The organism is Verrucosispora sp. WMMA2121 (assembly GCF_027460185.1).
Classification (GTDB): Bacteria; Actinomycetota; Actinomycetes; order Mycobacteriales; family Micromonosporaceae; genus Micromonospora; species Micromonospora palythoicola.
Genome location: NZ_JAPZBH010000004.1, coordinates 1 through 57,449 on the forward strand (window position 1 = coordinate 1; position 57,449 = coordinate 57,449).

Annotated in this window: 50 protein-coding genes and 1 pseudogene (1 of these 51 running past the window's edge); 19 read left to right on the forward strand and 32 right to left on the reverse strand. The window is 72.9% G+C overall.

Going from position 1 to position 57,449, the window contains the following annotated elements; translation table 11 throughout:
- Positions 1-1,091 (reverse strand): trans-sulfuration enzyme family protein (locus O7605_RS00605; RefSeq protein WP_269737407.1); only part of this gene is annotated, 1,091 nt, incomplete at its 3' end.
- Positions 1,092-1,174: 83 nt separating this feature from the next.
- On the opposite strand from O7605_RS00605, the gene O7605_RS00610 reads away from it, so the two are divergent.
- Together O7605_RS00610 and O7605_RS00615 are read left to right on the forward strand one after the other, a co-directional pair.
- Positions 1,175-1,654 (forward strand): Lrp/AsnC family transcriptional regulator, encoded by a 480-nt coding sequence (locus tag O7605_RS00610; protein ID WP_164448331.1) that lies wholly within the window; start codon positions 1,175-1,177, stop codon positions 1,652-1,654.
- 56 nt (positions 1,655-1,710) lie between these two features.
- On the forward strand, positions 1,711-2,715 hold the full coding sequence (locus O7605_RS00615) for an LLM class flavin-dependent oxidoreductase (RefSeq protein WP_443083853.1): 1,005 nt from the start codon (positions 1,711-1,713) through the stop codon (positions 2,713-2,715).
- 272 nt (positions 2,716-2,987) lie between these two features.
- Here O7605_RS00615 and O7605_RS00620 read toward each other — a convergent pair whose 3' ends face one another.
- Entirely contained in the window at positions 2,988-5,267 is a 2,280-nt protein-coding gene (locus O7605_RS00620) for a rhamnogalacturonan lyase family protein (RefSeq protein WP_269737409.1), read from the reverse strand.
- Positions 5,268-5,511: 244 nt separating this feature from the next.
- Here O7605_RS00620 and O7605_RS00625 point away from each other — a divergent pair, with 244 nt between their 5' ends.
- Complete coding sequence (locus O7605_RS00625) at positions 5,512-6,960, forward strand: pyridoxal-dependent decarboxylase (protein ID WP_269737410.1); 1,449 nt, start codon at positions 5,512-5,514, stop codon at positions 6,958-6,960.
- Between the two features lie 55 nt (positions 6,961-7,015).
- Here the strand turns inward: O7605_RS00625 and O7605_RS00630 are convergent, their stop codons facing one another.
- The 5 genes from O7605_RS00630 to O7605_RS00650 form a co-directional block, all read right to left on the reverse strand.
- Positions 7,016-7,969: a sulfite exporter TauE/SafE family protein gene (locus tag O7605_RS00630; RefSeq protein WP_269737411.1), complete on the reverse strand. Its 954-nt coding sequence runs from the start codon at positions 7,967-7,969 to the stop codon at positions 7,016-7,018.
- Between the two features lie 142 nt (positions 7,970-8,111).
- The gene (locus O7605_RS00635) at positions 8,112-8,573 is read right to left on the reverse strand and encodes an RrF2 family transcriptional regulator (protein WP_164448334.1); all 462 of its coding nucleotides are present in this window, start codon (positions 8,571-8,573) and stop codon (positions 8,112-8,114) included.
- Positions 8,574-8,682: 109 nt separating this feature from the next.
- On the reverse strand, positions 8,683-9,564 hold the full coding sequence (locus O7605_RS00640; RefSeq protein ID WP_269737412.1) for an acyl-CoA thioesterase: 882 nt from the start codon (positions 9,562-9,564) through the stop codon (positions 8,683-8,685).
- Positions 9,561-11,009 carry a pyruvate kinase gene (pyk, locus tag O7605_RS00645; RefSeq protein WP_269737413.1) on the reverse strand — a complete coding sequence of 483 codons (1,449 nt, stop codon included), beginning with the start codon at positions 11,007-11,009 and terminating at the stop codon, positions 9,561-9,563. The genes O7605_RS00640 and pyk overlap by 4 nt, the downstream gene beginning before the upstream one ends.
- Positions 11,010-11,253: 244 nt before the next feature.
- Positions 11,254-11,619: a YciI family protein gene (locus O7605_RS00650; protein ID WP_269737414.1), complete on the reverse strand. Its 366-nt coding sequence runs from the start codon at positions 11,617-11,619 to the stop codon at positions 11,254-11,256.
- 221 nt (positions 11,620-11,840) lie between these two features.
- Between O7605_RS00650 and O7605_RS00655 the strand changes: the two genes are divergently transcribed.
- The gene (locus O7605_RS00655; RefSeq protein WP_269737415.1) at positions 11,841-12,161 is read left to right on the forward strand and encodes a hypothetical protein; all 321 of its coding nucleotides are present in this window, start codon (positions 11,841-11,843) and stop codon (positions 12,159-12,161) included.
- The gene (locus O7605_RS00660) at positions 12,158-12,619 is read left to right on the forward strand and encodes a hypothetical protein (protein ID WP_269737416.1); all 462 of its coding nucleotides are present in this window, start codon (positions 12,158-12,160) and stop codon (positions 12,617-12,619) included. The genes O7605_RS00655 and O7605_RS00660 overlap by 4 nt, the downstream gene beginning before the upstream one ends.
- 86 nt (positions 12,620-12,705) lie before the next feature.
- On the opposite strand, the gene O7605_RS00665 is transcribed toward O7605_RS00660, so the two are convergent.
- Positions 12,706-16,947 carry a CHAT domain-containing protein gene (locus O7605_RS00665; RefSeq protein WP_269737417.1) on the reverse strand — a complete coding sequence of 1,414 codons (4,242 nt, stop codon included), beginning with the start codon at positions 16,945-16,947 and terminating at the stop codon, positions 12,706-12,708.
- A gap of 124 nt (positions 16,948-17,071) precedes the next feature.
- Here O7605_RS00665 and O7605_RS00670 point away from each other — a divergent pair, with 124 nt between their 5' ends.
- Complete coding sequence (locus O7605_RS00670; protein ID WP_269737418.1) at positions 17,072-17,947, forward strand: aldo/keto reductase; 876 nt, start codon at positions 17,072-17,074, stop codon at positions 17,945-17,947.
- Between the two features lie 274 nt (positions 17,948-18,221).
- Here O7605_RS00670 and O7605_RS00675 read toward each other — a convergent pair whose 3' ends face one another.
- Positions 18,222-19,262 (reverse strand): lipase family alpha/beta hydrolase, encoded by a 1,041-nt coding sequence (locus O7605_RS00675; RefSeq protein ID WP_269737419.1) that lies wholly within the window; start codon positions 19,260-19,262, stop codon positions 18,222-18,224.
- Positions 19,263-19,488: 226 nt separating this feature from the next.
- A complete protein-coding gene (locus tag O7605_RS00680; RefSeq protein ID WP_269737420.1) occupies positions 19,489-20,298 on the reverse strand; it encodes a TerC family protein in 810 nt (269 codons plus the stop codon).
- A 186-nt stretch (positions 20,299-20,484) separates the two neighbouring features.
- Here O7605_RS00680 and O7605_RS00685 point away from each other — a divergent pair, with 186 nt between their 5' ends.
- The 3 genes from O7605_RS00685 (at position 20,485) to O7605_RS00695 (ending at position 23,221) form a co-directional block, all read left to right on the forward strand.
- On the forward strand, positions 20,485-20,781 hold the full coding sequence (locus O7605_RS00685) for a hypothetical protein (RefSeq protein WP_269737421.1): 297 nt from the start codon (positions 20,485-20,487) through the stop codon (positions 20,779-20,781).
- Positions 20,782-20,829: 48 nt separating this feature from the next.
- The gene (locus O7605_RS00690; protein ID WP_269737422.1) at positions 20,830-21,774 is read left to right on the forward strand and encodes a C45 family autoproteolytic acyltransferase/hydolase; all 945 of its coding nucleotides are present in this window, start codon (positions 20,830-20,832) and stop codon (positions 21,772-21,774) included.
- A gap of 97 nt (positions 21,775-21,871) precedes the next feature.
- Positions 21,872-23,221, forward strand: coding sequence for a pentapeptide repeat-containing protein (locus O7605_RS00695; RefSeq protein ID WP_269737423.1), 1,350 nt, complete (start codon positions 21,872-21,874; stop codon positions 23,219-23,221).
- 138 nt (positions 23,222-23,359) lie between these two features.
- Here O7605_RS00695 and O7605_RS00700 read toward each other — a convergent pair whose 3' ends face one another.
- The gene (locus tag O7605_RS00700) at positions 23,360-23,554 is read right to left on the reverse strand and encodes a DUF397 domain-containing protein (protein ID WP_269737424.1); all 195 of its coding nucleotides are present in this window, start codon (positions 23,552-23,554) and stop codon (positions 23,360-23,362) included.
- Complete coding sequence (locus O7605_RS00705) at positions 23,542-24,381, reverse strand: helix-turn-helix domain-containing protein (protein WP_443083854.1); 840 nt, start codon at positions 24,379-24,381, stop codon at positions 23,542-23,544. The genes O7605_RS00700 and O7605_RS00705 overlap by 13 nt, the downstream gene beginning before the upstream one ends.
- Positions 24,382-24,588: 207 nt before the next feature.
- Here O7605_RS00705 and O7605_RS00710 point away from each other — a divergent pair, with 207 nt between their 5' ends.
- The 5 genes from O7605_RS00710 (at position 24,589) to O7605_RS00730 (ending at position 27,768) form a co-directional block, all read left to right on the forward strand.
- Positions 24,589-24,957, forward strand: coding sequence for a hypothetical protein (locus O7605_RS00710; protein ID WP_269737426.1), 369 nt, complete (start codon positions 24,589-24,591; stop codon positions 24,955-24,957).
- A complete protein-coding gene (locus tag O7605_RS00715; protein WP_269737427.1) occupies positions 24,954-25,220 on the forward strand; it encodes a flavin reductase in 267 nt (88 codons plus the stop codon). The genes O7605_RS00710 and O7605_RS00715 overlap by 4 nt, the downstream gene beginning before the upstream one ends.
- Positions 25,221-25,304: 84 nt before the next feature.
- The gene (locus O7605_RS00720) at positions 25,305-25,901 is read left to right on the forward strand and encodes a Panacea domain-containing protein (RefSeq protein ID WP_269737428.1); all 597 of its coding nucleotides are present in this window, start codon (positions 25,305-25,307) and stop codon (positions 25,899-25,901) included.
- Complete coding sequence (locus tag O7605_RS00725) at positions 25,888-26,475, forward strand: Fic/DOC family protein (protein WP_269737429.1); 588 nt, start codon at positions 25,888-25,890, stop codon at positions 26,473-26,475. Before O7605_RS00720 ends, O7605_RS00725 begins: the two co-directional genes overlap by 14 nt.
- A gap of 201 nt (positions 26,476-26,676) precedes the next feature.
- Complete coding sequence (locus O7605_RS00730) at positions 26,677-27,768, forward strand: J domain-containing protein (RefSeq protein ID WP_269737430.1); 1,092 nt, start codon at positions 26,677-26,679, stop codon at positions 27,766-27,768.
- Between the two features lie 13 nt (positions 27,769-27,781).
- On the opposite strand, the gene O7605_RS00735 is transcribed toward O7605_RS00730, so the two are convergent.
- From O7605_RS00735 to gltB, 7 genes are all read right to left on the reverse strand, one after another.
- Positions 27,782-28,219 carry a hypothetical protein gene (locus tag O7605_RS00735; RefSeq protein WP_269737431.1) on the reverse strand — a complete coding sequence of 146 codons (438 nt, stop codon included), beginning with the start codon at positions 28,217-28,219 and terminating at the stop codon, positions 27,782-27,784.
- Positions 28,220-28,244: 25 nt separating this feature from the next.
- Positions 28,245-28,508, reverse strand: coding sequence for a DUF6244 family protein (locus O7605_RS00740; RefSeq protein ID WP_204014823.1), 264 nt, complete (start codon positions 28,506-28,508; stop codon positions 28,245-28,247).
- 306 nt (positions 28,509-28,814) lie between these two features.
- Positions 28,815-29,771 (reverse strand): hypothetical protein, encoded by a 957-nt coding sequence (locus O7605_RS00745; protein ID WP_269737432.1) that lies wholly within the window; start codon positions 29,769-29,771, stop codon positions 28,815-28,817.
- A 3-nt stretch (positions 29,772-29,774) separates the two neighbouring features.
- Entirely contained in the window at positions 29,775-32,312 is a 2,538-nt protein-coding gene (locus O7605_RS00750) for an FtsK/SpoIIIE domain-containing protein (protein ID WP_269737433.1), read from the reverse strand.
- A 160-nt stretch (positions 32,313-32,472) separates the two neighbouring features.
- A complete protein-coding gene (locus tag O7605_RS00755; protein WP_269737434.1) occupies positions 32,473-33,273 on the reverse strand; it encodes an SGNH/GDSL hydrolase family protein in 801 nt (266 codons plus the stop codon).
- A gap of 176 nt (positions 33,274-33,449) precedes the next feature.
- Positions 33,450-34,952 (reverse strand): glutamate synthase subunit beta, encoded by a 1,503-nt coding sequence (locus O7605_RS00760; RefSeq protein WP_269737435.1) that lies wholly within the window; start codon positions 34,950-34,952, stop codon positions 33,450-33,452.
- Entirely contained in the window at positions 34,945-39,666 is a 4,722-nt protein-coding gene (gene gltB / locus O7605_RS00765; protein WP_269737436.1) for a glutamate synthase large subunit, read from the reverse strand. The genes O7605_RS00760 and gltB overlap by 8 nt, the downstream gene beginning before the upstream one ends.
- A gap of 147 nt (positions 39,667-39,813) precedes the next feature.
- On the opposite strand from gltB, the gene O7605_RS00770 reads away from it, so the two are divergent.
- Positions 39,814-40,656: a GNAT family N-acetyltransferase gene (locus O7605_RS00770; RefSeq protein WP_269737437.1), complete on the forward strand. Its 843-nt coding sequence runs from the start codon at positions 39,814-39,816 to the stop codon at positions 40,654-40,656.
- Between the two features lie 102 nt (positions 40,657-40,758).
- Here O7605_RS00770 and O7605_RS00775 read toward each other — a convergent pair whose 3' ends face one another.
- The 5 genes from O7605_RS00775 to trpC all read right to left on the reverse strand — a co-directional run bounded on the left by O7605_RS00775 (position 40,759) and on the right by trpC (position 46,275).
- On the reverse strand, positions 40,759-41,943 hold the full coding sequence (locus O7605_RS00775) for an FAD-dependent oxidoreductase (protein WP_269737438.1): 1,185 nt from the start codon (positions 41,941-41,943) through the stop codon (positions 40,759-40,761).
- 15 nt (positions 41,944-41,958) lie between these two features.
- Complete coding sequence (gene lgt / locus O7605_RS00780; RefSeq protein WP_269737439.1) at positions 41,959-43,206, reverse strand: prolipoprotein diacylglyceryl transferase; 1,248 nt, start codon at positions 43,204-43,206, stop codon at positions 41,959-41,961.
- Between the two features lie 168 nt (positions 43,207-43,374).
- Positions 43,375-44,190, reverse strand: a complete 816-nt coding sequence (trpA, locus tag O7605_RS00785; protein ID WP_164449152.1) for a tryptophan synthase subunit alpha — start codon at positions 44,188-44,190, stop codon at positions 43,375-43,377.
- A 4-nt stretch (positions 44,191-44,194) separates the two neighbouring features.
- A complete protein-coding gene (trpB, locus tag O7605_RS00790) occupies positions 44,195-45,433 on the reverse strand; it encodes a tryptophan synthase subunit beta (RefSeq protein ID WP_269737440.1) in 1,239 nt (412 codons plus the stop codon).
- Positions 45,434-45,471: 38 nt separating this feature from the next.
- Positions 45,472-46,275 carry an indole-3-glycerol phosphate synthase TrpC gene (trpC, locus tag O7605_RS00795; protein WP_210830529.1) on the reverse strand — a complete coding sequence of 268 codons (804 nt, stop codon included), beginning with the start codon at positions 46,273-46,275 and terminating at the stop codon, positions 45,472-45,474.
- A 442-nt stretch (positions 46,276-46,717) separates the two neighbouring features.
- Between trpC and O7605_RS00800 the strand changes: the two genes are divergently transcribed.
- Positions 46,718-46,975 (forward strand): hypothetical protein, encoded by a 258-nt coding sequence (locus tag O7605_RS00800; RefSeq protein ID WP_269737441.1) that lies wholly within the window; start codon positions 46,718-46,720, stop codon positions 46,973-46,975.
- Positions 46,976-47,036: 61 nt separating this feature from the next.
- Here O7605_RS00800 and O7605_RS00805 read toward each other — a convergent pair whose 3' ends face one another.
- From O7605_RS00805 to O7605_RS00825, 5 genes and pseudogenes are all read right to left on the reverse strand, one after another.
- Positions 47,037-47,612, reverse strand: a complete 576-nt coding sequence (locus O7605_RS00805) for a Trp biosynthesis-associated membrane protein (protein WP_269737442.1) — start codon at positions 47,610-47,612, stop codon at positions 47,037-47,039.
- 232 nt (positions 47,613-47,844) lie between these two features.
- Positions 47,845-49,407, reverse strand: coding sequence for an anthranilate synthase component I (locus O7605_RS00810; RefSeq protein WP_269737443.1), 1,563 nt, complete (start codon positions 49,405-49,407; stop codon positions 47,845-47,847).
- A 76-nt stretch (positions 49,408-49,483) separates the two neighbouring features.
- On the reverse strand, positions 49,484-49,912 hold the full coding sequence (hisI, locus tag O7605_RS00815) for a phosphoribosyl-AMP cyclohydrolase (RefSeq protein ID WP_269738653.1): 429 nt from the start codon (positions 49,910-49,912) through the stop codon (positions 49,484-49,486).
- 180 nt (positions 49,913-50,092) lie between these two features.
- Positions 50,093-50,797: pseudogene (locus O7605_RS31825) on the reverse strand (phosphoribosyl-AMP cyclohydrolase); the annotation flags it as partial.
- Between the two features lie 112 nt (positions 50,798-50,909).
- Positions 50,910-51,302, reverse strand: a complete 393-nt coding sequence (locus tag O7605_RS00825; RefSeq protein WP_269737444.1) for a MerR family transcriptional regulator — start codon at positions 51,300-51,302, stop codon at positions 50,910-50,912.
- A gap of 122 nt (positions 51,303-51,424) precedes the next feature.
- Between O7605_RS00825 and O7605_RS00830 the strand changes: the two genes are divergently transcribed.
- The 3 genes from O7605_RS00830 to O7605_RS00840 all read left to right on the forward strand — a co-directional run bounded on the left by O7605_RS00830 (position 51,425) and on the right by O7605_RS00840 (position 53,608).
- Positions 51,425-52,159 (forward strand): ABC transporter ATP-binding protein, encoded by a 735-nt coding sequence (locus O7605_RS00830; protein WP_269737445.1) that lies wholly within the window; start codon positions 51,425-51,427, stop codon positions 52,157-52,159.
- A complete protein-coding gene (locus O7605_RS00835; protein WP_269737446.1) occupies positions 52,156-52,911 on the forward strand; it encodes an ABC transporter permease in 756 nt (251 codons plus the stop codon). Before O7605_RS00830 ends, O7605_RS00835 begins: the two co-directional genes overlap by 4 nt.
- A gap of 73 nt (positions 52,912-52,984) precedes the next feature.
- Positions 52,985-53,608 (forward strand): TetR/AcrR family transcriptional regulator, encoded by a 624-nt coding sequence (locus O7605_RS00840; protein WP_269737447.1) that lies wholly within the window; start codon positions 52,985-52,987, stop codon positions 53,606-53,608.
- 1 nt (position 53,609) lies between these two features.
- Here the strand turns inward: O7605_RS00840 and O7605_RS00845 are convergent, their stop codons facing one another.
- The 3 genes from O7605_RS00845 to O7605_RS00855 all read right to left on the reverse strand — a co-directional run.
- Positions 53,610-54,335 (reverse strand): DUF2470 domain-containing protein, encoded by a 726-nt coding sequence (locus O7605_RS00845; protein WP_269737448.1) that lies wholly within the window; start codon positions 54,333-54,335, stop codon positions 53,610-53,612.
- Between the two features lie 64 nt (positions 54,336-54,399).
- Entirely contained in the window at positions 54,400-56,172 is a 1,773-nt protein-coding gene (locus tag O7605_RS00850) for an ABC transporter ATP-binding protein (RefSeq protein WP_269738654.1), read from the reverse strand.
- Positions 56,172-57,449, reverse strand: partial view of an ABC transporter ATP-binding protein gene (locus O7605_RS00855; protein ID WP_269737449.1) — the 3' portion only. The gene runs 591 nt beyond the window's last position; 1,278 of the gene's 1,869 nt are visible here — the last part of the coding sequence; its start codon lies beyond the right edge, outside the window — the gene reads right to left on this strand; it ends in the stop codon at positions 56,172-56,174. The genes O7605_RS00850 and O7605_RS00855 overlap by 1 nt, the downstream gene beginning before the upstream one ends.

Sequence of the window (57,449 nt, forward strand, 5' to 3'; positions counted from 1 at the left end):
TCGGGCTTGGCATCCGTCTCGACGGGGCGGTGGGTGAGCGACGCCGGGTGCTGGATGAGCGTGTCGACGCCGCCGAGGGAGACGGCGTGGGTGATGAGCAGGCAGGCGTCGGCGACCGCCGCGGCGGCGGGTTCGCCGCCGCGTACCTCGAAGGCGAGGAGGCTGCCCGGGCCGGACATCTGCCGGCCGACGAGCCCGGCCGGGTCGTCGGTGCCGGGGTGGTGGACCCGCGTGACCGCCGGGTGCGCGGCGAGCCAGAGGGCGAGTTTCTCCGCGCCGGCCTGCTGGGCGCGGACCCGCAGCGGCAGCGTCTGCAGGCCACGGTGCAGCAGGTACGCGCCGAGGGGGTGCAGGATCGCACCGGTGAGGGCGCGGATCTGACGCAGCCGGGTGGCCCACTCGGTGTCACAGGCGATCACTCCGGCGAGGACGTCGCCGTGGCCGCCGATGCTCTTGGTGGCGCTGTGCAGCACCAGTCGGGCGCCGTGCCGGGTGGGCTGTTGCAGCACCGGAGTGGCGACGGTGTTGTCGATCAGCAGGGGCACCGGGCCGGCGGCGTCGGCGAGGGCGGCGATGTCGATCAGGTCGAGGGTCGGGTTGGCCGGTGTTTCGGCGATCACCAGGGCGGTGTCGGGGCGGATGGTGTCGGCGACGGTGTCCGGGCGGGCCCAGGTGACCTCGGTGCCGAGCAGGCCGGTGGCGAGGACGTGGTCGGTGCCGCCGTAGAGGGGGCGCACGGCGACCAGGTGCCGTCGGCCGTCGCGGGTGGCGGCGAGCAGGGCGGCGGTGAGTGCGGCCATGCCGCTGGCGTACGCGACGGCTTCGGTGGTGCCTTCGAGTTCGGCGAGGGCGGTTTCGAAGCGGGCGACGGTCGGGTTCCACAGCCGTTGGTAGACGGCGCTGGTGTCGGCGGGGAGGGTGCCGCCGGTGGCGAGGGTCTCGTAGGCGTCGCCGCCGGCGTGCACCGAGGGCAGCGGGTTGGTGGTGGACAGGTCGATCGGCGGCACGTGGACGCCGAGGGCGGCGAGGTCGTCGCGGCCGGCGTGCACGGCTCGGGTGTCCACGGTCGTCATGTCGAGAGGATCGAACATCCCGCCCATCGGGGGCAATAGTTCCGAATATTATTCGCCATAATCGCTTCCGGATCCGGTGGCGTTCGGTGGAGGATGGCGGCATGCCCCCCGTATCGAACGATGTTCGGCCGTTCGCGGCGCTCGACGACACCGACCGCGCCATTCTGTCCGAGCTGGCCGGCGACGGCCGGTTGCCGAACAATGCCCTGGCCGAACGGGTGGGGGTGGCGCCGTCGACCTGCCTGGCGCGTACCCGGGCGTTGCGGGAGTGCGGGGCGATCCGGGGGTTCCACGCCGAGGTGCATCCGGCCGCGCTGGGGTTGCCGTTGCAGGCGCTGGTGTCGGTGCGGCTGACCGAGCACGCGCGGGCGGCGGTGGACGCGTTCCGGGCCCGCTCGGTGCGGCTGCCGGGGGTGGTGTCGGTGTTCCACGTGGCCGGCGCGGAGGATTACGTGCTGCACGTGCGGGCGGCCTCGGCGGAGGCGCTGCGCGACTTCGTGCTGGACCATCTGGCGGTGGATCCGGCGGTGCAGCACACCCAGACCAGCCTGATCTTCGAGCAGGCCCGCGGGTCGGGTTGATCACGTAGCCGACCGGTTCGGGAACAGATCCGGCGTAGGCCGGGTTGGGCAGCCGTGTGATCGACGTTCCGTTGTCTGTCCTGGACCTCGCCCCCGTCGCCGCCGGTGCCTCCGCCGGTGAGGCGTTGCGGCACACGACCGAGCTGGCGCGACGCGCCGACGAGTTGGGCTACCACCGGTTCTGGGTGGCCGAGCACCACAACATGCCGGCCATCGCCTCGTCGGCGCCGGCGGTGCTGATCGCGCACCTGGCCGCGCACACCACCGACATCCGGCTCGGCTCCGGTGGGGTGATGCTGCCCAACCACGCGCCGCTCGTGGTCGCCGAGCAGTTCGGCACCCTGGAGGCGCTGCATCCCGGCCGGATCGACCTGGGCATCGGCCGGGCGCCCGGCACCGACCAGGTGACCGCGTTGGCGCTGCGCCGGACCATGGAGGGCCTTTCGGCCGAGGGTTTTCCCCGGGAGCTGAACGATCTGATGGGCTACTTCGACGACACGGCGTCGGGGCGGATCACCGCGACTCCGGGGCGTGGGCAGCGGCCGGCGGTGTGGTTGTTGGGGTCCAGTGGGTTCAGCGCGCAGCTGGCCGGCGCGCTGGGCCTGCCGTTCTCCTTCGCGCACCACTTCAGCGCGCAGAACACGTTGCCCGCGTTGGCGCTGTACCGGCAGAGTTTCCGCCCGTCGCGGTGGCTGGAGCGGCCGTACGCGATGGTGGCGGTGAACGCGGTGTGCGCGGAGTCCGACGAGCGGGCCGAGTGGCTGGCCGGGCCGGCCGGGCTGTCGTTCCTGCGGTTGCGGTCGGGGCGACCGGAGCCCCTGGCGAGCCCGGACGAGGCGGCGGCGTACCCGTACACCGAGTTCGAGCGGGAGTTCCTGGCGCAGCGCCGGCAGGGTCAGGCGAGCGGTTCCCCGCAGACGGTCCGCCGGCAGTTGGGCGAGCTGCTGGAAAGCATCGGCGCGGACGAGCTGATGCTGACCACGATGGTGTACGACGTCGCCGACCGGGTGCGTTCGTTCGAGCTGATCGCGACCGAGGTTGCCGGCGGTCTGCGTCGCTGAGGCGGCGGCCGACGGTCGGCGGGCCCGGTGGCCGGGGCGGCGAGGTGGCCCAGGTCACAGCGTTCCCGGGGTTGTGAAACACGATCTTCACGGCAGCGTCACTCTCGCGACGCGGAGCCCGCCTAACGTTGTATCCGGTGGTGGTACGGCACTCCCCGGTCGGGACGGGTCGGGGGTGCCGCGGTGTGGGGCACCGGGCCGCAGTTGTGCGGATTCCGCGATTGCGGCCCGGTGCCTTCTCCCTTTCTTCTACCGCTTGTGCACCCCGGCGGTCAACGCAGGTAGATGTCGGGCGCGGGTGGCGTGCTCATGCCGTCGCCGAGGAAGAAGCTCGGGTGCGGGGGCTGGTTGTAGGCGGTGTTCTGCCAGGCGATGGCGACCCGGTACTGCAGGTCGTGCATCAGGGTGTGGAGCCGGAGGCTGGTCGGCGTCGGGGTGCTGTAGATGCGCAGGGCCCGACTGTCGGTGGTGCGCCACACCACCTCCTCCCGCCAGTCACCGAACAGGTCGGCCGAGAGCGCGGGAGTGGCCTTGGTGCCGTTGTTTGACGCGACGCCACTGCCGGTGAGCAGGCGGGTGTCGCCGCCGGTGCCGTACTTGTCGATGCGGGTGGCGTCGAGCAGTTCGCGGACCGGGTCGCCGTCCCACCAGACGAGGAAGTTCGTCGAGGACGGCTTGCGGCCGATGTTCTGGCCCCGGGTGTTGGCCAGGCCGCTCACCGCGGACGACCAGGATTCGGCACCGGGGCTGCCGGCCCAGATGTCGCCCGAGACGCCCCGGCCGTTGTCGCCGCCGGTGGGGGTGGACCAGAGGATCTGGCCGGTGCGGGCGTCGGCGAACCAGGAGCTGGGCTTGCTGCCGTCCTCGCTCACCTTGAAGTACTCCAGACCCGGGCGGGACGGGTCGAGGTCGCCGACGTGTCCGGCGTCGCCGTGGCCGTGGCCGGTGGACCACAGCAGCCGGCCGTTGTCGTCGATGGTGGCCGCACCGTAGACGATCTCCTGCCGGCCGTCGCCGTCGACGTCGGCGACGGAGAGGCTGTGGTTGCCCTGCCCGGCGGCGGCGCCGTTGCCGGCGGCGTTGGAGTCGAAGGTCCACCGTCTGGTGAGGGTGCCGTTGCGGAAGTCCCAGGCGGCGATGACCGCGCGGGTGTAGTAGCCACGGGCCATGATCAGCGACGGGCGTTGTCCGTCGAGGTAGGCGGTGCCGGCGAGGAACCGGTCGACCCGGTTGCCGTAGTTGTCGCCCCAGGAGGAGACGGTGCCGCGCGGCGGGTCGTAGTTGACGGTGGACAGGGCGGCACCGGTGCCGCCGTCGAACATGGTCAGGTACTCGGGGCCGGCGAGGACGTAGCCGGCGGAGTTGCGGTGGTCGGCGTTGGCGTTGCCGATCACCTGGCCGGTGCCGGAACGGGTGCCGTCGGCGGTCTTCATGGCCACCTCGGCACGGCCGTCACCGTCGTAGTCGTACACCTGGAACTGGGTGTAGTGGGCACCGGCCCGAATGTTGCGGCCCAGGTCGATGCGCCACAGCCGGTAGCCGGGCAGGGTGTACGCGTCGAGGTAGACGTTGCCGGTGTAGCCGGACTGCGAGTTGTCCTTGGCGTTGGACGGCTCCCACTTGACCACGAAGTCGTAGTCGCCGTCACCGTCGAGGTCGCCGACGCTGACGTCGTTCGCGGAGTAGGTGTACGCCTCGCCGCTGGGTGTGGTGCCGCCGGGCGGGACCTGCAACGGCACGTCGAGGTAGCCGGCGGGGAACTGCAGGGCGTGCACGGACTGGGTCTGTTCGACGCCGTCCACCAGGGCCCGCAAGATGTAGTTCGCTCCGGCCGGCGCGCCACTGTCCAGGTAGTTGGTCGCGCCGGTGATCGGGCTGGCGTTCACCCTGGTCGTGCCCCGGTAGAGGTTGAACGCGACGCCGCTGGTCTCGGTGCCCAGCAGCCGCCAGGAGACCAGGTTGGCCGACCCGGAGCGGACGCTGACCAGCCCCCGTTCCAGGTTCTCCGCCTGCATCGCCCCGGGCGGTGGGGTGGGCGGTGGGGTGGTCGGCGATGGAGTCGTCGTCGGCGCCACGGTGGGTGACGGGCGCGGCGGGCTGGGCGTTGGGGTGGTCGGCGTGGGGGTCGGTGCGGTGGCGCCGGTGCAGGTGGTGCCGTTCAGCGCGAAGCTGGTGGGGGCCGGGTTGCTGCCGGTCCACGAGCCGTTGAAACCGAAGTTGACGCTGCCGTCGGTGGCGATGGCGGCGTTGTAGTCGACGTTGCGGGCGCTGACCTGAGCGCCGGACTGGGTTGCGGTGGTGTTCCAGGCCTGGGTGACCTGTTGTCCGGCGGCCCAGGTCCAGGTCAGGGTCCAGCCGTCGACCGGGTCGCCGAGGTTGGTGACGGTGACGTCGGCGCCGAAGCCGCCGGTCCACTGGTTGGTGACGCGGTAGTCGACGCGGCATCCGGCGGCGGCGGCCGAGGCGGTCAGGGTGGTCAGCACGCCGGCGGCGGCGACCGCGGTGGCGGTGGCCGCGGCGAGCAGGGCCGCCCGGGGGGCGGTGCGAGGCATGGTTCCTCCGATGGAGGTCGGGACGCGCGACGTCCGGCGCTCCGTCGGCCGTGCCCGGGGCCGACGGGTGTTCGTCCACCGGCCGTGCCCGGGCCGGCGGCCGGGCCGCGCTAGCGGAAAGGGTCCATCTGATCGATGGTCATGAGTGCGTTCCCGCGCATCTGTGATGCTAGGGCAAGCGTTTTCTGCGCACAATCGATCCACCGCCTTGCTCTACCGCCGCTCCTTTTGATCCACTCGCCGGGTGGCTGCACACATGACGCCGGAGGAGTTCCGCCAGGCCGGGTACGCGGTGGTCGACTGGATCGCCGACTACTGGGCGACCCTGCCCCAGCGCCCGGTGACCTCCCAGGACCCGCCCGGCACGGTGGCCGCCGGGCTGCCGGCCGGACCACCGGTGCGGGGTGAGCCGGTCGAGGCGGTCCTCGCCGACCTGGACAAGCTGGTCGCACCCGGGCTCACCCACTGGCAGCACCCGGGCTTCTTCGGGTACTTCCCGGCCAACACCTCGGGCCCCAGCGTGCTCGGTGACCTGGTCAGTGCCGGGCTCGGCGTGCAGGGCATGCTCTGGGCCACCGGTCCGGCGTGCACCGAACTGGAGACGGTGCTGCTCGACTGGCTGGCCGACCTGCTGGACCTGCCGGCCCGGTTCCGCTCCGCCGGTCGCGGTGGCGGCGTCATCCAGGACTCCGCCTCCTCGGCCACCCTGGTGGCCACCCTGGTCGCGCTGCACCGGGCGGCCGGTGGCCGGTGGCGGCAGGCCGGCGTCGACCGTCGCTACCGGGTCTACGCCTCGACCGAGGCGCACTCGTCGGTGGAGAAGGCCGCCCGGATCGCGGGGCTGGGCGCCGACGGGGTACGCCTGATCGAGGTGGATCCGGCGACCCGGGCGATGTCGCCGGCGGCGCTGCGCGCCGCGATCGAGGCGGACCGGGCGGCCGGGGCGGTGCCCGCCCTGGTGGTGGCGACCGTCGGCACCACCTCCACCACGGCGGTGGACCCGCTGCCCGAGATCGGCCCGATCTGCGCCGAGCACGGTGTCTTCCTGCACGTCGACGCCGCGTACGCGGGCGCGGCGGCGGTCTGCCCGGAGTTGCGGTTCGGCCACGCGGGCCTGGAGTACGCCGACTCGTACTGTTTCGACCCGCACAAGTGGCTGCTCACCGGCTTCGACTGCGACGCGTTCTGGGTGGCCGACGCGGGCGAGCTGGTGGAGGCGTTGACCGTGCTGCCGGAGTACCTGCGCAACGCGGCCACCGAGTCCGGCGCGGTGATCGACTACCGGGACTGGCAGGTGCCGCTCGGTCGGCGGTTCCGGGCCTTGAAGCTGTGGTTCGTGCTGCGCTGGTACGGCGTCGAGGGTCTGCGCGAGCACATCCGTGGCGGCGTCGCGCTGGCCGCCGGGTTCGCCGACCGGGTCCGCGCCGACGAGCGGTTCGAACTGGTCGCCGACCATCCGTACGCGCTGGTCTGTTTCCGGCTGCGCGGCCCGGACGGGCCGAACGAACGGCTGCTGGCGGCGGTGAACGCCACCGGCCGGATCTACCTCACCCACACCCGCGTCGCCGGCCGACACACCCTACGCCTGGCCGTCGGCGCCCCCCAGACCACCCAGTCCCACGTAGACGAGGCCTGGCACCTCATCTCCCACACCGCGACAACCCTCTCCCCTCCCTTACCTCGTCGATCATGAGGTTGTTGTCCCCGCGCCCGGCGTGTCGGGACGACAACCTCATGGTCAACAGGGATCAGGGCCGGCGGTCGTGCCCGGCGCCGACCGGCTCGGCGGGGGCGGGGGTCTGTGCGGGGGTGTCGGTGGTGAGGGCCGCGGCGAGGGACCGCTCGCGGCGGGTCCGCCGCAGCACCCGGACCGCGAGCGTCAGGGCGGTGATCCATCCGGCGGCCAACACCAGGTAGACGATCACCGGCAGGGAACCGTCCACATCACCGGCGCGCATCAGGACCCGGGCGTTGGTCAGCACGATCACGCCACCGACGGCCGCGCCGAGCAGTTGGGCCGGCACGATGCGGACCAGCCAGGCCGCGACCGGCGCGGCGATCAGGCCACCGGCGAGCAGCGCGAGCACGATCGGCAGCAGGAAGCCCTCGGTGCCCAGACCGATCAGGAAGCCGAGGCTGGCGGCGGCGGCCACGACGAACTCGGAGGTGTCCACCGAGCCGATCACCTTGCGCGGCTCCAGCCGACCGCTGACCAGCAGCGCCGGGGTGGCCACCGGACCCCATCCACCACCGCCGGTGGCGTCGACGAAGCCGGCGACGAGGCCGAGCGGGCCGAGGAAACGCCCGCGTAGCCGTCCGGCGGCCGGGTTGCGGCGCAGCGGCCGGGAGAACCGGATGAGCAGGTACGCCCCGAGCGTGAACAGGATCGCGGCCATCCATGGTGCGGCCGACTCGGTGGACAGGGCGCTGAGGAAGGTGGCGCCGGCGAAGGCACCGAGCGCGCCGGGCACCGCGATGCGGCGCACCACCCGCCAGTCGACGTTGCCGAACCGCCAGTGCGCGGTGCCCGCGGCGAGCGTGGTGCCGATCTCGGCCAGGTGCACCGAGGCGGACGCCGCCGCCGGTGCGACGCCGACCAGCAGCAACAGCGTCGAGGAGGTCAGCCCGTACGCCATGCCGAGGGAACCGTCGACGAGTTGCGCGGCGAGCCCCACCAACGCGATGACGAGCAGCTTGCGCACGACGCCTCCCGGCTAAATTGGTATCTCCTATCGGCTTGGTCGACAATGCGGCATGCCGGGGCCTTCGGTCAACCCCGCGATCAGTCAGTGAGACGACAACGTCGCCCGACGCGTGGCGTCAGGGGTGCGCCGGTGCGTCCGGTCAGGTCCAGGCGGCGGGATCGGCGACCAGCTTGGTGACCGGCTCGGGCAGGGTGCCCCGCGCCACGTCGGCGACGGTGACCAGTTCGAGGATCTGCCGCTCGCTGGCCCGCAACGCGATCCAGACCTCCTGCAACGCCCGCGCCGCACCCTGGTAGCCGAGGTGCTCGGGGCGTTGACCCCGGATGTGGGCGAGCGGTCCGTCGATCACCCGGATCACCTCGGCGAGGCTGATCTCCTCGGCCGGCCGGGCCAGCCAGTAGCCGCCCTCCGGGCCGCGCTGGGCCTGCACCACGCCGGCCCGACGCAGTTGCAGCAGGATGCTCTCCAGGAACTTCGGCGGGATCTGCTGGGCCCGCGCGATCTGGTCGGCGGTGACCGGTCGCCCCCGGCCAGCCCCGGTCACCGAGGCCAGTTCGGCGACCGCTCGAAGGGCGTAGTCCACCCGGGCTGAGAGACGCATGTCGGACAGGTTAACGGTCGGGTATCCGGGCGCTGCCCGGCGGCCCGACACCGGACCTGACGCATCGCCCGGTCACGCCGGACGCCCACCGGTCGGCGGGACGGGTCGGCTAGCCGCCGACCCGGCGCAGCAGTCCCTCCTGGACGGCGCTGGCGATCTGGCTGCCGGCCACGGTGAACATGCGGCCGGTGGCCAGCCCGCGCGCCCCGGAGGCCGACGGGCTCCAGCAGTCGTAGAGGAACCATTCGTCGGCCCGGAACGGGCGGTGGAACCACAGGGCGTGGTCCAGGCTCGCCCCCACCACCCCGCCCGGTCCCCACACCTCGCCGTGCACCGAGAGCACCGAGTCGAGCAGGGTCAGGTCGGAGGCGTAGGTCAGGGCGCAGGCGTGCAGCAGCGGGTCGTCGGGCAGCTTGCCGTCGATGCGCATCCACACCCGCTGGTGCGGGTCGGCCGGCCGGTCGCCGGGACGTACCCAACCGGGCTCACCGACGTAACGCACGTCGATCGGTCGGGGAATCTGCCCCCAGATGCCCAGCCGCTCCGGGTACCGGGACAGCCGGTCGGTCATGGTCGGCACCGACTCGGGCCCGGGCACGTCCGGCGGCAGGGGGGCGTGGTGGTCCAGCCCCTCCTCCGGCCGCTGGAACGAGGCGGACATGAAGAAGATGGGCTTGCCGTGCTGGAGCGCGACCGAGCGGCGCACCGAGAAGGAGCGGCCGTCACGGATGTTCTCCACCTCGTACTCGATCGGCTCGACCGGGTCGCCGGCGCGTACGAAGTAGCCGTGCAGGGAGTGGACCACCCGTTCGGGATCGACGGTGCGGCCGGCGGCGACCAGGGCCTGGCCGGCGACCTGGCCGCCGTACACCCGCTGCGGGCCGACCGGCGGGCTCATCCCCCGGAACGACATCGCGCCGGTGGGCGCGAGGTCCAGGACCTCCAGCAGCTGGTCGACGGCGGCCTGGCCGACGAGCGAGCTGACGGTCACTGCAAAGCCCGCGCCGTGGCGGCGTCGACGAGCGAACCGAGCTGGTGCACCCGCAGGGTGTTCGTCGAGCCGGGGCTGCCGGGCGGGCTGCCGGCCACGATCACCACGTAGTCGCCGGGGTTGCCCCGGTTCAGCCCGAGCAGCGCCTGGTCGACCTGGCGGAACATGTCGTCGGTGTGCTGCACGAACGGCATCAGGAAGGTCTCCACCCCCCAGGAGAGGGCGAGCTGCGCCCGGACCTCGGGCACCGGGGTGAAGGCCAGCAGCGGCAGGTCGCAGTGCAGCCGGCTGAGCCGGCGCACGGTGTCACCGGTCTGGGAGAACGCGACAAGCGCCTTGGCGCCGATGGCCCGGGCGATCGAGGAGGCGGCCACGGTGAGCGCGCCGCCGTGCGTACGCGGGTCGTGCTGCAGGCGGGGCACCAGGATCGAGCCGGCCTCGGTGGTGGTGACGATCTTGGACATGGTGCTGACCGTGAGCACCGGGTACTTGCCGACGCTGGTCTCACCGGAGAGCATCACCGCGTCGGCCCCGTCGAGCACCGCGTTCGCCACGTCGGAGGCCTCGGCGCGGGTCGGCCGGGAATTCTCGATCATGGAGTCGAGCATCTGGGTGGCCACGATGACCGGCTTGGCGTTCTCCCGGCACAACTGCACCGCGCGCTTCTGCACCAACGGCACCTCGTCGAGCGGCAGTTCCACGCCGAGATCACCACGGGCCACCATCACCCCGTCGAAGGCCAGCACGATCGCTTCGAGGTGGTCGACCGCCTCCGGCTTCTCGACCTTGGCCAGCACCGGGCGGTGCACACCGACCTCGCTCATGATCGCGTGGCACAGCTTGATGTCGTCGGCGGAGCGGACGAACGACAGGGCGACCAGGTCCACCCCGAGGCCGAGCGCGAAGCGCAGGTCGGCGGCGTCCTTCTCCGACAGGGCGGGCACGCTGACCGCCACGTTCGGCAGCGAGACACCCTTGTTGTTGCTGACCGGACCACCCTCGGTGACCAGCACCCGGATGTCGTTGCCGGTGACGTCGGTGACCTCGACGGCCACCCGGCCGTCGTCGATCAGCAGCCGGTCACCGGGCTTCACCTCCTGCGGCAGCTTGCGGTAGGTGCAGGAGACCCGCTCCTTGCTGCCCACGACGTCGTCACCGGTGATCACCACGGAGTCGCCGGTGCGCCACTCGTGCGGACCCTCGGCGAACCGGCCGAGTCGGATCTTGGGCCCCTGGAGGTCGGCCAGGATCGCCACCGGCTGGCCCGCGGCCTCGGCCGCCTCCCGGACGAGCCGGTAGACCGACTCGTGGTCGGCGTGGCTACCGTGACTGAAGTTGAGCCTCGCCACGTTCATGCCAGCTTCGACGAGCCCGCGGATGCGCTCGGGCGACGAGGTGGCGGGGCCAAGAGTGCAGACGATCTTCGCGCGGCGTGTCACGCCCATCAGGCTAGTCTCTCCTCCGGGTCGGACCACCGGCCGACCCCTTGCGCAATGTGGAACAGTTGTCCAACGGCGCGCGGCCCAGTGGCGCGGCCGGCGAGCGTGGGCCGCTCCGGACGTCGACGGCGGGCAACGGCGACCGCGCGCCGGAATGGTACGCCCCTGGCGCCAGGCCGCGTGGGGGCGCTCCGGGTCGACAACTGTACGCGCACCGTCGACAACCCGCCGTGACCGCGGCTGGTGCGCCTCAGCTTTCCGTCTTGACCAGCGGAAACTCCAGCGAGCCGGCCGGGCAGAGGAAGGTCATCACGTCCACCCGGTAGAGGCCGGCCTGCACCGCCGGATCGGCTTCCATCACGCTGCGGACGTCGTCGACCGACCCGGTCCGGGCCAGACCGAACCCGAGCGGTGGGTCCGGATCCCGGGCCTGACCGTCCACCGCCCCGGCGACCAGGATGATCCCCCGCCGCTGCATCGCCTGCATGTGACTGGCGTGCTCGGCCTGCAACCGCTGGACCGTCTCGGGCGGCAACGCCCGCCCGGCGGCGCCGGGATACAGCACGATGCATTCGTAGGTGTCGAGCGCGAAGTCGACCTGGGGCTCCCCTGACATGGCTTCCCTTCCGCACGGCCCGCCGACGCCAGGCGGTGCACGCGGCGGTACCGTCCAGCCTCCCACGGACGGTCCGGCCGTACCGGCGCTCCGCCGATCCCGCGCCCCGGCGACCCGCGCCGGGCCGATCACCGGGTCCGCCCGCGCGCCGGGTGACCGGCGGGCGGGCGGTCGCTACCGTGTGCTCGTCGTCAGGGCGACGACGGTGGGAGGGTGCGGCGGTGCGGGATGATGAGCCGGCGGCGGAGCCGCTGCCGTACGCGGAGGTCACCGACGCCGGGTACGGCAGCCGGGTCGCGGAGACGTTCTCGGTGCGCCGGTACGGTCCGGCGGTGCTGCTCACCGGCGACTGCCCCCGGTGCCAGCACCCGATCAGCTGCCCGATCGTCGACGAGGTGTACCGGCGGGAGGCACCGCCGGCAGCGGTCGACCCCGGCTACCGGACGCTGCTGTGCAGTTGCGCCGCCGACCACCCGGCCCGCCCCGACGGGCTGGCCGGCTGCGGCGCGTACTGGACGGTGACCCTGGAGGTCGAGGCGTGATCCGACTGCGGCCCGGTCCCCCGGCGACCCGTACAGACCTGCGCCGGGCGCAGGAACTGGCTGCGTTGCTGCGCGGCGAACTGGACCGGGTCCGGGCCGCCGCGCTGGCCTGGCGCAACGGGCTGGGCGGCCTGCTCGTCGCGCTCGTCGGGTTCAGCCTGATCCGGGGTCGCTCCGACGTCGGCACCCTCGCACCGGGCTGGGGCGTCCTGGTCGGCATACTGCTGCTGGCCGCCATCGGGGCCGGGGTCGCCGGGGCGCTGGCGCTGCTGCGGGCCGCGCACGGGCCGCTGTCGGTGACGCCGGTCGCCGAACTGCTCCCGGCTCCGCTCGGCGAGCACCGCGAGGCCCTCGCCGCGGCCCGGGCCCTGCGCCTCGGGGTGCTGCTGGTACTGGCCTGCACCGCTCTGCTGGTCGCCGCCGTGGGCGTCACCTGGTACGCGCCCGGCCAGCCCTGACCCGAGCCGGCGTCCGGTCGCCGGCCGTGCGTCGTGGGCCGGAGCCGGGGCGTCCCGGTGAGATCGCGAGGGCGACCCGCGCCCGGTCAGGGGCCGACGTGGGCGTAGCCGGCCCAGAGCTCCGGCAGGTCGGGCAGGGCGGCACGCGCCTGCCGGACGGCGTGGTGCAGGGCGGACGCCGCCCGTTCCGGGTCGAGACCACCGGCCACCGCCAGCGCCGCGTAGAGGTCCTCGCACAGCTGCACGGTGAGCGTGTCGGAGATGGCCCAGAGCGCGCCGATGACGTGTCGGAAACCCGCCAACTGGAACGCGGTGCCCAGGGTCAGCGCCTCGTCCGGCAGGGCGGCGCCGCCGCGTACCGTGTCGCAGGCGGACAGGACCGCGAGCGCGGCCGTGGTGCCAGCCGGCCGCCACAGGTCCCGTACATGCAGCGGCCCACCCGCCAGCGCGAGCCGACCCCGGGCGGGTGCGGCCAGATCCTGGGTGCCGTGACAGCACAGGTGGACCACGGACGTTCCCGGCAGCGCGTCGAGCACCGCCGAGGGGGTGGCCGCCAGTCCGGTCAGCGACGTCACGTCGCTCAGGTGCCGGCGTACCACGGCCTGCTCCCCCGCCGCGCCCGGCAGATCCGTCAGCCCCGGCGTGCGGGGCATCCCGACGAACAGGGCCGAGGTGACCGGCGCGGACCTGGCCGCCGGCCCCTGCCGGGCCCGGACGAGCGAGCGCAGCGAGGCGGTGTACGACGAGACGACCCGGTCGAGGACCCCGGCTCCGCCGTCCAGCGGGGCAGCGGCGTGCAGCGGCAGCAGGGTGAGCACCCCGGTGGGACACCACCACAGGCGCGTCGGCGTGACGCCGGTGGCAGGTGGTGCGACGGCCGGGTCCAGCGCGTCCAGCACCGGGGCGGCGACCACCCGCCACAACCAGTCGAGGGTTTCCGGGATCCGGCGGCGGAACGCGGCCCGACGGCGCTGCGCCTCCGGACCCGGGTCGCCGACGGGCGCGGTGGCCTCGGCGAGCCCGGTCAGGAAGTACGCGGCCCGCACCTGCAGTTCGCCGAGGCTCAGCTCGGGCAGCGGCACCGTCGTCACCCGTCCCCCGCTGACCAGCAGCGCGTCGCACCGCCGGTCGGCGACGTTGACGAGCACCACCGGGCCGTCCTCGCCGGCCCGGGCCAGGTCGGCGAAGGGGGGTGGGCGGAGGAAACGGTCGAAGTCGGGCAGCTGCCGGATCTCCGCAAGCACCTCGCGCCGCTGGACGGCCAGCTCGTGCCGGCGTTCCGAGCCCGCCCCCATTTCGCCACCGGACGGCACGGCGCGGGCCGGGACCGCCAGCCCGGCGACCGGCGCGGGTCCGGTCAGGTCGCGGCGCGGGTCGAGGCGGTCGAGGGCGGTCTGGACGGCGGCCAGGCGCTCGGCCAGCCGGGGTGCCTCCGCGCGCAGCGCCGCCAGGTCGGCGCCGGCGTCGTGGGCCCGGGTGAGCAGCACCCCACGGCCGTACTCCAACAGCTCCACCGCGCGTTGCGGCCGGTCGAGTGCGATCGCCACCGCCGCGGCGTCGCCGGCCAGGCCCGGGAACTGCCCGAGCAGCCGGCCCTGGTCGTCGAGGTCCATGCCGTGCCAGGCCACCAGGTCGAGCAGTTCGATCGCCGTGGTGTAGCCCGCCAGGGCGGCCGGCAGGTCGCCCGCCTCGGCGGCGAGAGCGGCGTACCGCCGCGCGGCGACCGCCCGCAACAGCGACGGCGCCGCCTCGATCGCGGCGGCCTCGCGCAGCGCGGCGATCGCCTCCGCCAGCTCGACCGCCGGCAGGTCGCCGCCGACAGCCGAAACGACGGCGGTCGAGTCCGCGCGGTGCCCCGTGGCGGCCGGGCCGTCGGGAGCCGGGCCGTCGGGGGCCGGTTCCGCGGTGGCGTCGGCCGCAGCGGTCGCGTCGGCGGTGGCGTGGGCGATCTCCTCGACGGCGACGGCCAGGTTGCTCAGGCACATGGTCCGCTCCGGATGGTCCACGGGCAGGGCCGCCACCGCCGCCCGGTACGCCGTCAGCATCTCGCGGGCGTCGGGGGTGTTGCGCCTGGTCCGGAACCTGATCAGCAGCGCGTTGCCGAGGTTGGTCAGCAGCCGGTACTGGTCGCCGGCCGAGGTGGCGGCCGCGTCGGCGAGCGCCCGCAGCAGGGTGACCGCCTCGTCGAGCACGGCGGGATCCTCGGTGAGCTGGTGCCGCAGCAGGTGGCTGAGCGCGAGCGTGCGCACGATCCGGACGCGTTCCTCGGGCTCGGCCTCCCGTTGCGCCAGCTCCGCCGCCTCCCGTAGCAGCGTGACCGCCTGCTCGGCGTCGGCCAGCGCGGCGGCGCGGGCCTGCTCCGGCGTGGCACCGTCGGTCGGCAGCGCGGCGTTGACGACCAGTTCGGTGCGCCGGTTCAGCGCCGATCCGAGGTTGAACAGCCCCCACATCCGGTCCGGATTCCCGGGCGGAGCAGCGGCCACGGCCCGCCGCAGCACCACCATCGCCTCGGTGAGGATTGCCAGGTCCTGGGTCCGGCCGAAGAGTTCCTGCAACGCCAGGCCGAGATTCGACAGGTAGAGCGGCAGCTTCGCGGGATGCGCCGGGTTCGCCGCCGCCTCGCGCAGCTTCGTCACGGCGAGTTCCAGCAGCTCCGGCTCACCCGCCTGGTCGGCCAGCTCACGCAGCGTGTCGCCCAGGTTGTTCAGCAGGTCCGGCCGCGACGGATGCTCGACCGGCAGCAGCCGCTCCGCCTCGGTCAACACCTCGCGGGCCTGCCGGAGGGTCGCCAACCCGAACAGGTCGGCGTGCCATCGGCCCAGTGTGTACCCGAGGTCGCAGAGCGCGCGGGCCCGCTGCTCCGGGTCGGTCGTCCCGTCGGCCGCCGCCCGCAGCAGCCGCTCCGCCTCGCGCAGATCGTCGGCCCGGCGGTGCAGCGCGTAGCGCGTCTCCAACAGCTTGCCCTCGGCCTGCCACAGCCCGCCCACGTCCTGCCCGTCGAGCCGAGGTCCGGCCGCCGCCGCCCGGTACGCCTCGATCGCCGCGTCCAGGTCGGCCGGGGTCTTCCGCCGTTCGTGGCGCTCACCGACGAGCCCCGCCAGGGTGACTCGGGCCAGACCGCCCTGTTCCTCGCTGAGCCCCGAGGCCAGCGCGGCACGGTTGGCCTCGATCGCCGTGTCCAGGTCGCGGTCGGTGCCGCTGGCCACGAACCGTCTACTGGCCAGCGTCGCGTACGTGAACAGGACCAGCGGGTCGGCCCGGACGGACACCGCCTGCGCCAGCACGTCGACGGCCCGGTCGAGGTCGGCCGGCTCACCCCGGCGCTCCCAGCGTTCCCGCAGCTGCCCGGCGAGGTTCACCCGAGCCATCAGCCACACCGGCGCGTCGGCGGGGGCGGCCCGGGCCGCGTCGCCGAGCAGCTGGATCGACTCGTCCAGCGCCGCGACGTCCCCCGCCTGTTCGAACCGGTCACCGAGAACGTTGCCGAGGTTGAACAGCCGGGTCGGACGTTCCGGGTCACCGGCCGGGGTCGACTCCAGACTCTCCCGGTGCGCGTCGATCGCCGCCGGAAGCGACTGCTGCCGGCCCAGTCGCAGGTACTGCTCCCGGCGTACCCGTCCGAGCGCGGAAAGGTAGTGCAGGCGTTCGGGTGCGCCGGACGGTGTCCCGACCAGCGCCCGTTCCAGCAGCGCCTGCGCCTGGTCGGCCACCCGGTAGTCCCCGGAACGCTCGGCCCCGGCCATCAGCATGACCGCCTGGCCGAACAGCGCAGCGCCCAACTCGGCCTCGGGAGTGGAGCGCGCGGCCGGGACGCGAACACCGGGGGGCGGCGTACCGCTGTGCGCGCTGCCGGAGGGCCCGGAACCTGCCGTGCTCGCGGTACCGGCGTCCGACGCCCCGATCCCGGAGCCGGAACGAGGATCGGCCCGGGCCGACGCACCGGAACGGACGTCGCGGCCGGGACCGGCCGGTCCGCCGGCGGTGGCTACGTGCGCGCGGAGCATCGCCAGCAGCGACGGCGGTACCCGCTCCGGCGCCAGGCTGAGCAGCAGTTCGGTCAACCCGACCGCCTGGATGAGGTCCGGCCCGTCCGAGCCCGCCGGTAGGCACTGGTACCGGTACCAGTGCAGACAGGCCAGGAGGAACAGCGCCTCGGCCTCGCGTTCCGTCGTGCCCCGCCGGCTAACGCCGTTGAGCAGGTCGTAGAGCGGCTTGGCTTCCCGCAGCGCCTCGTGGTCCAGCACCCACCGCGGCTCCATGGTGGTGCCGTAGCTGTCCAGCCGCTCCCGCAGCCGCCGGACCGGATCGGACCTGAACGGTCGCCACATGCCAGCCCTCCCGTCGCAGGCACCGTCCCGCACAGCAGTATCAGCCACGGCGACCGCCCGCTGTCCCGAAGCCGACCGGGGTAATTTGAGGCTCCGACAGCCAGCGAACCGAAAGGTGGCCCCCATGGCGCTCGACACCGGCACCCGACCGGCGAAGGAGTCCGGCACCTACCGTATCGGCGGCGACATACCGGTCGACCGGCTCGGTTACGGCGCGATGCAGATCACCGGTCCCGGGGTCTGGGGTGACCCGAAGGATCCGGCCGAGGCGGTCCGGGTGCTGCGCCGCGCCTACGAGCTGGGGGTGACGTTCATCGACACCGCCGACTCGTACGGGCCGTTCGTCTCCGAGCTGCTGATCCGCGAGGCGCTGCACCCGTACGCCGACGACCTGCTGATCGCGACGAAGGCCGGGCTGACCCGCAGCGGCCCGGGTGACTGGCGGCCGGTGGGCCGACCGGAGTACCTGCGTCAGCAGTGTGAGCTGAGCCTGCGTCACCTCGGGCTGGAGTCCATCGGGCTCTACCAGCTGCACCGCATCGACCCGGCGGTGCCGCTGGCCGACCAGCTCGGTGAGCTGGCGCTGCTGCGGGAGGAGGGCAAGATCCGGCACATCGGGCTCTCCGAGGTGACCGTCGACCAGATCGAGGCGGCCCGCCGGATCACGCCGATCGTGTCCGTGCAGAACCTGTACAACCTGGCCAACCGCGACGCGGAGGACGTGCTCGACCACTGCGAAAAGCATGACCTCGCGTTCATTCCGTGGTTCCCGATCGCGACCGGCGACCTGGCCCGGCCGGGCGGCCCGCTGGACGCCGTGGCCGCCGAGCACGACGCGACGCCCGCGCAACTGGCCCTCGCCTGGCTGTTGCGCCGGTCGCCGGTCATGCTGCCGATTCCCGGAACGTCGTCGGTGGCGCACCTGGAGGAGAACGTGGCCGCCGCCCAGGTGCGGCTGACCGACGCCGAGTACGAAAGGCTCTCCGCCGCCACCGCCTGATCTTCCACGCGATACGTCACCCCCGCCGCACGCCCCGTCGCCCCCGCGCCATGCCATGCGCATCGCACCGTGCCGTGCGCGCCGTGCCGTGCCGTGCGCTCGCAACTTCGGGGAAACTGCTGCCTGCGCCCGCTCAGACCCGACAACTTCGGGGAAACTGCTGCCTGCGCGGCCCGCCTGGCATCGGGGGGGTCTGGGTCGGGCTTCGTCGACGGGCAGGTGGGTGTCGGTGGGTGCGGCCCGGCGGCTGCGTGCGGCCGCCGGGCCGGGTGGGTCACAGGGCCAGGCAGTTGGGGCTGATCGCGGCGTCGCGCAGGGCCTGCCGGACGACGGTGTAGGTGGTGCCGTCGAGCACCAGGCCGAGGTGACCGACCACGCGCAGCGGACACCGGGACTGGATCAGCACGTTCGTCGCCCCGTCGGCCAGCATCGCGTTGTCCACCGGTCGGACCAGTTCGTCCTGCCAGGTACGCACGGTGGTCCAGCGCACCGGTGCCGGCGTGTCGTCGCCCGCGTTGAGGGCGGTGAGAAACGACGACCCGATGGTCATCTGTTGGCAGGCGACCACGCCGGCACAGCTGCCCAGGCCGAGGAACGACACGATGTTCGCCACGTAGGTGCCGTACTGCGGGGTGCCCAGGCTGACATAGCGTTCGACGGCCTCGCCGCCGCCGAGATTCTTGATGTAGTAGCGGCTGACCAGGCCACCTTCGGAGTGTGCGACCAGGTCGACCTTGGCACCCGCGGCGGCGGCGCGGACCTGTCCCACGTATCCGCGCAGCCCGGCGGCGGACGCGGTGATGTCGCCGAGCCCGAGGTTGGGCAACTGGTAGATCCAGACCCGGTACCCGTCGGCGCGTAGCCGGGCGGCGAGTGGTTCGTAGACGGCCGCGATCCCGCTGAGCCCACCGACCACGATGACCGGATTGGCACCGGCCAGCGCCCGCAGGTTGTCGGCGGCCGCCGCACCGGTCGGCACGCCGTCGGCGGGTGCGGCTCCGATGGACGCGACGTCGGCGGGTGCGGCAGCGCCGGTGGACGCGACGTCGGCGGGTGCGGCAGCGCCGGTGGACGCGACGTCGGCGGGTGCGGCTCCGCCGGTGGACGCGCCGTCCCGGACGGACGATGCGCCGGTGCCGGCGGACCCGGTGACACCGTCGGGTGCGCCGGCCGGATCGGCTGCGGCGGGGGTGCCGGTGGTGGTGGCGACGCTGGTGGGCGCTGCGGTGGCGGGTGGAGCGGCGGTGGCGGCGGGAGCCGCGAGGACGGCGGCGACGGTGAGAGCCAGGACGGGGACAGCCTTTCGGAGCAGCATCGCTGCACCTCCCAAGGGGATCCCGGGGTTACCGGGTGGAGGCGGTGGGATGTCCGATCGACCGTGCACTGATGATGCGGGTCACAATCTAGAAACGTCAATGAAAAGTTACGCACGAGTAGCGAATATTCGTGTCGGGCGTCCGGGGGCGCACGGCGGCACTGTCCACGTACGACGAACGCCGCACGCACCGGGTGGGTGCGTGCGGCGTCGAGTTCGGCGCGGGTCAGCCGGCGGGCGTGCTCTCCGGCTGCGCCTCCGGCTCGGTGCGGGGCGAACCCTGCTTCACGTACGTCGGGTGCAACTGCACCGGCTGCCGCTCCTGCTGGCGACGCTGCCGCGCCCGGACCCGCAGGTTGAGGAACTCCACGAAGATCGAGAAGGCGATCGGGCCGTACACGTAGCCCTTCGGGATGTGCTGGTCGAAGCTCTCCGCGATGAGGCTCGCGCCGATGAGCAGCAGGAACGACAGGGCCAGCATCTTGACCGTCGGGTGCTGGTTGACGAACCTGCTGACCGCGCCGGCCGAGACCAGCATGATGATCATCGCGATGACCACGGCGGCGACCATGATGGCGAGTTCGTCGACCATGCCGACCGCGGTGATCACCGAGTCGAGCGAGAAGACCACGTCCAGCACCAGGATCTGCGCGATGACCGCGCCGAACGAGACCACCTTGCGGCCCTCGCGCTCGTGGTCGGAGCCTTCCAGATGCTCGTGGATCTCGTACGTCGCCTTGCCGACCAGGAATATCCCGCCGAGCAACAGGATCAGGTCACGCCCGGATATCTCCTGCCCCAGCACGGTGAACAGCGGCGCGGTCAGACCGATGATCCAGGACAACGACGCCAGCAACAGCAGGCGGGTGATCAGGGCGAGCGAGATTCCGATCGTCCGGGCCCGGGCCTGCTGGTGCTCGGGCAACCGACCGGACAGGATCGAGATGAACACGACGTTGTCGATGCCCAGCACGATCTCCAGCAGGAGCAGGGTCGCGAACGCGATCCACAGCTCGGGACTGGTCAGGAACTCCATGCCATCCTCGACTCTCCCGACCGGCCGCCGGGTCGGCACCCGGACCATCGGCTGATCTGCATCATGATGACCTACCGGGCCGCCAGCCGCTCCGCAACCCCGGCCGCCCCGCAGCACCCGGCCAGCACCGGACCAACCACACGACGTGCGGCATGTCGGCCTCTCTCGGAGACCGGCAGCGTAACGATGCCGCGACCGGCGCGTACTCGATCAGATGCGATCACGCGATCGTCGGACGCGCTCGATGGCGGCCCTGCCGAGGCGGTAACGCTCACCCTGGCCGGAGGTCTGCGCACGATTCTCATCGACGAAGAGCCGTTCGTGTCGCTGCGGCCGGAGGAGGCGGTCTTGGCGGCGATGCTCGACGGCTGGCGATTACCGCAAGTCGCCCGCAACCTCGCCCTCGCGACGGTCGAGGCCCGGCTGCGGATGATCCGCGCGTTCGCCGGCCACGTCCGACCTGGTGAATATCTGCCGAATTAGCTAGGTTGCCCTCACCTCATCCGATCCTCGCAGTGGGAGTGGCAGCCCGTGCGGCAACAGCACAAGACCTTCCAGGCGATCGAGGTCGGTGACGGCGGCGACGGGCGGTGGGCCGCCCACGCCCGGGGCCTGTGGCAGGACATGGAGGGCCTGCTGACCGAGGAGGGCCGGACTCCGCAGGGCGCGAATCGTGTTCGGGCGCTGTTCCGTGCGCACCTGCCGGAACTGGTCCCGGTTCTGGACCGCCTGGCCGGCCAACTCGACCGACCCGAGGCGGAAGTCTTCCTCACCCACGCGGCACTGCGACCGTTCTCCCCGGCGTGCACCCAGATCGGCCAGAACGGCACTCTGCTGCGCAACTATGACCTGCGACCCGATCGGTGCGAGGGGACCATCGTCTCCTCCTGCTTCCTGCGCCCCGTGCTCGGGATGCAGGACCTGCTGTGGGGCTTGCTGGACGGAATGAACGACGCCGGTCTCGCGGTCTCGATCACCTGGGGCGGACGTCCCGCCTACGGACGCGGCTTCGCCATTCTCATCCTGGTGCGCTACCTGCTGGAGACGTGCGACACCGTCGATGAGGCAGTCGACAGGCTGCGGTCCCTACCGGTCGCCGTCCCCCAGAACCTCACCCTTGTCGATCCCACCAAGGCGGTGACGGTGTTCGTGGGGCCGGATATGCCGCCGACGGTGGCGCCGGACGCCTGCGCCGCCAATCACCAGCACCTGCCGGTGACCGACGAGCAGGAACGCGCCATGCGCACGCAGGAGCGGCTACGAGCCATCCGCGCCGCGGGCGCGGACGTGGCAGCGATGCTGAAGCCACCGCTTTATCGATCCGCAGACGAGCAGGGGTCGAGAACGCTCTACACAGCCCACTACCAGCCCGTCGAGGGCCGTGTGACGTACTACTGGCCCGGCGAGTCCTGGCAACAGTCCTTCAGCGACTTCGTACCCGGATCCCGCACCGTGACCTTGGGCCGGGTCAGCTGAAGGCTCTCCGGCCGCACGCCACGACAGCGGCCCGGCCGGTCCCGGCCGGCCGAGTCCGGGGCCTACGCCACGAACGGATCGGTGGCATGCTGTGGCCGTGCCCGGCACCCCACCCCGCGACGAACGGCTGCGGGTCATGCCGTGGTGGCTGGTGCTCGTCGGGCTGCTGCTGGCCGCCCTGCTCGGCTGGTGGGTGCTGTCCTGGCTGCTCGGCGAGGCCGACCGCGCCACCGCGGCGGACACCCGGGCCACGCTGCGCATCGACGCCATCCGCACCGGGTTGACCGTGGTCGCCGGCACCGGTGGCGGGCTGGCACTGCTGCTCGCCGCCCGGCGACAGTGGATAAGCGAACGGGCGCAACGACACCAGGAGGTCGTCGCCGCCGCCGACCAGGCGCACCGCGACCGGGTGCAGGCGCACGCCGAGGCGGTCGCCGAGGCCGGGCAGCGGCACCAGGAGCAGCAGACCGAGGCCGCCGCGCACGACGCCGCCGAGCGCCGGCTGACCGAGCTGTACACCCGGGCCGTCGAACTGCTCGGCAACGACAACGCCGCGGTACGCCTCGGCGGCCTGCACGCCCTGGAACGACTCGGTCAGGACAACCCGGCGCAGCGTACGACGATCGTCGGGGTGCTCTGCGCGTACCTGCGGATGCCGTCGCCGGACGACGCGCGGGAGACGGAGGTACGCCGCAGCGCGCAGCGGGTGTTGACCCGGCACCTGCGCGCCGACGAAGACGCCTTCTGGCCCGGCGTGCGCCTGGACCTGACCGGTGCGCGACTCGACGACTTCGACGCCACCGGCTGCGCCCTCCACGACGCCGACCTGACCGACGCCACCTGCACCGGCACCACCCGGTTCACCGGGGCGACGTTGACCGGGCGGCTGGGCCTCGGCGCGGGCTTCGACACCCTCGTGCTCGACGGGGTGGGCGGCGACGCGACGATCGTCCTGGACGGCGCCCGGGTGACCGGCCGGCTCAGCGCCGACGGGGCCGGGTTCGGTGGCCCGCTGTCGGGTCAGCGGGCCACCCTCGGCGAGGCCTCCTGGCGGGGCAGCACGTTCCACCGGACCGCCACCTTCGACCACACCACCTTCACCGGCAGCGCCAGCTTCCGCGAGGCCGAGTTCCACGGTGGACTGTCCATGGAGCACAGCTCGTTCGGTGGCGACGCCGTGTTCAGCCGGGCCCGCTTCGCCGACCTGGTCCTGTTCCGCTGGACCGAGTTCGGGGGTGAAGCCTCGTTCGCCGACGCGCGCTTCGCCGGGGCGGCCAGCTTCGGCCGGGCGCGCTTCCACGGCCCGGTGACCTTCGAAGGTGCCACCCCGGCCCGCCGCCCCCTGTTCGACCAGGCCCGCGCCACCACGACGGCGACCCACACCTGGCCCGACGGTACGCACGTCGAGCCCCTCGACACCGACTGGCTCCTGCTCACCGACCCGTAGATCGGATACCCGAGACGAGGTCGGTCCGGTCTCAGGTCGCGCCCGCCGATCATGCAGGTGTGGCACCCGTAATCGACCGTTTCACACTGCTCTGTCAACGACCACACCTGCATGATCGACGTTGCGCTGAGCGGAGGGTCAGGGCCGGACGGTGAGGTGGGTGATGAAGGTCTGCCAGGCGGTAGGTGGGAAGGTCAGCACCGGGCCGGTGGGGTCCTTCGAGTCCCGGACGCCGACCACGCCGGGCAGGTTGTCGGCGACCTCCACACAGACACCGCCGTTTGTGGACGAGCGGGACGACGTGCGCCACCGCGCCCCGGTCAGGTGGTCCATGTCTTCGCCGCCTCCTTGAGTACGTCGAGGGTCTGCCCCAAAGGAAGGGCTTCGCCCCGAACCACGTCCCATGCCAGTGCAAGACGAGCAATCGAATCCGACTGCCCGGTGGTTTGCGACTCCAACTGATGATCTACGCAGGCGGCTCGTGATCCGTCGGGCAGGTCGGCCAGGATGAACGTCCCGGCTAGTCCTGAGTAGATACCAGCGGAGAGCGGCACGATGTGCAACTGGATATGCGGCTGCTCGGCGCAGTTCACCAGGTGCTCGACCTGTTCGGCCATCACGTCGGGGCCGCCGCACGCGCGCCGCAGCACCATCTCGTCCAGCACCACGAAGAGCTGCGGGGCCGGATCACGTGCGAGCACCACCTGCCGTTCGAGCCGCGCCGCGACCCGCTGGTCCAGATCGGCGAATGGCGTGCGGGCGGCCTGGAAGGTTGCGCGGGCGTATGCCTCGGTCTGGAGCAGCCCCGGCACGAAGGAGTGTTCGTACCACCGGAAAGCTGTCGCATCCCGCTCGATCTGGATCCACTCGCGCAGCCAGACCGGCGCGGCGTCGCCCTTGACCAACTCGTCCCAGAGGGTCGCGAAGTAGCCACCCGTGTCAAGCGCCTTGTCGACGGCGGTCAGGTACGGCAGCGTCGGCGGCTTGGTGCCGGTCTCGATCGCGCTCACCTGCGAATCCGAGCAAAAGACCCGCTCGCCGAGCTGAGCCTGGGTCAGCCCGGCCGCCGCCCGGCGTCGCCTCAGTTCGCGAAGCAGGTACTCCGACGGCGAGATTCCCACGGCTTCCAGTCCCTTCCACGACGCCCCACTCCGTTCCATGCCGGCTCGGGGCAGGTCGTCACGTTCCGCGATCAGGCGATAACCGTTCCGAGCGTAGGGGGCGTACGTCCAGGGTGGAAGGAGCACGACGCGCCTGGCGGCGACCCATCCCCCGGCCCCGGCAGGCGCGCCCGTGCCGGGGGTCGCCGCCGGGCGAGCATCCGCGGCGACCCCCGATCCCCCTGCCACCGACGAAGGAGGTGTGTCGTGTCCGCGACGAGGCACGCCAACGCCGTTCCGACAGCGCGCTGGCCGACCCGCCGAGCCGCCCGCCCCGCCGTCGCGCCGGGCGGCACCCGCGAGGACGGTACGCCCCGGGTCACACCTGGCGTCTACCTGCTGACCCGCGACGCATCCCCGCAGTTCGCCAGGCCGATCACGGTCCGGGTGATCCGCGAACGGACCGACCGGCTCACCTACGACGGGTGGGCGTGGATCGAGGTGTACCAGCTCGACTCTCAGGGCGAGGCGATCGACCGCCGCGAGTTGTACGTACGCCCCGACGGAATGCGCCCCGCGCCGCCGCTGCGACACCGCACACCGGCCCGGCGAGCTGCGACGAGGACCGCCGGATGAACACGCCCGCCCGTGAACACGTACCGTCCCGCCCGACGTGGCGCTGCCGTGCCTGCGGCATCGCCTGGCCCTGCTCTGCGGCGAAGCTGCGCCTGCTCGCCGAGTACCGGGGCAACATCCCCGGCCTGATGATCTACCTTGTGACGCTGCGCGAGGAGGCCATCGCCCAACTCGCCGAGCGCGACCCCGGCGCCCGCCTGCCGGACCTGCACCGCCGCTTCACCGACTGGGTGCCTGCCGCCTCCGGCAGAGGTCGTCCGTGACGTTCAGTCTGCCTGGGCTGACATGTCCCCCCGGGCCGCTACCCTGAAGCCAGGCAGACCCACGCCCGGAGGGGGGTGCCGAAGGTGGCAACGGCGCACGACGTCGCAGCAGCGGTGCTGGACGAACTCGGTCCGATGACGGCCATGAAGCTGGAGAAGCTCGTCTACTACTGCCAGGGATGGCACCTCGCGCGCGAGGGACATCCTCTTTTCCAGGAGCCGATCGAAGCCTGGCGGGAAGGCCCGGTGGTTCCGCTCCTCTACCGCCACCACCGACGACAGCGCGTGGTGTCCGACTGGCCGCACGGTGAGCATTCTCGCCTGACCCCGACCCAAGCCGACACAGTCCGCTGGGTTGCGGAAAGCTACGGTCGATTCTCCGCGACCGAGTTGTCGACCATGACGCACAACGAACTGCCCTGGCGCGTAGCCCGAGGCGCACTTCCCGAATCCGCCAGCTCGACGGAGAAGCTCGACATCGATCTCATGCGGACGTACTTCGCCCGGCAGGTGGCAAACGTCGAGACGGCCGTCGTCCTCGCCTCCGCGAACGCCGCCCTCGAAGGCGTCGAGTTCGACGAGGACTGGCAGGACAAGCTCCGCGATGTCGCCTCCGGCGTGACCGATGCCGACGAGCTGATTGCTCAGGAGATCTCCCGGATCCGCGGTGACCGAGACTGAGCCGTACTGCTGGCCGGGATCGGACTGCCTGAAGAACAATCTCGGCATCGCCGACGCGAAACAACTCGCCGAGATCGAGGCCAGGCTGGCTTCGATCCGGGAGGTCCAAGCGCTTCGGATGATCATCCCGGGGAACTACGGCCTGGAGCATCTCCAAGCTTTCCACCGGCACATCTTCTCTGATGTCTATCCCTGGGCAGGGCAGACCAGGACGGTGGACATCAGCAAGCCCGGCGCACGATTCTGCCACTGGCGTTACATCGACGACCAGGTAAGCGCCATCCTGAGCCGTCTTGACGAGGACGGATTCCTCCTCGGCCTGCACCGAGACGCGTTCATCGAAGCCTTGGCGCACTACTACGGCGAACTGAACGTCTGCCACCCTTTCCGCGAGGGTAACGGACGCACGATTCGCGCATTCCTTCGGCAACTGGCGGCGGCGGCCGGATACCTACTTGACTGGTCGGAGTTGAACGCGGAGGCGAACATCGCGGCGTGCCACCAGCACCTTGCCAGCACGGACCTCAGCGGGCTGATCGCGGTACTCCGTCCGGTCGTCCGGCGGCTGACCTGACGCAACTGCTGACCTACCCCGCACTACCAGCCCTCGCGTCGACTTAGACCAGCAGCTCGGCTCCCCGCCCGTCTCAGACCAGCAGAGGATGATCTTCAGGAAGCCGGGGTTGGCCCGGCGGCGGCCAGATCCACCGTATCGACGGGTGCTGTTAGCATCACCGGCGGACGCGTCCAGCACCCTTGAGGATCCGGCGAATCGATGTCCCCGAACGAGCAGGATCCGTACGTGCTTCTCGGCGTCAGCCGGGAAGCGTCAGCGGCTGAGATACGCCAGCGCTACCTGATCCTGGTGCAGGTCTGGCACCCGGACAAGCATCAGTCGAGCCCGGAGAACGTTCGCGAAGAAGCGACCCGGCAGATGCAGCAGATCAACCGGGCGTACAAAATGCTCACCGATGTTCGGGAACGCGAGACGCGCGAACGCCAGGCCGAGGAACAGCAACGCGCGGGGCGCCAGCGGGCGGGCGGTGGGCAGCGGGCCCACGACTGGGCAGCCCAGCAACGCGAGGCGCGCGAGCAGGAGGCCCGGAATCGGGCGGCGGACGCACGACGGGCCCGGGAGCACGCGGCACGTGAGGCCCGTGAGCAGGAAGCCCGCGAGCGCGAGATGCGCGAACGGGCGGAGGCCGAGCGGCTGGCGCGGATACGCGAGCGGGAGGCACGCGAGCATCAGCATCCCCGCGCCCGGTGGACGCATCCCCGGTACGAGCCGGCGTATCTACCGGAACCGCTGACCATCGAACCGATAACCATCTCGTTGTCGGATGGCGCCGAGGGTTACACGCTGGTGGCTCGATCCGAAATCCCGGAGTCGGTGGCCTTCTTTCCCGGCGCCGACGGCGAGCTGCTCCTGTTCCGCGCCAAGGAGACGCTGCACCGGTACCTGACCGAGACCAGCTCCCACGAACTGGCCGCAGTTCCCGGTTGGGACGAGTTCATGAACTCGATCCTCAAGGCCGGAATCAGCGTCGACGACGCTCGCACGTACGACTTCGGGCTGATTCTCTACAGCATCAGGCACCCGGTGACCGAGTGGGTTCCCCGGCTCTTCATCACCAACCGCGATCTCCTGGTGGACATCGCGGAGGCGTTCGGGATCGCCGAGGCGTTGGAGCTGTTGCACGTCGGCTCGGCGATCGACACGCTCGACGATCTGATGCGGGTCGCCGACCGACCACTCGCCGGATGGGGCGCACGGCGTCGGCTCGACGCCATGAATTCGGGGCCGGCGACCAGCGCGTGGCGCAGGGTGATCCGGACCGTCGAGAAACGCGTACGGTGGCTGCGCTGAGCGGCCAGCCTCGTCACTCCTGCGGGTCGCTGTCACCGGCCTGAATGGACCGGGCGGTCGACAGCAGCGACCCGCCGAACTCCGGGGTCGTCAGCACGTTGACCGCGACGCCGGGCTCGACGAGCCAGAACGCCTGGCCGCCGTCGTGCAGGCCGGGGCCGTCACCGTGCGGGAACTCGCTCAGCTGCCACTCGGCGGGGTCGCGCTCGTGATACCCGCAGAGGAAGTCCCGTAGCGCGGTCAGGTCGACCAGCCGCTCCCCGCGCAACACGTGGACCCGCAGATCCACGCGATGGCCGTCGGGCGTCTGACGCTCCCAGACCCGGCTGGCGAAGCGTACGTCGTCCCACTCGGTGGCGAAGTCCGACACCTCGTCACCGACGCCGGCGGGCACCTGCCCGATGTGGAAGCCGTCGAGCACCCCACCGTCGCGCGTCTCGCCGCTGCTCATCCCACCGCCTCGATCGGTTTCCGACTCAGTTGCCCAGCGCGCGTACCTTGGCGATCGTCTCCTGGACGTGCTGCCGGGCGGGCTCGTGCCCCTGGGCCGCCTGGGCGAGCGCCTGCCGGTACGAGTCGATCATGTTGATCAACGGCCCGGCGGCCACGCCCTGCAGGGCGCCGGCGACGAGCTGCCGGGCCTCGGCCGCGTCCTGCGCCGCCGCCGCTGTCTTCGCCTTCGCCTCGTCCAGCTTCTGGGCCGCCGCCGCCAGCCTGGCGATCATCTCCGCCGCGCTCACACGCCCTCCCCACGATCGCACCACACCGGCGTCGCCGCTCGCTCACCAGCGGCGACCACACAGGAGCCTACGAGATCCACTCGCCCGCCGCGACCACCCGACCTCGCGCGACGTCCAGCCGTGGGTGCACTTGTTGTCGTCGTGACGACAACAAGTGCACCCGCCGCACAGCAATCGCGTCTCGCCGAGCAAGGGGCAGGGGGCGCCCGAACCACACACCACCTCCTGCGCCGCCAGCCACCCGCACCGCCAGGAACGCCGTTGGCCGAGTCGGGACGGGCCGATCGGAGCCTCGACCGCGTCGGGTCAGCGCATGACGCGGAAGAGCAGCAGATAACCGCAGTAGGCGAGGGGGACCGCGAGGAAGCAGAGCAGGAACCCCAGGACCGGATAGCGCGGTGGGGTGGCGGCGCCGACGGCGGGCCGGCCCCAGCGGCCGAGCACCAGCCAGCCGCCGATCAGCGACACCGCGGGCAGGCCGGCGCACGTCCAGGCGTAGAGGGTGCTCGGACCGACCACGCCGACGCCTGAGGCGAGCACCATCACCAGCATGAGCACCACGGACACGCCCGCGAATCCGAGGTAGACGGCGACCGACCGGGCCATCGGGGACCAGCTCGGCAGCAGCGCCGGCTGTTGGGCGAGCAGTTCCGCCTGCTGTCCGTGCCGGTCGGCCTCGTCGGCCCAGCGCCGGGCCAGCTCCAGCTCCGTCGCCGGGTCGACCTCACCCGCGCGCGGGCTCGGCACCCCCGCCGCCGTCGCGCTCACCGCCACCGGCAGCGCCGGGTTCGTCTCCCCCACACCCATCGGGGAGTACGCCCCGACATCCGACCGCCCCGGGGCGGCGGCTGCGCCGCCGGCCGACCCCGTCCCCCACCCACCAGCCGGATATCCGGACGGACCCGCCGGCCGACCGGCGGCCCCGGGCACCGGCGTCGCGCTCCCGGGCGGGCCGGGCGGGGCCGGTGGCCCGGAGGTAGGCGCCGCGCTCGACGGCGGGCCGGGCGGCGGACCGCCGGGCAGTAATCCGCCCGGCGGAACACCGGTCGGCGCAACGGTGGACACCTGGCCAGGTGCCCTGCCCAGGGTGCGGCCGAGGTGGTCGAGGCGCTGCCCCTGGGCGGTCAGCCGTCGGTCGAGGTACTCCACGGCGGCACCGAGATCCCGCTGCCGTTCGGCCTCGGCGGCGGCGCCCTGCTCCCCGGCGCGGTGCTGCACGGCGAGGTGGCGGGCCAGCGCCGCGTACTCGTCGAAGGTGGACACGCCTCACTCCTGCCCGTCGGAGGGGTCACCGTCACGGACGAACGGCACGATCAACCGGACCCGCTGGTCGTGCCGGTCCACCAGCAGCGCCCGATCCGCGCGGGGAGCGTACGCGAGGTCGTGCACGCCGAGGTGCAGGCCCAGATCCGAGCCGGGCACGTTCAACGCGACCAGGCAGGCGACATCGTCGCGGTTCTGCGTGCCGCCGAGGTCGTCGGCGAGCCGGCGCAGGCCGCGCCACCAGCCGAGCAGGTGCACCCCGTGGCCGGGCCCCTGCCGCAACAGCGCCCGCAGGTCGTCGTGGCCGGAGCGGAACGTGGTGGGGTCGCTCTCGCCGAGCAGGCCGGCGGCGGCGTCCATCCCGAACACCACCAGGTAGGCGCGCTCCGGTCGGTCACCACTTCCGCCGGTGGCGAGGGCGCGGATCCGGTCGCGCAGGGCGGCGGCGTCGAGCCGCTCGACCCGGTGCCCGGCGGCGGCCAGCGTGGCGGCGGTGTCGTCGGCGGCCGGGTCGGCGGCGGCGACCAGCGGAGCGAGCACGAACGTCGCCTCGCCGGGGGCGTGCTGGCGGGCCAGGCTCAGGGTGGCTGCCCGCAGCACCTCGGCCCCGGCGGACGAGGTGCCGACCACGGCCAGGTGCCGGCCGGGGGCGGTGTCCATGATGAACAGGGCGGTGGTGCCGTCCACGTCGACCGTCCGACCGACCAGCGCCAGTGGACGCCGACCACCCGGGCGCAGCCCGGTGAAGGTGGCGTCGTCCTCGACTTGGGCGGTGGCGTAGCCACGGAACACCGACGGCGGGCGGGCACCCGCGGGGCGGGCCTGCCACAACTCGTGGCGCAGCCGGGTCAACTCGTCGGTCGCGGCGTGCGCGTCGGGAAAGCGGATCACGGTGTTCGCCCCGGGCGCACCGGCGGCGGTGTTGACCACGGCCGAGCCGACCGGCAGGGTCGCCGCGGCGTCGTTGAGGTGGTCGAGCACTCCCCCGCCGCCGGGCAGCGCCACCCGCAGGGCGAACTGCCCGAAGACCGCCTCGGCACGGCCGTAGAGCGCCTCGATCCCGGTCGTGCTCTGGCTGGCCAGCACCAGGTGTACGCCGTACGAGCGGCCCTTGCGGGCCAGTTCCTCCAGCAGGTCGACCGACTCGCGGGCCACCGGGTCGTTGCCGGCGAGCAGCACGTGGAACTCGTCGATCACGGCGACGATCCGGGGCACCGAGGTGTCGGCGGGCAGGTCGGCGAGCTTGGTGACGCCGTGCCGCTTGAGTGCGGTGGCCCGCCGGTGCAGTTCGCGGCGCAGCTCGCGCAGCACGGCCACGCCGTACTCCCGGTCGCTCTCGATGCCGACGGCGCGGGCGTGCGGCAGCCACGACGGGTCGCGTTCGGTGGGCACGAACTCGGTGAAGCTGACCCCCTCCTTGAAGTCCAGGAGGTAGAGCTGCAGCTCGGCCGGCGGGTAGCGGGCGGCCAGGCCGTACAGGACGTCGAGCAGGAAGACCGTCTTGCCGGCGCCGGTACGCCCGCCGACCAGCCAGTGCGGGGTGGCGTCGTCGAAGCCCATGGTGACCGGGTCACGTCCGGCCCGCCCGACCACGGTACGCAGGCCCGCCCGGGCGGAGGCGGTCCACCGCTGCCCGGGCAGCAGGTCGGCGAAGTCGACCGCCGCGCCGCGCCGGGCGGCCTCGCCCAGGTGGGTGGCGAGTGCGGCGACGGAGGCCGGCGGCGGGTCGCCGTCGAGGACCACCGGCGCGGCCAGCCCGCTGCCGTCGGCGCTGAACGGCGTGCCGGGCGGATCACCGACCCGGGCGTACCCGTCGGTCAGTCGCAGCGCGGTGGTGGCGCCCAGCGGTGGGGCGGACTCGCCCGGCCCGGCCGGCGGCCAGCCGGCGAGCAGCACACAGACGGCGGCGGCCGGGCCGGCGTGGGTGAGCGCGGCCAGCCGGGCGGCCTCGCGGGGCGAGGGGATGGACGCGGCGACCAGCAGCAGCAGGTCCTGGTCCGGGTGGTCGGCCTGCCGGGCGGTCCGGGCGTGCCGTTCGGCGGCGTCGAGCAGTGCGGTCACCTCCGCCTCGGTGGTGGCGGGCGGGTCGACGACTCCGGCGTCGAGCAGTGGTCGCAGTGGACCGAAGGTGGCGCCGAGGGCGGCGGTGTCCAGCGCGGCGACCCGCACGCCACCGGGCGCGGCGGTGGCCAGCAGCCGCAGCACCAGGGCCCGCAGCAGCCCGGCGACCGCCGGGTGCCGGCCGTCACCGTCGATCGCCAGGTGGTGCCCGGCGCCCAGGGGCAGCAGCACCGGGAACCCACCGCCGGCGGTGACCGCCTCCCCGACGCGCACCGGCACGGGTTGGCGGGCCAGTGGGGTGCCCGGGGTCGGGGTGGCCAGCGCGGCACCGACCCTCGCCAGCCGGGCCAGCAGGTCGGTGTCGAGCACCGGAGCGGGTGGTGTGGTGGCGTTCAGCGCGGTGCGGGCGGAGTCAAGATGCGCGCGGGCCGCCCGGTGGGCGGCGACCGCCTGCTCGTACGCCGACGCGAGCCTGCCCACACCCTGCCCCTCACCGCCGAGCGCCGCCTGGTCGCAGAAACCCTAACGGACGACGGCGACACCGGCACGTGTCCGATCCGGACGTGTCGGACGGCCGCGTCGTCCGGGCCCGGACGCACGGCGGCCGACGGTCCGAACCGGACCGTCGGCCGCACCGTGGTCAGCCGGTGACCGCGTTGAGCGCCGGCAGGTAGCCGTAGCGGTAGCCGTCGGCGTTCGGGTGGTACGCCTCGATGACCCCGGTGACGTCCCGGATCCACGGCTGGGCACCGCAGACGCCGTGACCGGCGAAGGTGGGTCGGGTGTCGGCGAAGGTGGCGCCGGCCGCGGCGGCCCGGTCGGCGGTCACGGTGGCGAGGACGTCGGCGGCCTCGTTGAGGATGGTGCGCTTGTAGGTGCTCATGGCCAGCAGACCGCAGTAGCGGGTCTCGAACAGCCGGGGGTAGCCGAGCACGATCAGTCGGGCGTTGGGGGCCCGTTGCCGGATGGCGGCGTAGGTGCTGTCCAGCCGGGCCGGCAGCGTGCCGGTGGCGAACGCCTTCGCGGCGTTCACCGCGTTGGTGCAGGTGGAGGTGCTGCCGAACCGGCAGTCGGTCATCACGTCGGCGAAGCCGGCGTCGTTGCCGCCGATGGTGATGGTGACCATGGTGGTGGTGGCGGACAGCGAGCCCAGTTGGTCGTCGAGCACGTCGGCGGTCTTCGCGCCGCCGCAGGCGGGGAAGCGGAAGCTGGCCACGTTGTTGGCGGCGGCCCACAGCGGGGCGTACGACTTCTGGCTGCGCAGGCAGGTGGACAGGTCGTACGGGCCGGCGCCGACCCCGGAGGAGTACGAGTCGCCGAGGGCGACGTAGTGGATCGGCGCGGCGGCCTGGGCGACGCCGGGGACGGCCAGCGCGCCGACGGCGGCGGTGAGGAGGGCGACCAGCGCGGTCAGGGCGCGGGCCAACGGACGGTGGGGCATGAGGGACCTCCACGGGGGTGGTGGTGGAGCCCGAGAACCGCGCGCGTGGCCAAGGGTTGTTACTGGTCGGTAATGCTATCGAAACATCTGGATAAAGTGAATAGCCGTTAAGGAGAGGCCGCGTCCGCGCGGTCCTCCCGCGTGGACGCGGCCTCGTTCAGCCCGTCGGGTGATGGTCAGTGCGCCGCCAGGGGTCGGCTGGCCGGGTGCACCGGGGCCGGCAGGGCGCCGACGCCGTCGAGATAGGTGTGGATCGCCGCCGCGGCGGCCCGCCCCTCGGCGATCGCCCAGACGATGAGCGACGCACCCCGGTGCATGTCACCGGCGACGAAGACGCCGTCGGCCTCGGTCTGCCAGTCCGCCCGGGAGTCGACCGCGCCTCGCGCGTTACGGGCCACCCCGAGCTGCGCCAGCAACGGCTGTTCCTCGGTGCCCTCGAAGCCGATCGCCAGCAGCACCAGGTCGGCGGGGAGTTCCCGCTCGGTGCCCGGCACCACCGTGACGATCCGCCGGCCGTCGCGCTTCTCCACGCTCACCTCGGCGATCCGCACCGCCCGCACCGCACCGGTGCCGTCGTCGACGAACTCCTGCACCGCCACCGCGAAGACCCGCTCGCCGCCCTCCTCGTGCGCCGGGTACTCGCGCAGGACCCACGGCCACGTCGGCCACGGGTCGCGACCCTCGTCCCGGGCGCGCGGCGGCTGCGGGTACAGGTCGAGCTGGTGCACGCCGGCGGCGCCCTGCCGGTGCGCCACGCCCAGGCAGTCCGCCGCGGTGTCGCCGCCGCCGATGATGACCACGTGCTTGCCGGCCGCGTCGATCGGCGTACCGTCCGCCAGGGTGGCCAGCGCCGGCCGGCCCTCGCCGGCCGCCGCGACCACCCGGTTGGCCGCCACCAAGTGCGCCATCGCCTGGTGCACGCCGCGCAGCTGCCGGCCCGCCGTGTCGGTGTCCCGGCCCTGCAACGCGCCGCAGGCCAGCAGCACCGCGTCGTGCCGGGCGCGCAGCTGCTCGGCGGTGACGTCGACGCCGACGTTCACCCCGGCCCGGAACTCGACCCCCTCGGCGCGCAGCTGCGCCAACCGGGCATCGATGTGCCGCTTCTCCAGCTTGAAGTCGGGGATGCCGTACCGCAGCAGGCCACCGATGGCGTCGTCGCGCTCGTACACGGTCACGGCGTGACCCGCGCGGGCCAGCTGCTGCGCGGCGGCGAGCCCCGCCGGCCCGGAGCCGACCACGGCGACCGACCGGCCGGAGGGCGCGGACGCCGGACGCGGAGTCAACCCCCCGGCCGCGGCGGCGTCGGCGATCTCCACCTCGACCTGCTTGATGGTGACCGGCTCGCCACCGGCGATGCCGAGCACACACGCGGCCTCGCAGGGCGCCGGGCAGAGCCGGCCGGTGAACTCGGGAAAGTTGTTCGTGGCGTGCAGCGACTCCACGGCGGCGTCCCAGTTGCCGGTGCGGACCAGGTCGTTCCAGTCCGGGATGCGGTTGCCCAACGGGCAGCCGTCGTGACAGAACGGGATGCCGCAGTCCATGCAGCGGGTGGCCTGCTCGCGGATCAGTCCCTCACCGGCCGGCGGGTAGACCTCCCGCCAGTCGCTGATCCGCACCGGCACCGGCCGGCGGGCCGGCACCCGCCGGCCGTAGCGCAGGAAACCGTTCGGGTCAGGCACGAGCCACCTCCTGGGCGACCGCCCGCGGGGCGGGGGCTACCGGCGCGGCGGAGGCGACGGCCGGCGGCGCCGGTGCCGCCAGCGCGCTCATCACCGCGTCGTCGACGTCCTGGCCGGCGGCTTCGGCGGCCCGCATGATCTCCATCACCCGGCGGTAGTCGCGGGGAACCACGGCGGTGAACTCCTCCACCGCCTCCGGCCAACGCTTGAGCAGCTGTTCGGCGATGGCCGAGTCGGTCTCGGCGAAGTGCCGCTGCACCAGCTCGTGCAGGCGGGTCCGTTCCGCCTCGCTCGGCGCGGACAGGTCGACCAGCTCGGTGTTGACCCGGCGGCGGTCGAGGTTCCAGACGAACGCCGTACCGCCGGACATGCCGGCGGCGAAGTTACGGCCGGTCGGACCGAGCACCACCACGGTGCCGCCGGTCATGTACTCGCAGCCGTGGTCGCCGACACCCTCGACGACGGTGACCGCGCCCGAGTTGCGGACCGCGAACCGCTCCCCCACCCGGCCCCGCAGGAACACCTCACCGGCGGTGGCGCCGTACAGGATGGTGTTGCCGGCGATGATCTGGTCCTCGGCCCGGCCGCCCGCCTCGGCGTCGGCGGACACGAACGGTGCCGCCGCGTCCGGCCGGACGACCAGCCGGCCACCGGAGAGTCCCTTGCCGACGTAGTCGTTGGCGTCGCCGTGCAGGCGCAGGGTCACCCCGCGCGGCAGGAACGCGCCGAAGGACTGCCCGGCGGTGCCGCGCAGGGTGAACTCGATGGTGTCGGCGGGCAGGCCGGCGCCACCGTGGCGGCGGGTGACCTCGCCGCCGAGCATCGCGCCGACGCTGCGGTGCTCGTTGCGGATCGCCACCTCGGCCCGCACCAACGGCACCGACCCGTCGGCACCGGCGGGACGCAGCGCCGGCTCGGCGAGCGCGATCAGCTCGTTGTCCAGCGCCAGCTCGAGGCCGTGGTCCTGAGCGCGTACGCCGCGCCGGGCCGCGCCCTCGGGCAGCTCCGGCAGGTGCAGCACCCGACCGAGGTCGAGCCCACCGGCCTTCCAGTGCTCCACCGCCGGCGCCACGTCGAGCAGCTCGGTACGCCCGATCGCCTCGTCGATGCTGCGCAGCCCCAGCTCGGCCAGGTAGCCGCGGATCTCCTCGGCGAGGAACAGGAAGAAGTTCTCCACGAACTCGGGCTTGCCGGTGTAGCGCTCGCGCAGCACCGGGTTCTGGGTGGCGATGCCGACCGGGCAGGTGTCCAGGTGGCAGACGCGCATCATGATGCAGCCGGAGACGATCAGCGGGGCGGTGGCGAAACCGAACTCCTCGGCGCCGAGCAGCGCCGCGACGATCACGTCCCGGCCGGTCTTGAGCTGCCCGTCGACCTGCACGGTGACCCGGTCACGCAGCTTGTTGAGCAGCAACGTCTGCTGCGCCTCGGCCAGGCCCAGTTCCCAGGGGGTGCCGGCGTGCTTGAGCGAATTCAACGGGGACGCGCCGGTGCCGCCGTCGTGGCCGGAGATCAGGATGACGTCGGCCTTGAGCTTGGCCACCCCGGCGGCGACGGTGCCGACACCGACCTCGCTGACCAGCTTGACGTGCACCCGGGCGGCCGGGTTGACGCACTTGAGGTCGTGCACCAGCTGGGCGAGGTCCTCGATGGAGTAGATGTCGTGGTGCGGCGGCGGTGAGATCAGGCCGACGCCGGGGGTGGCGTGCCGGGTACGGGCGATCCACGGCCAGACCTTGTTGCCGGGCAGCTGGCCGCCCTCGCCGGGCTTGGCTCCCTGCGCCATCTTGATCTGGAGGTCGTCGGCGTTGACCAGATACTCGCTGGTCACACCGAAGCGGCCGCTGGCGATCTGCTTGACGGCGGACCGGCGGGCGGGGTCGTGCAGTCGCTCGACGTCCTCCCCACCCTCGCCGGTGTTGGACTTGCCGCCGAGCCGGTTCATCGCGACGGCGAGGGTCTCGTGCGACTCGGCCGAGATCGACCCGTACGACATGGCGCCGGTGGCGAACCGCTTGACGATCTCGCTGGCCGGCTCCACCTCCTCGATCGGCACCGGCGGCAGCACACCGTCGCGCAGCCGGAACAGCCCACGCAACGAACCCGCCCGCGCGGCCAGCTCGTCCACCTTGGCGGTGTACTGACGGAAGACGTCGTACTGCCGGCTGCGGGTGGCGTGCTGGAGCAGGAAGACCGTCTCCGGGTTGAACAGGTGCAGTTCACCCTCGCGGCGCCACTGGTACTCGCCGCCCACCGGCAGCAGTTCGACCGACTCGGCGCCGGGCGCCGGCCAGGCCAGCGCGTGCCGGGCGGCCACCTCGGCGTGGATGCCGTCGAGGCCGACACCGCTGATCGTGCTCGGCGTACCCCGGAAATACCGCTCGACCAGTCGGGTGTCCAGCCCGACCGCCTCGAAGACCTGCGCGCCGCAGTAGGACGACACCGTCGAGATGCCCATCTTGGACATGATCTTCAGGACGCCCTTGCCGAGCGCCTTGACGTAGTTGCGGATCGCGGCCCGCGGCTCGACCCCGGCCAGCACGCCCGTGGAGATCATGTCCTCCACCGACTCGAAGGCCAGGTACGGGTTGACCGCCGCCGCACCGTAACCGATCAGCACGGCCGCGTGGTGCACCTCGCGGCAGTCGCCCGACTCGACGATCAGCGCCACCTGGGTCCGGGTCTGCTCCCGCACCAGGTGCTGGTGCACCGCCGCGGTGAGCAGCAGCGACGGGATCGGGGCCAGATCGGCGTTGGAGTCCCGGTCGGAGAGCACCAGGATCCGTACGCCGTCCTCGATCGCCTCGGAGACGTGCCGGCAGATCTCGGTCAGCCGGGCCCTGATCCCGGCGCCGCCGTCCCGGATGCGGTAGAGCCCGGAGACCCGTACCGCCTTGAACCCGGGCAGGTCACCGTCCTCGTCGATACAGAGGATCTTCGCCAGCTCATCGTTGTCGATCACCGGGTAGGGCAGCACGATCTGCCGGCAGCTCGCCGGGCCGGGATCGAGCAGGTTGCCCTCCGGGCCGATGGTGGTGGCCAGGCTGGTCACCAGCTCCTCCCGGATGGCGTCCAACGGAGGGTTGGTCACCTGGGCGAACAGCTGGTGGAAGTAGTCGTAGAGCAGCCGTGGCCGGGTCGACAACGGCGCGATCGGGGTGTCCGTGCCCATCGAGCCGATCGGCTCCACGCCGGTCCGCGCCATCGGCGCGAGCAGGATCTTCAGCTCCTCCTCGGTGTAGCCGAAGGTCTGCTGGCGGCGGCGGACCGAGTCGTGGGTGTAGACCACGTGCTCGCGCGCCGGCAGGTCGTCCATCTCGATGAGCCCGGCGTGCAGCCAGTCGGCGTACGGCTGGGCGGCAGCCAGCTCGGTCTTGATCTCGTCGTCGTGCACGATCCGCCCGGCGACGGTGTCGACCAGGAACATCCGGCCCGGCTGGAGCCGACCCTTGGCCACCACGGTGGCCGGGTCGAGGTCGAGTACGCCCGCCTCGCTGCCCAGCACCACCAGGCCGTCCGACGTCTGCCACCAGCGGCCCGGACGCAGACCGTTGCGGTCGAGCACCGCGCCGACGATCTCGCCGTCGGTGAAGGCGACCGAGGCCGGGCCGTCCCACGGCTCCATCAGGCTGGCGTGGAACCGGTAGAAGGCGCGCTTGTCGGCGCGCATGTCCGGGTCGTTCTCCCACGCCTCCGGGATCATCATCAGCACCGCGTGCGGCAGGCTGCGCCCGGCCAGGTGCAGCAGTTCGAGGACCTCGTCGAAGTTGGCCGAGTCGGAGGCGGCCGGGGTGCAGACCGGGAAGACCCGCCGGATGTTGCCCGGCAGGTCGGGCGTACGCAGCAACGCCTCGCGGGCCTGCATCCAGTTCCGGTTGCCCCGGATGGTGTTGATCTCGCCGTTGTGGGCGATGAGGCGGTACGGGTGCGCCAACGGCCAGGACGGGAAGGTGTTCGTGGAGAACCGGGAGTGCACCAGGGCGATGGCGCTGGCCACCCGCTCGTCGGTGAGGTCCGGGTAGAACGCGGGAAGCTGCTCGGGGGTGAGCATCCCCTTGTAGACCATGGTCCGGCCGGACAGCGACGGGAAGTAGGCCGGCACCCCCCGCTCGGCCGACTCTCGTTCGGCCTGCTTGCGGACGCAGAAGGCGACCCGCTCCAGCTCGACGCCGCGCAACGCCGCGCCGGCCGGACCGGCGGGAGTGTCGGTGAGCCGCTTCGCGGCGAGGAAGACCTGTCGGACGCGGGGCATCGCCGCCAGCGCCGTCTCACCGAGGTCGCTCGGGTCGACCGGGACGTCCCGCCAGCCGAGCACCTCGGCCCCCTCGACCAGGGCGTACTTCTCGACCACCTGCCGGGCACGGGCCTCGGCGGCGTCGTCGTCGGTCAGGAAGACCAGACCGGTGGCGTACTCGCCGGCCGGGGGCAGCGGAAACTCGACCACCGCGCGCAGGAACGCGTCCGGCACCTGGATCATGATGCCGGCGCCGTCACCGGTGTTCGGTTCGGCGCCCCGGGCGCCACGGTGGTCCAGCCGGCACAGCGCGCCGAGGCCGTTGGCGACCACCGTGTGCGAGCGTCGGCCGTGCAGATCCGCCACGAACGCCACGCCGCACGCGTCATGCTCGTACGCGGGGTCGTGCAGGCCGGCAGGGGACGCTACCTGGCCCTCTCGCGGCGCCGGCTGGGGGCGGTGTGGGTACGCAAGGGCCACCGGGCCTCCTGTCGTCGCTCAGGCTGGATCATGGTCGGGACGACGTCGGCCCTGGATCGGACTATTGAGTCTACGTTAGGGCCCGGCACACAAGGCCAGTGCAGATTGATCACACCGTCCAGACTCTGGGACATGTAGTCTCGCGCCGTGGATTCCGAGCGTACCGACCTCCTCGACCGGTTGGAACGGTTCTACGACGCGGTGCCCCGGGACGCGGCCCGTGTGGAAGATCACGGGAGTCTGGTGCTGTTCGTCCGGGAAGGCCCGGGATGGCCGTTCTACGCCCGGCCACGGCGCGACAGCACCGGGTCGCCGACCCTCGCCGACGTGGCCGCGGTACGGGCACGCCAGCGCGAACTCGGCCTGCCCGAGGCCCTGGAGTGGGTACACGACCTCAATCCGGAGTTGCTCGCGGTGGCCCGCTCGGCCGGCCTGTGCGTCCTCGAAGCGCCGCTGATGGTGCTCGACCCGACCACCCTGCCGGATCCGGCGGGGCTGGGCGAGCCGGTGCGGCTGCTCGACCCGGCGGATGCGGACTTCGAGTCGGCGGTGGCCGCCCGACGGGCCGTCGCGGCGGTCGGGTTCGCCGCGCCCGGCACCGCCCGCGGCGAGGCCGGACCGGCCGAGCGCGACGCCGCCATCATCGGATTGGACGCGGCGGCGGTCGACGAGGAACGGTCCCGCGTCGCCGACGGCAGCCGGCTGTCCGCGCTGGCCGGCACCGCGACGGAGGGCCCGCTGGCCAGCGGGATGGCCATGCGGGTCGGCGACGTCGCCGAGATCGCCGGCGTGGCCACCCTGCCCACCGCCCGCCGGCGAGGGCTCGGTGCGGCGGTCACCGCCACCCTGGCCCGCGCCCTGCTGGACTCCGGCACCGACCTGGTGTTCCTCTCCGCCGGCAGCGAGGAGATCGCCCGCGTCTACGTGCGCGTCGGCTTCCGCCGCATCGGCACCGCCTGCATCGCCTCCCCCACCCCCCTGCTCCCCTGACTCCACCCCCACCTTCCCCCCGTTGATCATGAGGTTGACGGCGCTGTCGATCTCCGCAAGTGCCGCTAACCTCATGATCAACGGGGCAAGGTGGGGTGGGGGTCAGGTGGGTGGGGGGCGCCATTGGGCGGCGATGGTGGCGGCGGTGCCGAGCAGGCGGGGGGTGATGGTGCCCAGGGCGGCGTCGCGGGCGCGCAGGGCCAGCCGGCCCCGGGTGCGCAGCACGGCGGACATCCGGCGGGTCTGCCGGACCACGGCCGCCGCGCGGGGCCGCCGCGCCCGGTCGTACGCCATCACCGCGTCGGGCAGGGTGGACTCGCGCAGCAGCGCGGCGAGCGTCGCGGCGTCCTCGAAGGCCAGGCAGGCACCCTGCCCGAGGTGCGGCGGCATGGCGTGCGCGGCGTCCCCGAGCAGCACCACCCCGCCCGGCCCGGCCGGGAAACCGAACGCCCGGGGCAGCGGACGCAGCTCCCGGATCTCCCGCTGCACCAGGTCGGCCGGTTCGGTCGCGGCCAGCAGCTCGTCGACCGGCGCGGGCCAACCGGCGTACCAGCGACGCAGCAGCGCCAGCTGGGTCTGCGGCGGCTCGGGTCGGGGCGCACCGGCCGCGGTGGCCATCCAGTAGATGCCGCCCCGGCTGGAGGCACCGGAGGAGCCGCGCTCGCCCAGCGAGGCCGAGACGAACCGGTAGCCGGCGCCGAGGATCTCACCGCCCACCGCGTCGGCCAGGCTCGGCGCGCGGTACCAGGGGATCACCGCCCGCCAGGCGGCGCAGCCGGAGCTGACCACCCCCGAGGCGGGGGCGAGCTGGCGACGGATCACGCTGTCCGTACCGTCGGCGGCGATGACCAGGTCCGCTTCGTACGTGTGCCGGCCGTCGCCGACGGCGGGCCGCTCACCAGCGGCCGCCCGCACCGTCCGCACCGTCACCCCGGTACGCAGCTCGACCCGCTCGCCGAGGCCCGCGATCAGCGCGTCGTGCAGGTCCTCCCGGTGCACCACCACCGGTAGGCGTTCGGCCGGCGTCGGTCGTGGTTGCACCAGCCAGTGCCCGTCCGGGCGGCGTACCCCGCCGTCGGACAGGACGGTGGCGATGGCGTCCAGACCGGCACCGAGCCCGAGGCTGCGCAGCGCCCGGACCCCGTTGGGCCAGAGCACCACGGCGGCCGGCTCCGGGCGGATCCGGTCGGCCCGCTCCAGGAGCGTGACCTGCCAGCCCGAGCGGGCGAGCGCACCGGAGACCGCCAGGCCACCCAGCCCGCCGCCGACCACCACCGCGGTCCGCATGGCGTCCCCCTGACCTCAGCTGTCGCGCTCGGCGGCGGACTCCGCCGCCGTGCCCTCGGCCGGTGCGCCCGACGCCGACGCGGCGTGCGCGTCGTCGGCCGACCCGTCACGCCCACCGGCCGACCCGGCACCCGCACCAGCCGGCTCGGCGGACCCGCCGGCCGACCCTTCGGGCTGCTCAGCCAACGGCCGGGGTGCCGTGGTCGCCTCGTCGTCCAACCGGCCCGGATCGGGCTGAGCGCCCGCGTCGGGTGGCGCCTCGCCGGTCCGGCGCCAGTGCGCGAACTGCTCCTCGTCGACCACGCGGTAACCCTCGGGCCTGGCCGGCTCGGTGGTGGCGCCCTTGGCCGACAGGTCCACCTGCGAGACGTCGGAGGTGGCGGACGGGGCGGTGGCGACACTCGGCAGACCCGCCGGGATCAGGTACTCCCGTGGCCCGCGTACCCGCAGGAAGTAGACGAGGGCGCCGAGGAACACCAGCGCCGCGGTCCAGACGTTGATCCGTACGCCGAGGATCGTGTTGGCCTCGTCGGTACGCATCATCTCGATCCAGAACCGGCCGGCGGTGTAGCCCATCACGTAGAGGGCGAAGGCGCGGCCACGGCCGAGCCGCAGCTTACGGTCGACGAGATACACCATCGCGGCGACGCCGACGTTCCACAGCAGCTCGTAGGCGAAGGTCGGGTGGTAGAGCCCCTCCTCCAGGATCGGCTGGCCGGCCTCGTCGCGCAGTGCCTGCCCGCCGTCCATCCGGTGGATCTCCAGCCCCCAGGGCAGGTCGGTCCGCCCGCCGTAGAGCTCGTTGTTGAACCAGTTGCCCAGCCGGCCGATCGCCTGGGCCAGCGGCAGACCCGGCGCCAGCGCGTCGGCGACCACCGTCAGCGGCATGCCCAGTTGCCGGGCCCCGATCCAGGCGCCGACCGCGCCACCGGCGACCGCGCCCCAGATACCCAGCCCACCCTCGTAAATCAAGAAGATCTTGAGCCAGTCCCCGCCGGTGCCGAAGTACGGGGCCGGTGAGGTGATCACGTGGTAGATCCGGGCGCCGATGATGCCCGCCGGCACCGCCCAGAGGGCGATGTCGAGCACCGCGCCCGGGGCCGCGCCGCGCTGGCGCAGCCGCCGCTCGGTGACCCAGCAGGCCACCGCGATGCCGGCGAGGATGCACAGCGCGTACGCCCGGATGGGGAACGGGCCGAGCTGCCACACGGCGTTGCTCGGACTCGGGATGGCGGCCAGGGACGTCGGCGAGGCGAGACTCACGGGTGCACACGCTACCGCTGCGCACCCCTGTGCCGTCACCCCGGTCTCCCGCGCCCCCACTCACCCCCACCCTCGCGATCTTGCACTTCCTGTCGCCGCAAAGACGACATTGAGTACATAACAGCGACAGAGAGTGCGAGATCGACGACGAGGGGTGGCATCGAGGGCTCAGCGGATGGGGTGGTGGACGCCTTCGGACAGTTCGGCGCTCAGGGTGCGCAGGGCGGTCAGCGCGGCCGCCTCGTCGGGGGCGTCGAGCAGGCAGCGGATGAGCGCGCTGCCGACGATGACCGCGTCGGCGTACCCGGCGACGGTGGCGGCCTGCGCTCCGGTGCCCACGCCCAGGCCGACGCCGACCGGCAGGTCGGTGACCTCCCGCACCCGGGACACCAGCACCGGCGCCGCCTGCGAGGTCTGCGACCGGGCACCGGTGACGCCCATGATCGCGGTGGCGTAGACGAAGCCCCGGCAGTGCGCCGCGGTCATCGCCAGCCGCTCGTCGGTCGACGACGGCGCGACCAGGAACGTGCGGTCCAGCCCGTGCGCGTCCGAGGCGGCCAGCCACTCGCCGGCCTCCTCCGGGATCAGGTCGGGCGTGATCAGCCCGGTGCCGCCGGCCGCGGCGAGGTCCCGGGCGAACGCGTCCACCCCGTACCGCTCGATCGGGTTCCAGTAGGTCATCGTCACCACCGGGGCGCCGGTGGCGGCCACCGCCTCGACGATGCGCAGCGTGTCCCGGGTGCGTACCCCGCCGGCCAGCGCGATGTCGCTGGCACGCTGGATCACCGGGCCGTCCATCACCGGGTCGGAGTACGGAATCTCCACCTCGATCACGTCGACACCCGCGGCGACCATCGCCTTCATCGCGGCGATGCTGCCCTCGACGGTGGGAAACCCGGCCGGCATGCAGCCGACCAGCAGGGCCCGGCCGTCCGCCCGGGCCTTGTCGAACGCCACCCCGATCCGGCTGGTCCGCTCGCTCATGGCCTCACTCCTTGTCGAGGATGCCGAAGTACTCACCGGCGGTGTGCACGTCCTTGTCACCCCGGCCGGAGAGATTGACCACGATGGTGGGCTGCCGACCCAGCTCGGCGGCGAGCTTCGGCGCGATGGCCAGGGTGCCGGCCAGGGCGTGCGCGCTCTCGATCGCGGGGATGATCCCCTCGGTGCGGCAGAGCAGCTCGAAGGCGGCCATCGCCTCGTCGTCGGTGACCGGTTGGTAGGTGGCCCGGCCGGTGTCGTGCAGCCAGGCGTGTTCCGGACCCACGCCCGGGTAGTCCAGACCCGCGGAGATCGAGTGCGACTCCTGCGTCTGCCCGTCGGCGTCCTGGAGCACGAAGGTCCGGGTGCCGTGCAGGACACCGGTGGAACCGCCGGTGATGCTTGCCGCGTGCCGGCCGGTGTCCACCCCGGCGCCGCCGGCCTCGAAGCCGTACAGCCGCACCTGCGGGTCGTCGGTGAAGGCGTGGAAGATGCCGAGCGCGTTGGAGCCACCACCGACGCAGGCGGTCACCGCGTCGGGTAGCCCACCGGTCAGGTCCAGGCACTGCGCCCGGGCCTCCTCGCCGATGCCCCGGACGAAGTCGCGGACCAGCGCCGGGAAGGGGTGCGGCCCGGCGGCGGTACCGATCAGGTAGTGGGTCTCGTCGACGTTGGCGACCCAGTCCCGCATCGCCTCGTTCATCGCGTCCTTGAGGGTGCGCGAGCCGGTCGTCACCGGTACGACAGTGGCGCCGAGCATCCGCATCCGGGCCACGTTCAGCGCCTGCCGCTCGGTGTCGACCTGACCCATGTAGACCACGCACTCCAGGTCGAACAGGGCCGCGGCGGTGGCGGTGGCGACGCCGTGCTGGCCGGCACCGGTCTCGGCGATCACCCGCCGCTTGCCCATCCGCCGGGTCAGCAGCGCCTGACCGAGCACGTTGCGCACCTTGTGCGCCCCGGTGTGGTTGAGGTCCTCCCGCTTGAGCAGCACCCGGGCACCGGCCCGGGCGGAGAACCGGCGGGCCTCGTAGAGCAGCGAGGGCGTACCCGCGTAGTCGCGCAACAATTCGGCGAACTCGGTCCGGAACGACTCGTCGGCCATCGCCGCCCGGTGCGCCGACGCCAGCTCGTCGAGGGCGGCGACGAGTGCCTCCGGCACGAACCGGCCGCCGAACGTGCCGAAGTGGCCGGCGGCGTCGGGAAACTGCGCCGGCACCTCGACGTCCGTGGCGTCAGCACTCATCGCGGGTCCTCTCGCTCGCAAGGGTCGCCGGACGCGGCTCAGCGCGCCGGGCGGGGGGTCGCCGGGTGGTTGCCGGCGTTGACCAGTTCGGCCACCGCCTCCCGGGGACTCTTCTGGGTGACCAGCCCCTCACCGACGAGCACCGCGTCGGCGCCGGCCGAGGCGTACCGAATCAGGTCGTGCGGACCGCGTACGCCCGACTCGGCGATCTTGACGACGTGGCTCGGCAGGCCGGGCGCGATCCGCTCGAACACGGACCGGTCGACCTGAAGGGTACGCAGGTCACGGGCGTTGACCCCGATGACCTGGGCACCGGCCTCCATGGCCCGGTCGGCCTCCTCCTCGTCGTGCACCTCGACCAGCGCGGTCATGCCCAGCGACTCGATCCGTTCCAGCAGGCCGACCAGCACGTTCTGCTCGAGCGCGGCGACGATGAGCAGCACCAGGTCGGCGCCGTGCGCGCGGGCCTCGTGCACCTGGTAGCTGGAGACCACGAAGTCCTTGCGCAGCACCGGGATGTTCACCGCGGCCCGCACGGCGGCCAGGTCGTCGAGTGAGCCACCGAACCAACGCCCCTCGGTGAGCACACTGATCGCCCGGGCCCCACCGGCGGCGTACTCGCCGGCCAGGTCCGCCGGGTCGGCGATCTCAGCCAGCTTGCCCTTGGACGGCGAGGCGCGCTTCACCTCGGCGATGACGGCGACGCCGGGCCGGCGCAGCGCCGCGTACGCGTCGAGCGGCGGCGGCGCGGCGGCGGCCAGTTCACGGATCCGCTCCAGCGGAACCTGTTCCTGCCGCCGGGCCACGTCCTCCCGGACGCCGGCCAGGATCTCGTCGAGCACGCTGACGGGCGCCGCCGGGCCGGCCTCGTTCCCCTCCGCGTGCGCATGTTCAGCAGTCACCAACGGACTCCCCTCTCCGGGTGTCATGGGCCGATGCTAGGGGGCCCCACCTGGACCCGACCGCCGGGGGTATGGCGCTCCTCACGAATCGGGCTGCGGCATAATGGCCGACTTGCGCGCACGGGTCGTCACCATGAGTAACGACATCATCGACGATCGCCCATATAGGGGCCTTCCGGCCGGCCGCTCGACGGCCAGCGATCCGGTCACGTCGATGCTGTGACCAAGCTCAAGGACCAAGGTCCCTGTGCCGGTCAGGCCCCCTACCGCAGAGTTGACGGTGCGGTCATCACCAGGAAACCCGGGCCGAGCAACATCAGGCTCGGGCACACTCGATGACGCGCCTGCCCCACCGCCACGACGATCTCTCCCCGGGGTGATCATGAGTACCTCCGCGCCGCACCAGACCATCGGACTCACCACCATCTCGCGCACCGTCGCGTCGCTCGCCGTCGGTGTGGTCCACACCTTGGAGCGGGCAATGGTCGGGCCGGACCGGATGCGGACCGCGTCCGGCAACGCCTGGGAGGCCATCTGTGCCGACCGGGCCCGAGCCGACCAGCGGGCCGAACTGGACCGCCTCGTCGCGGAACTCACCGCGGCCCGCGCCCACGCCCGCGCCCGCCAGCCGGTCGGCTGAGCGCACCCGCACCTCGCGAGGCGCACACCGGCACCCCGGCCCCCCAGCGACCTCCGGCCGGTCAGCGGACCGTCGGATCCTCCCCGCGATCCAGGGCCTCCCACGCCTCGACGGTGCCCGCGCCACCGATCGGGCCGCTGGTGCCGGTCGGCCGAGGGGTCCGACGCTCGTAGCGGGCCCCCATCGCCGGCCAGCGGTGCCCACGCAGCATGGTCAACGAACCACCGACCGCGGCGAGCAACCCGCCGAGCAGGGTGAGGGCCGGCCACTGCCAGGTGACCGGATCACCCAGGTCACCGACGAGCCCGTAACCACCACCGGCCGCGACGGCCAGACCGAGCAGGGTCAGCAGCCCGCCGAGCACCCGACGCGGCCGGCCCCGGGTGGCCAGCACCGCACCGCCGCCGGCCAGCCCGACGAGGGCCAGCGCCGGCAGCCACGGCAGCAACTGCCCGCCGGTACGCCCCTCCTCCACCAGCAGCATCGGCTCCGAGCGGCCGACCACGTCGACCACCCAGGTGCGGGTCGCCGCCCACAGCGCCAACCCCGCGCCGGCCAGGCAGAGCAGCACGGCGTACGCCAGTTCGCGCCGGCCGGCCCGCGCACCGCCGGTCCCGGTCTCCTCCGTCACGCTCACCGGACGAACCTTCCGCTCGCGACTGCGGGACTCCGCTGCGCCACGTTCCTCGCGCTCACCGAGCTGACCTTCCGCTCGCGACTGCGGGACTCCGCTGCGCTACGTTCCTCGCGCTCACCGAGCTGACCTTCCGCTCGCGACTGCGGGACTCCGCTGCGCTACGTTCCTCGCGCTCACCGAGCTGACCTTCCGCTCGCGACTGCGGGACTCCGCTGCGCTACGTTCCTCGCGCTCACCGGGCTGGCCGGAGGGTTTCCGCGGCGGCGATGGCCGCCAGCACCGCGGCGGCCTTGTTCCGGGTCTCCTGGTCCTCGGCGGCCGGGTCGGAGTCGGCCACCACGCCGGCACCGGCCTGCACGTACGCCCGGCCCGCGCGGATCAGCGCGGTCCGGATCGCGATGGCCATGTCGAGATCGCCGGCGAACCCGAAGTAGCCGACCGTGCCGCCGTAGAGGCCCCGGCGGACCGGTTCCAACTCCTCGATGATCTCCATGGCGCGCACCTTCGGGGCGCCGGAGAGCGTGCCCGCCGGAAAGGTCGCGGCGAGCGCGTCGAAGGCGGTGCGGTCCGCCCGCAGCGTGCCGACCACCGTGGAGACGATGTGCATCACGTGGCTGTACCGCTCGATGGTGGCGAACTCCGGCACCTCGACGGTGCCGGGACGACACACCCGGCCCAGATCGTTGCGCCCCAGGTCGACGAGCATCACATGCTCGGCACGCTCCTTGGGATCGGCGAGCAGTTCGGCGGCGAGCCGGTTGTCGGCCTCCGGGGTCGCGCCGCGCGGACGGGTGCCGGCGATCGGATGCAGCAGCGCCCGCCGCTCGCCGTCCACCTCACCCGTCACCTTCAGGTGCGCCTCCGGTGACGACCCGACGATGTCGAAGTCGTCGAAGCGCAGCAGGTACATGTAAGGGCTGGGATTCGTCGTGCGCAGCACCCGGTAGACGTCCAGCGGGTCGGCGTCGGTCTCCCGCTCGAACCGCTGCGCGAGCACGATCTGGAAGCACTCACCGGCCCGGATCGCCTCCTTCGCCGCCTCCACCGCCTTCGGGTACCCGCCGCCCGGGGTACGGCTGCGCACCTCGCCGGCCGGCGGTCGGGCGACCGTGGCGACCATCGGCGGAATGGGCCGCGACAGTGCGGTGGTCATCGCGTCCAGCCGGCCCACCGCGTGGTGGTAGGCGGCGGTGACCCGCTCGTCGCGGCCCGGCTCGTCGAGCGGCGGCAGGATGGCGTTGGCGACCAGGATCGCCGAACCGTCGAAGTGGTCGAGCACCACCAGGTCGGTGGCGAGCATCATGCCCAGCTCGGGCAGGCGCAGGTCGTCCTCGGTGAGCGCGGGCAACCGCTCGAAGCGGCGGATGAGGTCGTAGCCGAGATAGCCGACCATGCCGCCGGTCAGCGGTGGCGTCCCGTCACCCGGCGCGCCGGGCGGGCCGGCCAGCGCCGCCACCGTGGCGCGCAGCACCTCGACCGGATCCCCGGTGGTCGGCAGCCCGACCGGCGGCACGCCGAGCCAGGCCGCGGCACCGTCCCGCTCGACAAGCGTGGCGCTGCTGCGCACCCCGACGAAGGAGTACCGGGCCCAGGCCAGGCCGGACGAGCCGACGCCCTGCTCGGCGGACTCCAACAGGAACGTACCCGGACCGCCGGCGAGCTTGCGGTAGACGCCGACCGGGGTCTCCGCGTCGGCGAGCAGCCGGCGGGTGACCGGCACCACCCGCCACCGGGCGGCCAGCTCGGTGAAGGTGGCCGCGTCGGGGCTCACCCGACCGTCACTCCGCTCGCTCATGCCGGCACTCCGCTTCGCTCCGTGCCGTCATGAGGCACCACCGCGCTGAGCCTGATGATTCGCTCGCTCCGCTCGCTCACGAGGTCACCTGGCCGGTGACCGGGAGTTCGTCGGAGAAGCAGGTGCGCTGCCCGGTGTGGCAGGCGGCGCCGACCTGGTCCACGCTCACCAGCACCGCGTCGCCGTCGCAGTCGAGGGCCACCGAGCGGACGTACTGGTGGTGGCCGGAGGTGGCGCCCTTGACCCAGTACTCACGCCGGCTGCGCGACCAGTAGGTGGCCCGACCGGTGGTCAGCGTGCGGTGCAGCGCCTCGTCGTCCATCCAGGCCATCATCAGCACCTCACCGCTGTCGTGTTGGCGGACCACGGCGGCCACCAGACCGTCGGGAGTACGCCGTAGGCGGCCGGCGATCGCCGGGTCGAGCCGAGACGGTCGCTGCGAACCGCCCGGCGACTCCGGCAGGTCAGGGTGGGCGCCGGTCACCGGCGCGTCAGGAACGGGCACAGTGACCCATTGTCCGGCACGCGGCGCGGGTACCCCAGCCGGCTCCCGGTTGACGGACGGCGTGCCGCCGCCGGGCCGGCCCAACTGGGCCACGTAGCGGTCCAGCCGCCCGTCCAGCAGGGCGTCGGCGAGGTCCGGACCGGCCACCCCCGCCACCTCGGTGGCGTACGGGCGGATCAGTGGCAGGGTGCCGGTCACCAGGCGGGCCGCCGCCGCCCACACCTGTCCGGTCGAGCCGGGACGCAGGCCGAGGCAGCGCAGCATGTCCTCGCGGTAGCCGGCGGGTGCCACCGGTAGGTCGAGCGCGGCGGCGAAGGCCGACCGGCGGGAGACCACCCGTACCGACGGGTTCGCCAGCCGCAACACCGACGGGCAGAGCCGGGCCAGGTCGGCGGCGGCCAGCCGGGCGCCGAGCGCGTCCTCGGTGTCCCGGGCGGCGGCCACCTTGCCCAGCGTGGCGATCAGTTCCTCCAGCCGTGGCTCGTCGGCCGGCTGGCAGAGCACCGGCAGGTCGATGCGGTGCCGCCAGTACGAGTCGGCCCACAGCAGCCGGGTGGGTGCCGTCACCGGCAGGCCGAACGCCCAGTCGGCCGGCTCACCGAGCCGGGTCACCCACGAGTGGATGTCCCGGGCCGCGACCGACACGTGGGTCAGTCGGCCGGAGTGCTCCGCGAGGTAGGCCCGCCGGGCCGCGTACGGAGCGCCGCCGAGCAGGACGTCGACGTCGACGTCGCTGTGCGCGGTGGCGGCCCGGCGCGCGTGGCTGCCGCGCAGCAGGATGCCCACCACGGGCCGGTCGGCGGTGGCCCGCAGCCGTGCGGTCCAGTCGTCGAAGAACCCACTGTCCGGTGACGGAGCGTGATCCACCGCGCCATCGTGCCGCACGTCCGATCGGGGTGCAATGCCCGGTGACGGACCTGGCGTCCGATCTGTGGCTACCTGTGCTTGCTACGGCCTTGTTACTCTACGAGATTTTCGTCCCGATCAGGAGCCTCGGTCAGTCGAGCTCGCCGAGCTCCGCCCGCCGGTAGTGGTCGATCTTGAAGTCGAGCACCTTGAGGTCCTCCTCCAGCTCGGCCATCCGGTGCAGCACCCGCACCCGATGCTCCTCGAACAGTGCCCGCCGGGCGCCGAGCGTGCCGTCACCCTGGCGGGCCAGTTCGACGTAGCGACGCATGTCGCGCACCGGCATGCCGGTGCGGCGCAGCCTGGTCAGCAGCAGCAACCAGTTGACGTCCTGCGGGGTGTAGCGACGCCGGCCGGCGGAGTCCCGGCCCACCGGGGCCACCAGCCCCTCCTGCTCGTACCAACGCAACGTGTGGGTGGTCAGGCCGACCCGCTGGGCCGCCTCGCTGACGGTGAAGGTCGGCTCCCGGGTACCGATGTCCATCGTTCGAGGGTCGCAGCACCGGCCGGCCCGGCGCGACCCCGCTCCGGTGGCCGCGCCTTGCCGAAGCGGCGGTATTTCATCTACCGTTGATTTCAACAGACGATGAATTAGGGAGGTGGGCGATGGCGGACGCGATCGCCGTCCGGGGCCTGGTCGTGGACCGGGGCGGACGGCGGGTGCTGCACGGGATCGACGCCACGGTGCCGCGTGGCTCGGTCACCGGCCTGCTCGGGCCGAGCGGCAGCGGCAAGACCACGTTGCTGCGGGCGATCGTCGGAGTGCAGGTGATCGCCGCCGGCACGGTGACGGTGCTCGGAGCCCCGGCCGGCTCGCCGCCGCTGCGCCACCGGGTCGGTTACCTGACCCAGGCGCCGAGCGTCTACGCCGACCTGACGGTGCGGGAGAACGCCCGCTACTTCGCGACCCTGCACGGTCGCGACCGGGCCGAGGCCGACCGCGCGGTGGCCGACGTCGGGCTGGCCTCGGCGGCCGGCCAACTGGTCGGCACCCTCTCCGGCGGCCAGCGCAGCCGGGCGTCGCTGGCCTGCGCACTTGTCGGCCAGCCCGAGCTGATCGTGTTGGACGAGCCCACCGTCGGCCAGGATCCGGTGCTGCGGGCCGACCTCTGGGCCCGCTTCCACGCCCTGGCCGCGACCGGGACGACCCTGCTGGTGTCCAGCCACGTGATGGACGAGGCCGCCCGGTGCGACCGGTTGCTGCTCATCCGCGAGGGCCGGCTCATCGCCGACGACACGCCGGCGGCCGTCCGGGCCGCCGCCGGCGTGGACGATCTCGACGAGGCCTTCCTGCGGCTGATCCGAGCCGCCCAGCCCGACCCTTCCGGGGAGGCACGATGAACCCGCGCATCCTGGCCGCCACCGTCGGGCGCATCCTGCGGCAGTTGCGCCACGACAGACGCACCGTCGCGCTGCTGGTGGCCGTGCCGACCGTCCTGCTCACCCTGGTCTACTACATGTACGCCGACCAGCCCGCGCCGCCCGGACAGCCGTCGAGCTTCGACCGGATCGCCCTGGTGATGCTCGGCTTCTTCCCGTTCATCATCATGTTCCTGGTGACCAGCATCGCGATGCTGCGCGAGCGCACCACCGGCACGCTGGAACGACTGCTCACCACCCCACTGGCCAAGACCGACCTGCTCTTCGGGTACGGCATCGCCTTCGGGCTGGCCGGCGCGGTGCAGGCCGGCATCGCCTCGGCCGTCGCGTACTGGGTCTTCGGCCTGCAGACGGCCGGCAGCAGCGCTCTGGTCATCATGATCGCCGCGCTGAACGCGGTGCTCGCCGTCGCGCTCGGCCTGCTCTGCAGCGCCTTCGCCCGCACCGAGTTCCAGGCCGTACAGTTCATGCCGGTCGTGGTCGCACCGCAACTGCTGCTCTGCGGGCTGTTCGTGCCCCGCGACGAGATGGCCGGCTGGTTGCAGGCGATCAGTGACGTGCTGCCGCTGTCGTACGCCGTCGAGGCCCTGCAGGAAGTCGGCACACACGCCGAACCGACCGGCACCATGTGGCGCGACGTGGCGATCGTCGCCGTCGCGGCGGTGCTGGCGTTGGTGCTCGCCGCGGCCACCCTGCGCCGGCGCAGCGGCTGAGGCCGGTGGTGCCGCCCCGGCGCGCGCCCCGCGAGGGCCGGGGCGGCACCACGGACAGGAGCGAGGGAGGACGATGGTACGGCGCAGCGGACGGCGACCGGGCAGACCCGGCACCCGGGACACGATCCTCGACGCGGCCCGGGCCGCGTTCGCCGACCGCGGCTACGACGCCAGCACCATCCGGGCCATCGCCGCCTCGGCCGGGGTCGACCCGGCCCTGGTGCACCACTACTTCGGCACCAAGGAACAGCTCTTCCTGGCCGCCATGCGTTTTCCGGTCAACCCCGGGGAACTGCTGCCGAAGGTGCTCGCCGGTGACCGTGCCGCCCTCGGCGAGCGGCTGGTCCGCATGTTCGTCACGGTGTGGGACTCGCCGGCCGGTGCCGCCGGGGTGGCTCTGCTGCGTTCGGCGGTCAGCAGCGAGTGGACCGCCCGGCTGCTGCGCGAGTTCCTCACCACCCAGGTGCTGCGCCGCGTTCTCGATCATCTCGACGTCGACCCGGCCGAGGTGCCGCTGCGCGGGTCGCTCGTGGCCAGCCAACTCGTCGGGCTGGCGCTGATGCGCTACGTGATCCGACTGGAACCGGTCGCCTCCGCCGCGCCGGAGACCCTGATCGCCACGGTCGGGCCGACCGTGCACCGCTATCTCACCGGCGCTCTCGACGGTGTGCCCCACTCGGCACCCTCGGAGCGGTAGCTCAGCCCGCGCGGAGCACCGGGTGCAGCAGCCGGGTCAACTCGGCCCGGCCGGCCAGCCGGCGACCGAAGGCGAGCCGGGCCCGTCGCCGGGCGCCCGGCCGGCCGAAGGTCACCAGCATCCCGTACCTGTCGATCCGCTCGACCCGTGGCGCGTGGTCGGCCGGACCGGCGGCCAGGCCGAGCTGCCGGCACAGGTAGTCGGTCAGCCGCGAGGCGTGGTCCTCGCCCAGTTCGGCGAGCAGCTCCGCCTCGACCGGGTGCAGCGGATCCGGCTCGGCCTCGGCGTACGCCTGCGGATCGACGCGGCGCAACTCGCCGGCCCGGTGCCAACGGGCCTCGGCCACCTCGAAGCGGAACAGCCGGAAGCGGGTGCCGACGTCGAGCAGGTCGCCGGTGGGCTCCACCGTGGCGAAGTCCACCGCGGCGGCCCGCGCCTCGTCACCGGCCAACCGACGCGCCCAACCGGAGACCAGGGCCCGACCCAGTGACGGCGCCCCGGCGGCGGGCGGCAGGTCGAGCACGTCGAGCACCACCGCGACCGCCCGGTCCTCGGCGCCCAACGCCGCCGCGAGATCGCTCACCACCGGCACCAGCAGCAGCACCCGCCCCTCGGGGTCGGTGGCGTGGCGCGCGTGGTGCAGGCCGGGCCGGCAGGCCAGATGGACGAGGCCGGGCAACCGACCCGCGACCAGGGTCCGGACGATCTCGGCGGGGCTGGGCCGCATGACACGACCTCCTTTGAGGTTAGGCTTACCTAACTCGGAGGGTATGGCATCGGCCCGACGGCGTCTACCGGGTCTGCTCAAGCCACGAGGCGTAGAGCAGTCCGTACACCGAATCCGGGTCGCGGATCAGCTCGTCGTGCGAGCCACGCTGCACGATCCGCCCCCGGTCCACCACGATCACCTCGTCGGCGTTCTGCGCGGTGGACAGCCGGTGGGCGATCGCCAGAGTGGTCCGGCCCCGGGTCACCGCGTCCAACGTCCGCTGCAACCGCACCTCGGTGGCCGGATCCACCGCACTCGTCGCCTCGTCCAGCACCAGCAGGTCCGGATCGGCCACGTACGCCCGGGCCAGCGCCACCAACTGGCGCTCCCCCACGCTCAACGCCTCACCACGCTCGCCCACCCCGGTCGCCAACCCGGCGGGCAGCCCGTCCAGCCAGTCGGCCAGCCCCAACTCGGTGAAGGCGGCGGCGAGCTGCTCATCGGAAAGCTCCGGACGGGCGAAGCGGACGTTGTCGGCCACCGTGGCGTCGAACAGGAACCCGTCCTGCGGCACCATCACCACCCGGGAGCGCAGCGAGTCGAAACGCACGTCGGTGAGCGGCACCCCCGACAGCAGCACCGCCCCCGCCGACGGGTCCATCAGCCGGGTGACCAGCTTGGCGAAGGTGGTCTTGCCGCTGCCGGTCTCACCGACCACCGCCACCCGGCTCTTCGCCGGGATCTCCAGGCTGATGTCGTGCAGCACCGTCGGACCACCTGGATAGGCGAAGCGCACGTCGGCGAAGCGGATGTCCAGCGGCCCGGTGGGCAGTTCCCGCCCCTGCGGTCCGGGATCCGCCACGTCCGGTGCGACGTCCAGCACGTCGAGCACCCGTCGCCAGCCGGCGATCGCGTTCTGCGCCTCGTTGAGCACCTCGGTGGCGATCTGCACGGGCTGGATGAAGAGCGTCACCAGGAACAGGAACGCGGTGATCTCACCGATGCTCAGCGTCCGGTCGGCACCGAGGAACACCCCCAGCACCACCACGCCGGCCAACGCCAGACCGGCGGCCAGCTCACCGACCGAGCTGCCGAGAATGCTGATCCGGATCGCCTTCTGCTGGGCCCGCCGCTGACCGTCGATCGCCTCGTCCAACCGCCGGGCGGTGCGTCCCGCGATGCCGTACGCCCGGATCACCGGCGCGCCGACCACGCTCTCCCCGACCGCACCCAGCAGGGCACCGGTACGCTGCCGGACCACCCCGTACGCCGCGGCGAGCCGGCGTTGGAGCAGCCGGATCACCAGCACCGCCGGCCCGAAGGCGGCGAACACCACAAGCGTCAACTGCCACGAGTACGCCAGCATCACGGCCGTGGTGACCGCCAACTGACCCAGGTTGACCAGCAGGATCACCCCACCCCACTGGAGGAACTGGGTGATCTGGTCGACGTCGCTGGTGACCCGGGACACCAGCGAACCGCGCCGCTCCGACTGCTGGTGCAGCATCGACAGGTCGTGCACGTGCCGGAAGGCCCGGATCCGCACCCCCGCCAGGGCCGTCTCACTGACCGTGAACAGTCGGCGCATCATCAGGTAGCCACAGGCCGTGGTCACCACCAGCACCGCGGCGGTGACCGACACCACCACGAACAACGCGTCCAGGTTCAACCCACCGGCGATACCCCGGTCGATGCCCTGCTGCACCGCCACCGGCACGGCCACCCGGCCGACCATGTACACGAGGGCCAGACCGAGGGTGCCGGCCAGCCCGACCCGCAGCTCCGGGGAGAGCGCCAGCCCCCGCCGCAGCGTCCGCCACGTCGACTCGGCCTGCTCCGGCGCCTCGCCGCCCATCACCGGTCCACCTCCAGTCCGGAGGTCATCGGGGTGACCTCGTCGTACGTGCGCTGCCGGTCGTGGTCGACCTCGGCCTGCTCGTAGGCGGTGACGAGATCGGCGTAACCCGGCACGGTGGCCAGCAGCGTGCTGTGCGTGCCCCGCGCCACCACCCGCCCCTGCTCCAGGTAGATGACCTCGTCGGCGAGGGCGATGGTCGCCCGCCGGTAGGCCACCACCAGGATCGACGCGCCCGGGCCGCCGCCGGCCGAGGAGCGCAGCCCGGCCAGGATGGCGGCCTCCACCCGAGGGTCGACCGCGCTCGTCGCGTCGTCGAGCACCAGCAGGCGGGGACGTCCCGCCAACGCCCGGGCGAGGGTGAGCCGCTGCCGCTGGCCGCCGGAGAGCGAGGTACCCCGCTCGCCGACCATGGTGTCCAGACCGGCGGGCAGGGCGGCGACGAACCCGTCCGCCTCGGCCAGCCGCAGCGCGGCCCAGACCGCCTCGTCGTCCACGCCGGGCCGGTCCAGCGACACGTTGGCCCGTACGGTGTCGTCGAAGACGAACGGCACCTGGGCGACCAGCGCGGCGGTACCGGCGAGCACGTCCGCGGCCAGGTCCCGGACGTCCACCCCGTCGATGCTCACCGTGCCCGACCGGGGATCGACCAGCCGGACCGCCAGCGCGGTGACGGTGGACTTGCCGGCCCCGGTCGGCCCGACCAGGGCGACGGTCCTGCCGGCCGGCACCGTGAAGGAGACCTCGCCCAACACCTCGGCGCCGGGCAGGTGCGCCTCGGCGGGCTCGTAGGCGAAGCCGACGTCGGTGAAGGTGAGCGTGGCTGGCGTCGCCACGGCCGGGTCGGGCCGGAGGTCGCCGTACGGCATCTCGCCGGTGGCGTCGAGTACCCGGCGGATCCGGTCCCAGCCGGCGACGCTGCGCGGCAGTTCGGCGAGCACCCAGCCGATGGCCCGCACCGGAAAGGCCAGCACGGTGAACAGGAAGGCCACGCTGACCAGCTCGGACACCTCGATGGCGCCCTGCCGCAGCCGGTACGCCCCGACCACCAGCACCGCGAGGGTGCCGAGACTGGGCAGCGTCTCCAGCATCGGGTCGAAGATGCCCCGCAGCCGGCCGACCGAGATCAACGCGTCGCGCAACTGGCCGGCCCGGGCCGCGAACCGGGCGGTCTCCTGGGCCTCCCGACCCATCGTCTTGACCACCAGGGCGCCGTCGAAGCTCTCGTGCGCGATGCCGCTGACCTCGGCGCGCAGCCGCTGCGCCCGCGCTTGGCG

Excerpts from the sequence above, each read along its gene's own strand:
- O7605_RS00610 (WP_164448331.1), top strand. The coding sequence starts at position 1,175 with ATGCCCCCCGTATCGAACGATGTTCGGCCGTTCGCGGCGCTCGACGAC.
- O7605_RS00620 (WP_269737409.1), bottom strand. The coding sequence starts at position 5,267 with ATGCCTCGCACCGCCCCCCGGGCGGCCCTGCTCGCCGCGGCCACCGCC.
- O7605_RS00635 (WP_164448334.1), bottom strand. The coding sequence starts at position 8,573 with ATGCGTCTCTCAGCCCGGGTGGACTACGCCCTTCGAGCGGTCGCCGAA.
- pyk (WP_269737413.1), bottom strand. The coding sequence starts at position 11,009 with ATGGGCGTGACACGCCGCGCGAAGATCGTCTGCACTCTTGGCCCCGCC.
- O7605_RS00650 (WP_269737414.1), bottom strand. The coding sequence starts at position 11,619 with ATGTCAGGGGAGCCCCAGGTCGACTTCGCGCTCGACACCTACGAATGC.
- O7605_RS00665 (WP_269737417.1), bottom strand. The coding sequence starts at position 16,947 with ATGTGGCGACCGTTCAGGTCCGATCCGGTCCGGCGGCTGCGGGAGCGG.
- O7605_RS00670 (WP_269737418.1), top strand. The coding sequence starts at position 17,072 with ATGGCGCTCGACACCGGCACCCGACCGGCGAAGGAGTCCGGCACCTAC.
- O7605_RS00675 (WP_269737419.1), bottom strand. The coding sequence starts at position 19,262 with ATGCTGCTCCGAAAGGCTGTCCCCGTCCTGGCTCTCACCGTCGCCGCC.
- O7605_RS00680 (WP_269737420.1), bottom strand. The coding sequence starts at position 20,298 with ATGGAGTTCCTGACCAGTCCCGAGCTGTGGATCGCGTTCGCGACCCTG.
- O7605_RS00685 (WP_269737421.1), top strand. The coding sequence starts at position 20,485 with ATGCCGCGACCGGCGCGTACTCGATCAGATGCGATCACGCGATCGTCG.
- O7605_RS00700 (WP_269737424.1), bottom strand. The coding sequence starts at position 23,554 with ATGGACCACCTGACCGGGGCGCGGTGGCGCACGTCGTCCCGCTCGTCC.
- O7605_RS00705 (WP_443083854.1), bottom strand. The coding sequence starts at position 24,381 with ATGGAACGGAGTGGGGCGTCGTGGAAGGGACTGGAAGCCGTGGGAATC.
- O7605_RS00715 (WP_269737427.1), top strand. The coding sequence starts at position 24,954 with ATGAACACGCCCGCCCGTGAACACGTACCGTCCCGCCCGACGTGGCGC.
- O7605_RS00730 (WP_269737430.1), top strand. The coding sequence starts at position 26,677 with ATGTCCCCGAACGAGCAGGATCCGTACGTGCTTCTCGGCGTCAGCCGG.
- O7605_RS00735 (WP_269737431.1), bottom strand. The coding sequence starts at position 28,219 with ATGAGCAGCGGCGAGACGCGCGACGGTGGGGTGCTCGACGGCTTCCAC.
- O7605_RS00755 (WP_269737434.1), bottom strand. The coding sequence starts at position 33,273 with ATGCCCCACCGTCCGTTGGCCCGCGCCCTGACCGCGCTGGTCGCCCTC.
- O7605_RS00775 (WP_269737438.1), bottom strand. The coding sequence starts at position 41,943 with ATGCGGACCGCGGTGGTGGTCGGCGGCGGGCTGGGTGGCCTGGCGGTC.
- trpA (WP_164449152.1), bottom strand. The coding sequence starts at position 44,190 with ATGAGCGAGCGGACCAGCCGGATCGGGGTGGCGTTCGACAAGGCCCGG.
- trpB (WP_269737440.1), bottom strand. The coding sequence starts at position 45,433 with ATGAGTGCTGACGCCACGGACGTCGAGGTGCCGGCGCAGTTTCCCGAC.
- O7605_RS00800 (WP_269737441.1), top strand. The coding sequence starts at position 46,718 with ATGAGTACCTCCGCGCCGCACCAGACCATCGGACTCACCACCATCTCG.
- O7605_RS00810 (WP_269737443.1), bottom strand. The coding sequence starts at position 49,407 with ATGAGCGAGCGGAGTGACGGTCGGGTGAGCCCCGACGCGGCCACCTTC.
- O7605_RS00825 (WP_269737444.1), bottom strand. The coding sequence starts at position 51,302 with ATGGACATCGGTACCCGGGAGCCGACCTTCACCGTCAGCGAGGCGGCC.
- O7605_RS00830 (WP_269737445.1), top strand. The coding sequence starts at position 51,425 with ATGGCGGACGCGATCGCCGTCCGGGGCCTGGTCGTGGACCGGGGCGGA.
- O7605_RS00835 (WP_269737446.1), top strand. The coding sequence starts at position 52,156 with ATGAACCCGCGCATCCTGGCCGCCACCGTCGGGCGCATCCTGCGGCAG.
- O7605_RS00840 (WP_269737447.1), top strand. The coding sequence starts at position 52,985 with ATGGTACGGCGCAGCGGACGGCGACCGGGCAGACCCGGCACCCGGGAC.
- O7605_RS00845 (WP_269737448.1), bottom strand. The coding sequence starts at position 54,335 with ATGCGGCCCAGCCCCGCCGAGATCGTCCGGACCCTGGTCGCGGGTCGG.
- O7605_RS00850 (WP_269738654.1), bottom strand. The coding sequence starts at position 56,172 with ATGGGCGGCGAGGCGCCGGAGCAGGCCGAGTCGACGTGGCGGACGCTG.